At 55.6% G+C, this 56,013-nt stretch carries 59 protein-coding genes; 20 read left to right on the top strand and 39 right to left on the bottom strand.

Annotated elements, in window-relative coordinates:
* Positions 1–352: 352 nt before the first annotated feature.
* The 5 genes from lpdA to BLP79_RS16365 form a co-directional block, all read right to left on the bottom strand.
* Positions 353–1,747 carry a dihydrolipoyl dehydrogenase gene (gene lpdA / locus BLP79_RS16385; RefSeq protein ID WP_090220776.1) on the bottom strand — a complete coding sequence of 465 codons (1,395 nt, stop codon included), beginning with the start codon at positions 1,745–1,747 and terminating at the stop codon, positions 353–355.
* A 212-nt stretch (positions 1,748–1,959) separates the two neighbouring features.
* Positions 1,960–2,538: a DUF924 family protein gene (locus BLP79_RS16380; RefSeq protein WP_090220774.1), complete on the bottom strand. Its 579-nt coding sequence runs from the start codon at positions 2,536–2,538 to the stop codon at positions 1,960–1,962.
* Between the two features lie 137 nt (positions 2,539–2,675).
* The gene (locus BLP79_RS16375) at positions 2,676–3,950 is read right to left on the bottom strand and encodes an MFS transporter (protein WP_090220772.1); all 1,275 of its coding nucleotides are present in this window, start codon (positions 3,948–3,950) and stop codon (positions 2,676–2,678) included.
* 184 nt (positions 3,951–4,134) lie between these two features.
* Positions 4,135–5,190, bottom strand: coding sequence for a tRNA preQ1(34) S-adenosylmethionine ribosyltransferase-isomerase QueA (gene queA / locus BLP79_RS16370; RefSeq protein ID WP_090220771.1), 1,056 nt, complete (start codon positions 5,188–5,190; stop codon positions 4,135–4,137).
* Between the two features lie 45 nt (positions 5,191–5,235).
* Positions 5,236–8,880 (bottom strand): YhdP family protein, encoded by a 3,645-nt coding sequence (locus tag BLP79_RS16365; RefSeq protein WP_232716256.1) that lies wholly within the window; start codon positions 8,878–8,880, stop codon positions 5,236–5,238.
* A gap of 49 nt (positions 8,881–8,929) precedes the next feature.
* Here BLP79_RS16365 and bcp point away from each other — a divergent pair, with 49 nt between their 5' ends.
* The 6 genes from bcp to BLP79_RS16335 all read left to right on the top strand — a co-directional run bounded on the left by bcp (position 8,930) and on the right by BLP79_RS16335 (position 14,526).
* On the top strand, positions 8,930–9,412 hold the full coding sequence (gene bcp / locus BLP79_RS16360; protein WP_090220769.1) for a thioredoxin-dependent thiol peroxidase: 483 nt from the start codon (positions 8,930–8,932) through the stop codon (positions 9,410–9,412).
* A 318-nt stretch (positions 9,413–9,730) separates the two neighbouring features.
* On the top strand, positions 9,731–10,588 hold the full coding sequence (locus tag BLP79_RS16355) for a ferritin-like domain-containing protein (RefSeq protein ID WP_090220768.1): 858 nt from the start codon (positions 9,731–9,733) through the stop codon (positions 10,586–10,588).
* Positions 10,589–10,778: 190 nt separating this feature from the next.
* Positions 10,779–12,110, top strand: a complete 1,332-nt coding sequence (locus BLP79_RS16350) for a M23 family metallopeptidase (RefSeq protein WP_090220766.1) — start codon at positions 10,779–10,781, stop codon at positions 12,108–12,110.
* Positions 12,100–12,606, top strand: a complete 507-nt coding sequence (locus BLP79_RS16345) for a bactofilin family protein (RefSeq protein WP_090220764.1) — start codon at positions 12,100–12,102, stop codon at positions 12,604–12,606. Before BLP79_RS16350 ends, BLP79_RS16345 begins: the two co-directional genes overlap by 11 nt.
* A 134-nt stretch (positions 12,607–12,740) precedes the next feature.
* Positions 12,741–14,081 (top strand): calcium-binding protein, encoded by a 1,341-nt coding sequence (locus tag BLP79_RS16340; RefSeq protein WP_090220763.1) that lies wholly within the window; start codon positions 12,741–12,743, stop codon positions 14,079–14,081.
* Positions 14,082–14,160: 79 nt separating this feature from the next.
* Complete coding sequence (locus tag BLP79_RS16335) at positions 14,161–14,526, top strand: hypothetical protein (RefSeq protein WP_090220761.1); 366 nt, start codon at positions 14,161–14,163, stop codon at positions 14,524–14,526.
* A gap of 68 nt (positions 14,527–14,594) precedes the next feature.
* Here BLP79_RS16335 and BLP79_RS16330 read toward each other — a convergent pair whose 3' ends face one another.
* Both BLP79_RS16330 and BLP79_RS16325 read right to left on the bottom strand, forming a co-directional pair.
* Positions 14,595–15,152 carry a peptidylprolyl isomerase gene (locus tag BLP79_RS16330; RefSeq protein ID WP_090220759.1) on the bottom strand — a complete coding sequence of 186 codons (558 nt, stop codon included), beginning with the start codon at positions 15,150–15,152 and terminating at the stop codon, positions 14,595–14,597.
* Positions 15,145–15,651, bottom strand: coding sequence for a peptidylprolyl isomerase (locus BLP79_RS16325; protein WP_090220757.1), 507 nt, complete (start codon positions 15,649–15,651; stop codon positions 15,145–15,147). The genes BLP79_RS16330 and BLP79_RS16325 overlap by 8 nt, the downstream gene beginning before the upstream one ends.
* A 167-nt stretch (positions 15,652–15,818) precedes the next feature.
* Here BLP79_RS16325 and BLP79_RS16320 point away from each other — a divergent pair, with 167 nt between their 5' ends.
* The 5 genes from BLP79_RS16320 (at position 15,819) to BLP79_RS16300 (ending at position 21,519) form a co-directional block, all read left to right on the top strand.
* Positions 15,819–17,009 (top strand): phosphoglycerate kinase, encoded by a 1,191-nt coding sequence (locus tag BLP79_RS16320; RefSeq protein ID WP_090220756.1) that lies wholly within the window; start codon positions 15,819–15,821, stop codon positions 17,007–17,009.
* A 301-nt stretch (positions 17,010–17,310) separates the two neighbouring features.
* The gene (locus BLP79_RS16315; protein WP_090220754.1) at positions 17,311–17,610 is read left to right on the top strand and encodes an FtsB family cell division protein; all 300 of its coding nucleotides are present in this window, start codon (positions 17,311–17,313) and stop codon (positions 17,608–17,610) included.
* Between the two features lie 185 nt (positions 17,611–17,795).
* Positions 17,796–18,785 carry a pyruvate dehydrogenase (acetyl-transferring) E1 component subunit alpha gene (gene pdhA / locus BLP79_RS16310; protein WP_090220752.1) on the top strand — a complete coding sequence of 330 codons (990 nt, stop codon included), beginning with the start codon at positions 17,796–17,798 and terminating at the stop codon, positions 18,783–18,785.
* Between the two features lie 16 nt (positions 18,786–18,801).
* Entirely contained in the window at positions 18,802–20,178 is a 1,377-nt protein-coding gene (locus BLP79_RS16305) for a pyruvate dehydrogenase complex E1 component subunit beta (protein ID WP_090220751.1), read from the top strand.
* Between the two features lie 12 nt (positions 20,179–20,190).
* Positions 20,191–21,519: a pyruvate dehydrogenase complex dihydrolipoamide acetyltransferase gene (locus tag BLP79_RS16300; RefSeq protein WP_090220749.1), complete on the top strand. Its 1,329-nt coding sequence runs from the start codon at positions 20,191–20,193 to the stop codon at positions 21,517–21,519.
* 125 nt (positions 21,520–21,644) lie between these two features.
* On the opposite strand, the gene BLP79_RS16295 is transcribed toward BLP79_RS16300, so the two are convergent.
* From BLP79_RS16295 to BLP79_RS16280, 4 genes are all read right to left on the bottom strand, one after another.
* The gene (locus BLP79_RS16295; RefSeq protein WP_090220747.1) at positions 21,645–22,007 is read right to left on the bottom strand and encodes a MerR family transcriptional regulator; all 363 of its coding nucleotides are present in this window, start codon (positions 22,005–22,007) and stop codon (positions 21,645–21,647) included.
* A gap of 89 nt (positions 22,008–22,096) precedes the next feature.
* Positions 22,097–22,861: an SDR family NAD(P)-dependent oxidoreductase gene (locus BLP79_RS16290; RefSeq protein ID WP_090220745.1), complete on the bottom strand. Its 765-nt coding sequence runs from the start codon at positions 22,859–22,861 to the stop codon at positions 22,097–22,099.
* A 95-nt stretch (positions 22,862–22,956) separates the two neighbouring features.
* A complete protein-coding gene (locus BLP79_RS16285) occupies positions 22,957–23,355 on the bottom strand; it encodes a hypothetical protein (RefSeq protein WP_090220744.1) in 399 nt (132 codons plus the stop codon).
* A 117-nt stretch (positions 23,356–23,472) separates the two neighbouring features.
* The gene (locus BLP79_RS16280; RefSeq protein ID WP_090220742.1) at positions 23,473–24,021 is read right to left on the bottom strand and encodes a helix-turn-helix domain-containing protein; all 549 of its coding nucleotides are present in this window, start codon (positions 24,019–24,021) and stop codon (positions 23,473–23,475) included.
* A gap of 107 nt (positions 24,022–24,128) precedes the next feature.
* On the opposite strand from BLP79_RS16280, the gene BLP79_RS16275 reads away from it, so the two are divergent.
* Both BLP79_RS16275 and BLP79_RS16270 read left to right on the top strand, forming a co-directional pair.
* A complete protein-coding gene (locus BLP79_RS16275) occupies positions 24,129–24,821 on the top strand; it encodes an AzlC family ABC transporter permease (RefSeq protein WP_090220740.1) in 693 nt (230 codons plus the stop codon).
* Positions 24,811–25,110 (top strand): AzlD family protein, encoded by a 300-nt coding sequence (locus tag BLP79_RS16270; RefSeq protein ID WP_090220739.1) that lies wholly within the window; start codon positions 24,811–24,813, stop codon positions 25,108–25,110. The genes BLP79_RS16275 and BLP79_RS16270 overlap by 11 nt, the downstream gene beginning before the upstream one ends.
* A gap of 117 nt (positions 25,111–25,227) precedes the next feature.
* Here the strand turns inward: BLP79_RS16270 and cysE are convergent, their stop codons facing one another.
* From cysE to fabF, 21 genes are all read right to left on the bottom strand, one after another.
* The gene (gene cysE / locus BLP79_RS16265) at positions 25,228–26,037 is read right to left on the bottom strand and encodes a serine O-acetyltransferase (RefSeq protein ID WP_090220737.1); all 810 of its coding nucleotides are present in this window, start codon (positions 26,035–26,037) and stop codon (positions 25,228–25,230) included.
* A gap of 222 nt (positions 26,038–26,259) precedes the next feature.
* A complete protein-coding gene (locus BLP79_RS16260; protein WP_232716260.1) occupies positions 26,260–26,559 on the bottom strand; it encodes a DUF7742 family protein in 300 nt (99 codons plus the stop codon).
* 7 nt (positions 26,560–26,566) lie between these two features.
* Positions 26,567–30,481 carry a baseplate multidomain protein megatron gene (locus BLP79_RS16255; RefSeq protein WP_090220736.1) on the bottom strand — a complete coding sequence of 1,305 codons (3,915 nt, stop codon included), beginning with the start codon at positions 30,479–30,481 and terminating at the stop codon, positions 26,567–26,569.
* A gap of 6 nt (positions 30,482–30,487) precedes the next feature.
* The gene (locus BLP79_RS16250; protein WP_090220735.1) at positions 30,488–30,955 is read right to left on the bottom strand and encodes an NlpC/P60 family protein; all 468 of its coding nucleotides are present in this window, start codon (positions 30,953–30,955) and stop codon (positions 30,488–30,490) included.
* On the bottom strand, positions 30,952–31,833 hold the full coding sequence (locus BLP79_RS16245; protein WP_090220734.1) for a DUF2163 domain-containing protein: 882 nt from the start codon (positions 31,831–31,833) through the stop codon (positions 30,952–30,954). Before BLP79_RS16245 ends, BLP79_RS16250 begins: the two co-directional genes overlap by 4 nt.
* The gene (locus tag BLP79_RS16240) at positions 31,830–32,462 is read right to left on the bottom strand and encodes a DUF2460 domain-containing protein (RefSeq protein ID WP_090220732.1); all 633 of its coding nucleotides are present in this window, start codon (positions 32,460–32,462) and stop codon (positions 31,830–31,832) included. Before BLP79_RS16240 ends, BLP79_RS16245 begins: the two co-directional genes overlap by 4 nt.
* A 28-nt stretch (positions 32,463–32,490) precedes the next feature.
* Positions 32,491–33,111 (bottom strand): phage tail tape measure protein, encoded by a 621-nt coding sequence (locus tag BLP79_RS16235; protein ID WP_090220730.1) that lies wholly within the window; start codon positions 33,109–33,111, stop codon positions 32,491–32,493.
* The gene (locus tag BLP79_RS16230; protein WP_090220729.1) at positions 33,062–33,319 is read right to left on the bottom strand and encodes a rcc01693 family protein; all 258 of its coding nucleotides are present in this window, start codon (positions 33,317–33,319) and stop codon (positions 33,062–33,064) included. Before BLP79_RS16230 ends, BLP79_RS16235 begins: the two co-directional genes overlap by 50 nt.
* Positions 33,316–33,621, bottom strand: a complete 306-nt coding sequence (locus BLP79_RS16225) for a gene transfer agent family protein (RefSeq protein WP_090220726.1) — start codon at positions 33,619–33,621, stop codon at positions 33,316–33,318. The genes BLP79_RS16230 and BLP79_RS16225 overlap by 4 nt, the downstream gene beginning before the upstream one ends.
* 3 nt (positions 33,622–33,624) lie before the next feature.
* On the bottom strand, positions 33,625–34,038 hold the full coding sequence (locus BLP79_RS16220) for a phage major tail protein, TP901-1 family (protein WP_090220724.1): 414 nt from the start codon (positions 34,036–34,038) through the stop codon (positions 33,625–33,627).
* A gap of 27 nt (positions 34,039–34,065) precedes the next feature.
* Positions 34,066–34,482, bottom strand: a complete 417-nt coding sequence (locus BLP79_RS16215; protein WP_090220722.1) for a DUF3168 domain-containing protein — start codon at positions 34,480–34,482, stop codon at positions 34,066–34,068.
* Complete coding sequence (locus BLP79_RS16210; protein ID WP_090220721.1) at positions 34,479–34,826, bottom strand: head-tail adaptor protein; 348 nt, start codon at positions 34,824–34,826, stop codon at positions 34,479–34,481. Before BLP79_RS16210 ends, BLP79_RS16215 begins: the two co-directional genes overlap by 4 nt.
* Entirely contained in the window at positions 34,823–35,422 is a 600-nt protein-coding gene (locus BLP79_RS16205) for a head-tail connector protein (protein WP_090220719.1), read from the bottom strand. Before BLP79_RS16205 ends, BLP79_RS16210 begins: the two co-directional genes overlap by 4 nt.
* Positions 35,423–35,590: 168 nt before the next feature.
* Positions 35,591–36,742: a phage major capsid protein gene (locus BLP79_RS16200; protein WP_090220717.1), complete on the bottom strand. Its 1,152-nt coding sequence runs from the start codon at positions 36,740–36,742 to the stop codon at positions 35,591–35,593.
* Between the two features lie 16 nt (positions 36,743–36,758).
* Positions 36,759–37,313: an HK97 family phage prohead protease gene (locus tag BLP79_RS16195; RefSeq protein ID WP_090220716.1), complete on the bottom strand. Its 555-nt coding sequence runs from the start codon at positions 37,311–37,313 to the stop codon at positions 36,759–36,761.
* Positions 37,314–37,346: 33 nt separating this feature from the next.
* Entirely contained in the window at positions 37,347–37,565 is a 219-nt protein-coding gene (locus BLP79_RS16190) for a GTA head formation protein, RCAP_rcc01685 family (protein WP_090220714.1), read from the bottom strand.
* Positions 37,558–38,751, bottom strand: coding sequence for a phage portal protein (locus BLP79_RS16185; RefSeq protein ID WP_090220712.1), 1,194 nt, complete (start codon positions 38,749–38,751; stop codon positions 37,558–37,560). Before BLP79_RS16185 ends, BLP79_RS16190 begins: the two co-directional genes overlap by 8 nt.
* A gap of 175 nt (positions 38,752–38,926) precedes the next feature.
* The gene (locus tag BLP79_RS16180; RefSeq protein ID WP_090220710.1) at positions 38,927–40,288 is read right to left on the bottom strand and encodes a DNA-packaging protein; all 1,362 of its coding nucleotides are present in this window, start codon (positions 40,286–40,288) and stop codon (positions 38,927–38,929) included.
* The gene (locus tag BLP79_RS16175; RefSeq protein WP_232716262.1) at positions 40,197–40,592 is read right to left on the bottom strand and encodes a recombinase; all 396 of its coding nucleotides are present in this window, start codon (positions 40,590–40,592) and stop codon (positions 40,197–40,199) included. The genes BLP79_RS16180 and BLP79_RS16175 overlap by 92 nt, the downstream gene beginning before the upstream one ends.
* A gap of 225 nt (positions 40,593–40,817) precedes the next feature.
* A complete protein-coding gene (gene mltG / locus BLP79_RS16170; protein ID WP_090220707.1) occupies positions 40,818–41,972 on the bottom strand; it encodes an endolytic transglycosylase MltG in 1,155 nt (384 codons plus the stop codon).
* On the bottom strand, positions 41,973–43,238 hold the full coding sequence (fabF, locus tag BLP79_RS16165) for a beta-ketoacyl-ACP synthase II (protein WP_090220706.1): 1,266 nt from the start codon (positions 43,236–43,238) through the stop codon (positions 41,973–41,975). It abuts the gene before it with no gap.
* Between the two features lie 392 nt (positions 43,239–43,630).
* Between fabF and BLP79_RS16160 the strand changes: the two genes are divergently transcribed.
* The gene (locus BLP79_RS16160) at positions 43,631–44,548 is read left to right on the top strand and encodes a PilZ domain-containing protein (RefSeq protein ID WP_090220704.1); all 918 of its coding nucleotides are present in this window, start codon (positions 43,631–43,633) and stop codon (positions 44,546–44,548) included.
* A gap of 73 nt (positions 44,549–44,621) precedes the next feature.
* Here the strand turns inward: BLP79_RS16160 and BLP79_RS16155 are convergent, their stop codons facing one another.
* From BLP79_RS16155 to fabD, 3 genes are all read right to left on the bottom strand, one after another.
* Positions 44,622–44,855 carry an acyl carrier protein gene (locus BLP79_RS16155; protein ID WP_090220702.1) on the bottom strand — a complete coding sequence of 78 codons (234 nt, stop codon included), beginning with the start codon at positions 44,853–44,855 and terminating at the stop codon, positions 44,622–44,624.
* 419 nt (positions 44,856–45,274) lie between these two features.
* Positions 45,275–46,012: a 3-oxoacyl-[acyl-carrier-protein] reductase gene (gene fabG / locus BLP79_RS16145; RefSeq protein WP_090220699.1), complete on the bottom strand. Its 738-nt coding sequence runs from the start codon at positions 46,010–46,012 to the stop codon at positions 45,275–45,277.
* 75 nt (positions 46,013–46,087) lie between these two features.
* Entirely contained in the window at positions 46,088–47,017 is a 930-nt protein-coding gene (gene fabD, locus BLP79_RS16140) for an ACP S-malonyltransferase (protein ID WP_090220698.1), read from the bottom strand.
* A gap of 263 nt (positions 47,018–47,280) precedes the next feature.
* Between fabD and BLP79_RS16135 the strand changes: the two genes are divergently transcribed.
* A complete protein-coding gene (locus BLP79_RS16135; protein WP_090220696.1) occupies positions 47,281–48,543 on the top strand; it encodes a cytochrome b/b6 domain-containing protein in 1,263 nt (420 codons plus the stop codon).
* A gap of 54 nt (positions 48,544–48,597) precedes the next feature.
* Here BLP79_RS16135 and BLP79_RS16130 read toward each other — a convergent pair whose 3' ends face one another.
* From BLP79_RS16130 to BLP79_RS16120, 3 genes are all read right to left on the bottom strand, one after another.
* Complete coding sequence (locus BLP79_RS16130; RefSeq protein ID WP_090220695.1) at positions 48,598–49,383, bottom strand: type 2 periplasmic-binding domain-containing protein; 786 nt, start codon at positions 49,381–49,383, stop codon at positions 48,598–48,600.
* 172 nt (positions 49,384–49,555) lie between these two features.
* Entirely contained in the window at positions 49,556–50,134 is a 579-nt protein-coding gene (locus BLP79_RS16125) for a YceI family protein (RefSeq protein ID WP_090220693.1), read from the bottom strand.
* 156 nt (positions 50,135–50,290) lie between these two features.
* Positions 50,291–50,809, bottom strand: coding sequence for a hypothetical protein (locus tag BLP79_RS16120; protein ID WP_090220691.1), 519 nt, complete (start codon positions 50,807–50,809; stop codon positions 50,291–50,293).
* Positions 50,810–51,151: 342 nt separating this feature from the next.
* On the opposite strand from BLP79_RS16120, the gene rpsF reads away from it, so the two are divergent.
* The 4 genes from rpsF to BLP79_RS20195 all read left to right on the top strand — a co-directional run bounded on the left by rpsF (position 51,152) and on the right by BLP79_RS20195 (position 53,262).
* Positions 51,152–51,505, top strand: a complete 354-nt coding sequence (gene rpsF, locus BLP79_RS16110; protein ID WP_090220687.1) for a 30S ribosomal protein S6 — start codon at positions 51,152–51,154, stop codon at positions 51,503–51,505.
* 28 nt (positions 51,506–51,533) lie between these two features.
* Positions 51,534–51,761, top strand: coding sequence for a 30S ribosomal protein S18 (gene rpsR / locus BLP79_RS16105; RefSeq protein WP_005608650.1), 228 nt, complete (start codon positions 51,534–51,536; stop codon positions 51,759–51,761).
* Between the two features lie 12 nt (positions 51,762–51,773).
* On the top strand, positions 51,774–52,382 hold the full coding sequence (gene rplI, locus BLP79_RS16100; RefSeq protein ID WP_090220685.1) for a 50S ribosomal protein L9: 609 nt from the start codon (positions 51,774–51,776) through the stop codon (positions 52,380–52,382).
* Between the two features lie 289 nt (positions 52,383–52,671).
* Positions 52,672–53,262, top strand: coding sequence for a CatB-related O-acetyltransferase (locus tag BLP79_RS20195; RefSeq protein ID WP_269799305.1), 591 nt, complete (start codon positions 52,672–52,674; stop codon positions 53,260–53,262).
* Positions 53,263–53,335: 73 nt separating this feature from the next.
* On the opposite strand, the gene BLP79_RS16090 is transcribed toward BLP79_RS20195, so the two are convergent.
* The gene (locus tag BLP79_RS16090; protein ID WP_090220681.1) at positions 53,336–54,880 is read right to left on the bottom strand and encodes a class I SAM-dependent methyltransferase; all 1,545 of its coding nucleotides are present in this window, start codon (positions 54,878–54,880) and stop codon (positions 53,336–53,338) included.
* Positions 54,881–55,480: 600 nt separating this feature from the next.
* On the opposite strand from BLP79_RS16090, the gene BLP79_RS16085 reads away from it, so the two are divergent.
* Entirely contained in the window at positions 55,481–55,963 is a 483-nt protein-coding gene (locus BLP79_RS16085; RefSeq protein WP_090220679.1) for a lytic transglycosylase domain-containing protein, read from the top strand.
* Positions 55,964–56,013: the final 50 nt, after the last annotated feature.

Genomic DNA, 56,013 nt, shown 5'->3' with positions numbered 1-56,013 from the left:
GGCGGACCAATTCAGTGGGGGAGGATCAGGTAGCATAGGCTCGAAGCCGAAATTCGCTGCGTGCTGTATGATTGGCAGTTTTCGATATCACGTCACAAAGCGATAGACCCGTAAGTGATTCACGAATGTGATAGATTATGCTACCTCAAATGATGGGGCGATTTACTTCTAATGTGACAGAACTCAAATCTCACAACCCCATAAGTCACACACCTAGCTGCGTGTTCATGTCGAATTCTTCACAACCCTATCTGTGCCGCTTCGGGCCTGTTGGGCCAGTCTCAGGCTGATCACAAGGCAAAACCCGGCCCTTTATAGAGCCGGGTTGTTTAATTTGATAATGAACAATCAGTTACATATGAATGACACGATCAAAGGCATCCAACACGCTTTCATGCATCATCTCTGACAGGGTTGGGTGCGGGAAAACGGTGTTCATCAGGTCTTCTTCGGTGGTTTCCAGCTGACGCCCAACCACATAGCCCTGAATCATCTCGGTCACTTCTGCGCCCACCATATGCGCGCCCAGCAATTCGCCGGTTTTCGCATCAAAGATGGTTTTCACCATGCCTTCAGCTTCGCCCAAAGCAATCGCTTTGCCGTTGCCAATAAAGGGGAAGCGACCAACTTTGATATCATATCCCAGCTCTTTGGCTTTGGCTTCGGTATAGCCAACACTTGCGACCTGTGGATGACAATAGGTGCAGCCTGCAATGGTTTCGGGCTTTACGGGATGCGCATGTTTGCCGCCGATCAGATCTGCGACCATCACGCCCTCATGGGACGCTTTATGCGCCAGCCAAGGCGCACCTGCGATATCGCCAATCGCATAAAGCCCTTCAACACCGGTGCGACAGTAGGCATCTGTCACCACATGGGTGCGGTCAATTTTCACGCCAAGCGCTTCCAGACCTAGACCTTCGACATTGCCGACAATCCCAACTGCAGAAATGACCGTATCAAATTCCTGTTTCTCAACCTTGCCGCCGGTTTCAATGTGGGCAACCACTTTGCCGTTGCCACGATCCAGCTGTTTGACCATGGCTTTTTCCATGATCTTCATGCCCTGTTTAACAAAGCTTTTCTTGGCAAAGGCCGAGATTTCCGCATCTTCTACGGGTAGCACGCGATCCATCACCTCGACCACGGTCGTATCCGCGCCCAATGTGTTGTAGAAGCTTGCAAATTCAATCCCAATCGCACCAGATCCGATCACCAAAAGTTTCTTTGGCATACGTTTCGGATCAAGCGCGTGTTTATAGGTCCAGACCAGATCGCCATCCGCCTCAAGACCGGGCAGTTCACGGGCACGCGCCCCGGTTGCCAGGATGATGTTCTTCGCAGTCAGCTCTTCACTGCCCTTGTCAGTTTTAACCGATACCTTGCCTTTGGCGGGAAGCGTTGCCTCTCCCATGACCACAGTGATCTTGTTCTTTTTCATCAGATGGCCAATGCCCGAAGACAACTGTTTGGCCACGCCGCGCGACCGCTTCACCACCGCATTCAGATCATAGCCAATGTTGTCCGCTTTCAGGCCGAACTCGCCCGCGCGCTCCATCAGGTGGAACACTTCAGAAGACCGCAACAGGGCTTTTGTTGGAATGCAGCCCCAGTTCAGGCAGATCCCGCCCATATGCTCCCGTTCAACAATGCAGGTTTTCAGGCCAAGCTGCGCCGCACGGATAGCGGCCACATAGCCCCCCGGACCCGCGCCCACTACGATTACGTCAAAACTCTGAGCGGCCATGATGCTTCCCTTCCAGACAGGATCCTCAAAACTAGTTTACCGTTAAACTACTTTTTGACGCGCCGCAACGGCGCAGTGCCCGCGCATAGCAGACCTGCGTCTTTTGCGCCGCAAGCGGTACAGTTGCACCTGTATTCTACTGTGATGAGGAGAGCGTAAACATCCAGGTAAACGCTCTCCTTTTTTCTAAAACTGGCGACCCAATAAGCAGATTATTCAGCAGCTTGCAGCACACGTACCGTGCTGCCGTATCCGCCGGATGCGACATAATCCATTTCCGCTGCGGTGCTGTGCCGACCAAGTGCCGCGTTGCGATACGGAAACCGGCCAAAAGCGCGGATAACTTCGCGGTGCGCGCGCGCATGCAAAAGATTCGCCGGACCAAACTTTGGCATCCGCTCCAAAAGCAAACGCACACAGCGTTCCTGATCCTCCAGATTTTCCGAATGCATCAAAGGCAAATAAAAGAACTGGCGGGCGGGTTCGTCAATTTTCAGGTCATATTCCTGTTTGATCGCGCTTTTGGCGACCGCACAGGCAATCGCATCGGCGGCAAAGGCCCGCGGATCCTCACGAAACATATTGCGCGGGAACTGGTCCGTGAGGATCAGATAGGCAAGCGCACCGCTGGGATAGGTCAACCACATGGAATAGCGCCCCTCACAGGCGTCCTCCCATGCCCCAAGAAACTGTTCGCGGATCTGCTGATCCAAGGTCTCATCTTGCAGATACCATCCCTTGGGGCCAACCTGATCCAGCCAGAACTCCAGGATCTGCTCGGGCGCTGTCATCTTACTTACTCCGTATAAATACCTAGAACCACCATGCGCAGGTTTTACGGGTATGTTACAGAGTGAAATTGGTCACAAAACACAACAAACACCCATGATTTTGAAACATTGTTGTTTTCAGGGGGTCGTTGCGACCACTAGGCGCTGGCTTCACTGTTCTCCTGTTCCTCCAGTTCGGTCTCAATAATGTACTCTTGGCCCCATTCCACCGCAACAGGTGACGCAGTTGGCGCCATCATCGCGATGGCACCTGTCTCATCAACTGGCACGGTCTCACGCTGGGTGCTGCGATAGATCGCAAAGGCCACCAACGCACCAAGCAGCGTTGCAATAAACAAAAAGAACCCCTTTGGCCCAAAGATCGCATCGCCCATCAGCCAGCCAATAATCAGCGGGCCGGCCGCCGCGCCGACACCGTTGATAAAAACAAGCCCCCCAGAGGCCGCAGCCATGTCGTCATGATCCAGATAGTCATTGCTGTGGGCCAATAAGATCGAATAAAGCGGGTTCACCATCGACCCGGTCACTAAGGCAGAAATCAAAAGCAGATTATACGCTCCGCCGGACATCATCCCAAACAAGGCCGAAAGCCCCGCCGTGCCGGACACGATGATAATAAGTAAACGCCGGTCCATACGATCTGAGACCCAGCCAAGTGGGTATTGCGTCAGCAAGGTGCCCGCATAGAAACAGGCCACAAACAACGAGGTTTGGCGCAGATCCAGCCCGGCGGATGTCGCATAGACTGCGGACATGCCAAACATGGCAGAGAAGACGCCACCAATCAGGAACATGCCCACACAGCCCAGTGGTGTAATTGTAAACAGCTCTCCCAGGCTCATCCGTTTTGCAGTGTCGAATGCCGGCGTCGGAGAGATCGACAAAAGGATCGGTGCCACCGAAACGGAAACCAGAATAGAGGCAATGACAAACGGCAGATAATCTGCCGGGTCTCCGATCAACAAAAACGCCTGTGCGAGCACCAGTCCAAGCGTCATCACAACCACATACAATGACAGCGCTTTCCCACGGTTTTCATTGTCAGCCGCGTTGTTCAACCAGCTTTCCGCAGTGACATAAACGCCGGAAAAGCAAAACCCGACAATCAGGCGGCCCAGGGTCCACACCACCGGAGAGGTCAGCGCAGGATAAAGGATCATAACGGCGGAAATCAACGAGGCCAGTGCAGCAAAGACCCGCACATGCCCCACCCGGCGGATCATCGTCGGCGCGATCCAAGATCCAAACATCAGCCCTACAAAATAGGCCGACATGACAAAGGACATCGTAAAGGTCGAATAGCCTTCGATATCGCCCCGAATGCCCAGCAAAGACCCCTGCAACCCGTTGCCAAGCATCAAAAGACCAACACCCAACAAGAGCGCCCATGCGCTTGACAAGACCTGTAACATCTATGGTGCCCCTCTTTGATTGCGGGTTTGCCCTAAATCGCGGGGCAAATGCTGTGCAAAACACGTTTCAGTTCTGTGGAAATCGGGTCACATATGACCCATGCACCGGACGAATCCGATGTGTCCATCTCATATGAGAATCATTTCACAGGTCTACGTCTGTTCGCGACATCGCGCGCGGGTTTTATGACGTTTCCGGGATCAGCAAAGATGCATCCCCATAGGAAAAGAACCGGTACTCTTCAGACAACGCATGGGCATAGACCGCTTTCATGCGCTCTTGCCCCATCAGGGCAGACACCAGCATCAGCAATGTTGATTTGGGCAGATGAAAATTGGTCATCAACGCATCCGTCACATGAAAGGTAAAACCCGGATAGATAAAGATATCCGTTTCCCCCTCCCAAGCAGTCAACGTGCCATTGCGCGCCGCACTTTCGATCAATCGCAACGCAGTTGTGCCAACAGGGATCACACGTCCGCCCGCTGCTTTGGTGGCAGCAATCTCCGCCGCGGCTTCTGGGCTGACCCGTCCCCACTCCGCGTGCATTTTATGGGTGGTCACGTCCTCAACCTTGACCGGTAGGAACGTACCTGCGCCGACGTGCAGGGTCACATGGGTAAACCCAACACCGCGCGCGGCAAGCGCATCCAACAAAGGTTGATCAAAATGCAGGGACGCCGTTGGCGCAGCAACAGCCCCGGCGTTTTTGGCCCAAACCGTTTGATAATCCGTTTTGTCCTGCGCGTCAGCGGGGCGCTTTGCAGCGATATATGGCGGCAAAGGCATCGCACCCGCCTCTGCCAATGCCGTATCAAAATCCGCCCCGGTCACATTAAACTGCAAGATCCCCTGCCCGTCCTCAACACCGCGCAGCTGCGCAGAGAGGTCTTCAGAGAAGATAATTTCTTCGCCAGTCTTGATCTTTTTCAACGGCTTCAACAGCGCTGTCCAGCAACCATCCGCGCGTGGCTCCAGCAAGGTTACTTCAATCCGGGCCTGAACTGGGCCTTGGGCGCTATTGCGATGACGAAACCCCGACAGGCGCGCTGGAATAACTTTGGTATCATTCAAAACCAGCCGATCGCCGGGGCGCAGCCACGACAACAGATCCTGCACGCTCTCGTCATGCACAACATCGCCGTCCGCCACCAACAGGCGCGCGGAAGAGCGCGGAGTCGCCGGGCGGGTGGCAATCAGGGTTTCAGGCAGGTCAAAATCAAAATCGCTGAGTTTCATGCGCCGTGCTATAGGGCCCCTTGCAGGCAAAGCAAAGCAAATTCATTAGCGTTCTTCGCTGCGCGCCTGAGGACTGTTTTCTGGGCGTGTGCTGTAGGCTTCGGGCGGTGTTTCGCCGGGCAGCAAGGGGGCTTCCCCCCGGAACACCTCCCGCAGAAACCCGGGTGCCAGCCCTGATAAGGGGTTCACCTGCACCTTAGGATCGTCCGCCGTGCCGCGCAGATTAAAGGCAAACCCGATCAGTCCTTCCCCTTTACGAGTCAGAAAACTGCCAACCGCGTTCAGCAGGTAAATCGGTGACAGAACGCCGCGCATGTTCAGCGCGCCGGTGTTCAGATCGTAAATCCCATCCATCGACAAGCCAATGGAAGGCCCAACCGCACTGCTTTCAACAAGCTTAAAATGGGTTGGACCCAGCTGGTATTTGGCGTCAATGCTTGTGAACAACAAACCCTGCCCCGCCAGTTCGTTCACAAGGCCAATCAGACTCAGACTGTTGATCAGAGCAAGAACCGCAGGCGCATCTGTGATTCTGGTATTTTCAGCACGGATCTGGCCTTCAAAATGGCCGGGCCGATCTGAAGGCGCAAAGGTCATATCAAAGCTTCCTCCAACCCCGTGGCGCAACAGGCCTGCAGATCGAAAGACGCCGCCGGCATCCTCAGATTGAATGCGCATGGCCGTGCCCGCAGGTTGTGCCACCAAGACACCGTTGACAGGTGTGTCGCCATTCAATCGGCCCGCAAATTGACCATTGACCCCACCAAGTGCTGAAACCCGACCACGCGCACCGTGCAACGCAATTGAATCTGTAACCTGAACGCGATCCAATGCGTAAGTAATCGGTCCCAACCCCGAAGAAGAGCCACCGCTTGCACTGCCACTGCTCGCGCTTTCACTGGTAAAAGGCGCCGTACGCAGATCCAAAACGCCCCCGTTCAGGCTGACTGCCGGTGGCGCAGTCCCCCGCCCGGTAAAGGTTACACCGCTTCGCAGCCAGCTGCCCATCTGCAATTGGGCAAAACGCGCGCGCTCCAACCCACCGTTTGCGCGCAGTGTGATATCACCACGCGCGCGCAACCCTGCCGCTTCAATCTCGATGGTGTCGACGCGCGGTGTGTCGCCAAGGGTGACATCTACCGCCAACCGGCCATTTGCATTCTGCCCCTTTCGCCAGCTCAGGGCCGGAATTTGCAAGCCAACCCCGCGCAGATCACTTTCAAGGGTCAGGCGCGGCGCAGCCCCCGTAGGCAATGACAAGACATAGCGGCCCTGCCCTTGGCCAAACACCGTGCGTGCTGGCAATCCGATGTTCAATGCGGTCATCGCCGCATCTGATAATTCTATCTGCCCAACAACCTGATGGGTGACGTCAGGGTTTTCTCCCAATGGCAGGGTCCAACGTGCGGTGGCGGGGATACCGCTAAAGGTGCCCTCCCCCTCAAGCGCGACAAAACTCTGATCCCCGGTGAGGCGCAGTTGATCAGCGCCCAACACATGGCCCGGCACCAGCTTCTCTGTCTCAGCGTCAAATATATCAGCCGTGTAGTGGTATTTTATGTCCTCAACCAGCACCCCATCTTTGAGCGGCAGCGCCAGTGTGCCAGAGGCACGCGCATATCCCGACACAAGATCAACAGGCAAATCTGCCTTTTCCATGACCTGCAAAGGTGGGCGATCAAGCAAAGACAGCGCAGCCGTCACCGCGCCTTCGGCTTGCAACCGAACCACCCCGGGACTGCCATCTGTGACAGTGGTATCAGGAATAATAAAAGAGGTGCCGGTGACGTCCAAACTGCCCCCGACATCCGGCGTCACATGGCCGCTGGTCGCAATCGCCACCAAACGGGTTCCATGAATGGAAAACTGGCCAGCGGCGTCTTTCAGGACAGGCAGATCTTTATGGTATCGCACATCCGCATCACGATACCCCAAATTCAATGACACAAAGGGCGCCTCTCCGGGACGCCCCCGCACCGAAAGGCGCACATCATGCGCCTCGGCTGCCAAAATATTATCACGGACCCAAGCGCGGGGTTTGGGCGATGCCGCAGCAGGCCACAGCGCTTTCACCTGCTCTGCACTGGCCCTGTCCACCTCTACGTCAAGATTGTAGCGCCAGCCAGACGAGCGGGCGGAAACATCTCCGCGCATCAACACCGAACTGTCACCTGTCTGGATGTGTGTCTCCCCGATTTTGATGCGGAACGGATCCAGTTCCATCTTGAAATCGCTTTGCAAACCGGCAAAAGAGCGCGGCGCATCATAAAGGTTGGCAGGATTCAGCGTCAGATCGGTAAAGCGCAGCTGGCCAACAAGAGAGGACAAATGCCCCGTTTGAAGGCCTTCAAGCTGCGCCAGCCCTTCCATACGTCCAGACCCCCAGGCACTGTCGACCAAGACATCATCAAACTGCAGCGTTTCCGCTTTGGGATAATAGGTAAAATAGCTGCTGGCCCCGGTAAAACGGATGGGTCGCGTTTCATCAGTGGGCTGCAACGCGCCCTCCCCCAGTTCAAGCGTGACCGCGACAGGGTTTAGCTCTCCATCACTGTTCAGCCCGCCGCGCAGCGCGCCCGAAATAGGGACCCGCAAAACATTCAGCCATTCCAAAGCAGGTGTCTGAACCGCGATATCCTGTGCAGAGACTTCGCTAAATGAAATCCCAAACTCTGCAGCCGTATCTCCGATGTCAGACGTATAGCTGGCTTCAACAAGGCTCGCACTTGCGCCACCGCTCAATACTGAAAATCCCGCAGACAACGTGACTTCTTTGGCGGCGCGATCCAACGTCATGTACCCGCCATCCAAAGTCCAGGCGCGATCAATCCTCAGATCCTCATAGCGCAAGGTGACACCATCAACAGAGATCCCCTCAAGCTGTGACAACCCCGCGCTCGTCAGAACCTGTTCCCAGTCTTCGATCAGCTGCGGAACAGACTGCGCTTGGCGCAATGCATCGGCACCATCCGCAAAGCTCACTGCAACTCCATCTTCGGCCCGCCTTAACGTCGCCAACAAACCGCTGAGATACACCGAGGTGGGCTGAACTTCACCGCGCATCAGCGCGGCCATCGACACAGAGGCCTGCGCATCTGCCAATGCAACCGCTGGCCTGCCATCGGGATAGGTCAGCTGAACATCCTGAACACCAATACGAGGATGCCACCCCTCGTCTATCACCAGACGGATGGCGCCAAACTCGATCCCGAGCCCATCAAGCTGGGGTTCGATCCGGTCTTCGATATAGGTGCGCATGCTGGGCGGCAGGTTGATTTCAGTCTCGGTTGCGGAATAGATTGATGCAATGGCCGCAAGACCAAACAGCAGCCCCCCTGTGAAAACCCCAGAAAAAATGCGCCGCCCCCACCTGCGCCGACGTGGTTTTCGGGGGCGCGGTGTCTGTTCAGGGCGGGATTTTGGATTTGCATCAGGGGTGACTTGATCAGGCTCTTCAGAAACGATGTCATCAATAGGCTGGCCTGAGGCCGAGTCATGGGCCTCTGAGGTGCTGGACGCAGGCAGGCTGGACACAGGCTGGTCAGAGGTGGGCGGCCCTTCGATCGGCCGCGCAACAGCCACCATCTCCGCGTCAGCGCCTGATGCGGAAGGATCACTTGGATCTGGCCTCTGATCGCCAATATTTTCGTCTGCGTCTTTGATCTGTCCTTTTCCTTTGTCGCAAGTCACCTATGTTTGGAAAAACACTTTACTTTTTCCAGCTGCGGAGCGCAAAGAGATGACTGCCCCTATTGACCTGACCGCCGGTGACATCGCCCCTGATTTCACCCTGCCCCGTGATGGCGGAGACCTCGTGTCACTGCAAGATCTGAAAGGCCAAGCGGTTGTTTTGTTTTTCTATCCTCGCGATGATACGCCGGGCTGCACGAAGGAATCCATTGGTTTTTCCGAAAGTCTGGACGCCTTTAAAGAGTCAGGCGCAACTGTGTTTGGACTATCACGGGACACGGTGGCAAAACACGAAAAATTCATTGCCAAACATCAGCTCACCACGCCGCTGCTGTCCGCCGCAGAGCATTCAACCTGTGAAGACTATGGCGTCTGGGTTGAAAAAAACATGTATGGCCGCAAAAGCATGGGGATTGAACGCAGCACGTTCCTGATTGATGCCGAAGGCAAAATCGCCCGCATCTGGCGCAAAGTGAAAGTGCCCGGCCACGTCGAGGATGTACTGCAGGCTGTGAAAGAAATGCACGCATAACGCAGGCGCTCCCGCCCCGACGCGTGGCCATAAAGGCCCCGCTGGCCGCGTTGGGCCAAGCGCCGCACGCATACGCGCGGCGCTGCATCGTACCTTATCAAGCGCGCGCTCTATCTTGTCCCCTATATCTTTTTGCCTGCGCCTCGTCGCGCGTGTCGTGTGATCGCAGCGCCTGCGGTGCGGTATTCCCCGCATTTTGCTTGCAGGTTTCGCAGGAGGATGTCAGGGGAAGGAAGGACATCAACGTTTTGCCCCGTTTTTTAGGCCGGGGTGCGCGTTGCTCCTTTTATGTGATCCATTGCTAAAACAGGTCGTATGATGCCCGATATACAATCAGATGCTCCCAAAACGCTTGCGGATATGGCAACTGAGGTGCTGAACACGGCAGATGGTCGCGCAAAAACTGCGCTGTCACGACGCTATGCGGCCGACTGGCGTGCATCACGACAAGAGGGCGCGTCCGCCATCGAGATTGGAACAGCTGCTCCCCCCTTACATCCTGCACGCCCTGACCAGCCAGAGCTATTAAACCCCCGCGACGTGCCCAAACGCAAACCCGGTTCAGATGCAGGGCGCAAAGCTCTGCTTCATGCCGTGGCGCATATCGAGTTGAACGCTGTGGATCTGCACTGGGACATCATTGCACGCTTTTCGCATACCCCCCTGCCCCTTGGTTTTTTTGACGATTGGGTGCAGGCCGCCGATGAAGAGAGCAAACATTTCAATCTGATGTGTGATTGTCTGGAAGATCTGGGCAGCTATTACGGCGAACTGCCTGCACATGCGGGCATGTGGCGCGCCGCCGAAGACACGGCTGAAGATTTGATGGGGCGTCTTGCGGTTGTTCCCATGGTACTGGAAGCACGTGGGCTTGATGTGACACCCGGGATGATCAAAATCTTTAAAAACGCCAAATTGGACAAAGCCGTTGCCGCGCTTGAACTGATTTACGCAGAAGAGGTCAGCCATGTCGCCTATGGGTCAAAGTGGTTTAATTTCCTGTGTGGCCGTCACAATGAAGATCCCAAAGAGGTGTTTCATACCTTGGTGCGTAAATATTTCAAAGGCGCGCTGAAACCGCCATTTAATGAAGAAAAACGCGCAGACGCAGGGTTGCCACCAGATTTCTACTGGCCCCTGTCGGATCAGGAACGGGTTTTGCCCAGCCTTGATTGAACGCAGGATACGCCGAGCTGATCGGCGGGTTCTCGCCCAAAGTTGCTCTAATCTAAGGTGAATTCTGCGTTAATTCCGCAACAGGCTTGCCCCGTTCTCTCCTGCTCGGTATCTCCCAACGTCAGAACTATTGACCGATGGTGGCGGACAGCTTGCTATCGCTCAAACCAATGGCAGTAAGGAGCAGACGATGCGCACACGTCTGGGGATCAGAATTCATGGGCTTCTGGAAAAACGTTTTCCAGAGCGGCGCGTTTTTCTGAAATCTGATGACGATACACGGTTTGTGCGGCTCAGCTCTGAGGTGCAGCTTGCTGTTGCGGCAGGTGTCACCCTGTTCGTCGGATGGTCTTTTGTTGCCACCTCCGTTGTGTTGATGGACAGCATCGGCGCAGGCAATTACCGAGAACAGGCAAAGCGCGACCAAAGCAATTATCTGGCGCGTCTGAATTCGATTTCAGAAGAACGCGATGCACGGGCCAGCGAAGCCCTTGCCGCGCAAGATCGATTTAACGCCGCGCTGAAACAGATTTCTGCGATGCAATCTGAACTGCTGGCCTCCGAAACCCGCAGACGAGAGCTGGAAACCGGTATTGAGGTGATCCAAACCACCCTGCGTAAGACGATGGCGCAGCGCGAAGCTGCACGCGCCTCTCTGAAGGAATTGCGTGAAAACACGCTGGAAGACAGCGCAGCGCAGCTGGCGGCAATAACCGCCCCAGCCCAGATGGATTTTGTGACGCAAGCGCTGGAAGACACCGCCCGCGAGCGCGACCAAATCGAAGCAGACGCGCAGCACGCGCTTGATGAAATGGATGCGCTTCACGCTGAAATCCATGACATGGAGCAGCGCAACGAGCAGATTTTCCGCCAGCTAGAACAGGCTATGGAAGTGTCCGTGGAACCTCTGCAAAAAATGTTCAGCGCAGCCGGTCTAAAGACAAACCGCATTTTGGATGAGGTGCGCCGGGGCTACAATGGTCAGGGCGGCCCGCTGGAACCCTTGGCCATTTCCACCAGCGGCGAAGCCGCCAGCGCGGATCAGGTGCGCGCCAATGATCTGCTGGCACAGATGAGCCAGTTAAACCTCTATCGCCTCGCGGCTGAGCGCGCGCCCTTTGCAACACCCGTCCATCTAAATCAAGTGCGCCAGACCTCAGGCTTTGGCTATCGCCGCGATCCCAAAACCGGCGGCCGTCGCCTGCACAAAGGGTCTGATTTTGCCGGATCCACTGGCACAGATATCTTTGCCACCGCAGATGGCGTTGTGAAAACCGCAGGATGGCAATCCGGCTATGGCCGCGTCGTTATCATCCAACATGCCTTTGGGATTGAAACCCGATATGCCCATAATTCAAAACTTCGCGTTCAAGTTGGCCAAAGGGTCTCGCGCGGGGATCATATTGCTGATATGGGTAACACCGGACGGTCCACCGGAACCCACCTTCATTACGAGGTTCGGGTAAATGGCACACCAGTTAACCCGATGATCTATATCAAGGCTGCAAGAAATGTTTTCTAAAAGCAAAATCAACGAGCCCGGCGCAAAGCCCGAAACCACAACGCCAGCGGCGCCTGCTTCGGCAGCCCCGACAGCCGCACCTGCAGCGCCAGCTGCAAGCGATTTCAAGGCAAGCGCCCCAAAGCCAAAGCCACCGGCCTCTATCCTGTCGTCTGATCTGCACATCACAGGCAATCTGAAAACCAGCGGCGACATTCAGGTTGAAGGCACCGTCGAAGGCGACATCCGCGCGCATCTTCTGACGATCGGCGAAAGCGCCACCATAAAAGGTGAAGTCACCGCAGATGACGTGGTCATCAACGGCCGCATCATCGGCCGCGTGCGTGGTCTGAAAGTCCGCCTGACCGCCACCGCGCGTGTTGAAGGCGACATCATCCACAAAACCATCGCAATTGAATCCGGTGCGCATTTTGAAGGATCTGTGCAACGCCAAGATGATCCGCTCAACCCCGGTAAAGCCGCGGCAAAACCTGCAGCCATCGCAACCGACGCATAAAATCGGAAAAAATCATTTGAATTCAAGAGGTCACAGTTTTGTTAACTGTGGCCTCTTTTCTATTTGAACGAGAACCGAAAAGCTGCCACAAAGTTTAAATAAATATTAACAGCCTATACCGAAAGTTTAGTTAAATGGCAGATATTCAAATTTCCGCTGAACAAGACAACCTGACTCTCTTTAATCTTTTTGGTTCAAACACTGGCGCAACAATAACATTCGATTCACAATCTGATACGACACTTAATTTCAACATATCAAACGGCAATGAACTTCAATTAACAGGGCAATTCAATGGCGCGAATACCAGTCGCTGGTCTGTGTCATCCATCGATATCTTGCGTAATGGTCAAAGCCTGATAACCGCAACAGATTTTTTCTTACCCTTCGATGATTTGGCAGGCGCAAATACCTACACGTCCTTTAGAGACTTGCTCCTTGACGGGGATGATACCATCGTGAACCGATCTTCAGGCAGCGGCACACGCACATGGTATGGAGAAAGCGGTAGTGACCGGTTCGACTTGACTGACAGCGATGATGTCGTTCTTGGCGGTGACGGCGATGATACGTTTGTTCTGCATGATCGTCTTCAGGATGCGCGCTTTGAAAGCGTACAGGATCGTATCATCATCGAAAGCGCCGATGGCACGGATCAGATCCAAAGCGTTGAAATTCTAGAATTCAACGATCGCACAGTCGCGGTTTCCCTTGATGACACTGAGACAGATCGTTTTACAGGAGATCAAAGCGACACCTCAAGAGATGACCTCGCCTTTGGTGGTCGTGGAAATGATCGCATGTCAGGGCAAAGAGGTGATGATATCCTGTTTGGCGAAGACGGGGATGATACCCTTGACGGCGGTCGGCAGGATGACCGTCTTGACGGTGGTTCTGGGAACGATCATCTGATGGGCAGCCTTGGCCGCGATACGCTCCTTGGTGATACCGGGGACGATCGCCTGAACGGCGGCTCAGACAATGACCGCTTACTCGGAGGCGCAGGAAATGACCGTCTGATTGGCGGCAATGGCCGGGACGTTCTGTCAGGTGGAGAGGGAAATGACACGCTTTCCGGCGGGGCGCACCGTGACCGGCTGATGGGAAATGAAGGCAACGACGTCCTTCAAGGCCGTCTCGGCAGTGACACTCTCTTTGGCGGGCTTGGCGATGACCGCCTGAACGGGGGCGCAAACAGCGACACCCTGAACGGCGGTGAGGGGTCCGACACATTGAAAGGTGGCGCAGGCGAAGATCTGTTTGTGTTCACAGCCGACAGCGGCAGAGATGTGATCCGGGATTTTGAAATTGGCGAAGATCAGATCACCTTTGGCGATGCTGCAAGCTCAATTGATGATATCACATTCAGCACCTCTGGCCCCGATGATGTTGTCCTAGGCCTGGGATCAAGCCGTATTGTGATCGAAAACACCTCTGTTGACGATCTTCTAGCGAGCGATAGTTTTCTCTTTTGATCACGAATGGGGCGGTACAATTGCCGCCTGACCCACAATATCTGAGCACGTTCTGCGCACAGTCAATGGAGATAAGCCGATGTTGAGGAAAACACTCTTAGCGACACTCGTTTTCGCCGCTTCAATGAGTGTCGCCGCTGCAGATGAGATAAGACGGATCCACTCTGAGGCCCGCATGATAGATCTGGTGGCCGCGCATACCTATAAAGACGCAAAAGGCAATTGGGTCCGCATCAACGCCAATGGTACGATGGTCGGCCAATACGGAGGGAAACCCCTAAATGCCAACTGGGTTTGGTCCGGCGCATATTGGTGCCGGAACGGTCACCTAGGCGGGGTTGCAATTGGCAGCGATTGTCAGGAATTTTACGCGAGCCGCACACAGTTTCACACCATACGCAACAAAGGCAAAGGGGACTGGAGCAGCCTTATGACGCGCCAGTGATTGGTCCGTCCGTGATCTTCTAACACATACCCGGCCCCTTTTTTTCAAAGGGACCGAGCGTTTATGGATTACTCGGTCACAGTGACCTTGTTCATCGTGTCGGGAGCACCGATCACAGCGCCATTGCCGCCTGTGCCGCGCTTGATCGCATCAACCACATCCATGCCGCCGGTGACTTTGCCCACAACGGTATATTGACCGTTCAGGAAAGGACCCGGCTCAAACATGATAAAGAACTGAGAGTTCGCACTATTTGGGTTCTGTGACCGCGCCATACCAACAACACCGCGTTCAAACGGAATGTCGGAAAATTCAGCCGCCAGATCGGGGCGTTCTGATCCGCCACGGCCCGCCGCGCGCAGATCCTCACCCAATTTTCCAAACTGCACATCACCGGTTTGCGCCATAAAGCCATCGATCACACGGTGAAACACCACGCCATCATATTGACCTTCTGTCGCCAGCGCGGTGATCTGTTCAACGTGACCGGGTGCCACATCTTCAAACAGATCAATTGCCACGGTGCCATTAGCCCCCTCGCCCGCGATCTCGATCTCAAGACCGGTGGCAAAGGCGGGCGCCGCTGCACATGCAGCCAGCGCCCCCGCTGTCAGAAGCTTACGCATCTGCAGCCACTTTCACGGTGATCATGCGATCGGGATAGGTGGGCGGCTCGCCTTTGGTGATCTTGTCGACCAGATCCATGCCTTCAATGACACGGCCATAAACGGTGTATTGACCGTTCAGGAAATGGTTGTCTTTGAAGTTGATGAAGAACTGAGAGTTTGCACTGTCTGGCATAGAAGAGCGCGCCGCCCCCAATGTGCCACGGTCATGGGGCAGTTTGGAAAACTCTGCTGGCAGATCCGGCAGGCTGGACCCGCCTGTGCCCGCCATGCGCAGATCAAAACCGTCTTCCATGTCGCCATTGGCCACATCGCCAGTTTGCGCCATGAATCCGTCAATCACACGGTGGAAACAGACATTGTCATACTCACCCGCGCGCGCCAGTTCTTTCATGCGTTCGCAATGCTTAGGTGCCACATCGGGCAGCAGCTCGATCACGACATTGCCGCTCTCCAGCTCGACGATAACTGTGTTTTCTGGATCCTTGATCTCGGCCATGGGGCCCTCCTGATGGTCTTTGATGGCCTGATAGTTACGCCCTGCAGCCTCAATTGCCAAGGGACCATTGACTGATGCGCAAAAAGCCCCGAAACAGGCGGGAGAGCGCCTGAGGTTTAGCGATAACATAGGGCGCAGGATTATGGCATAAGCGACAGGAGCACAGCATGGGCTGGAATTCACTGGATGATATGGACCTCAACGGCAAACGCGTCTTGGTGCGTGTTGATATCAATGTGCCGATGGAAGAGGGTCGCGTCACCGATGACACCCGCATTCAACGCATTGTGCCAACCATTCGCGACATTCTGGCACAAGGCGGACACCCCATTCTGCTTGCCCATTTTGGCCGCCCCAAAGGCAAGGTCGTGCCGGACATGTCGTTGCAACCCCTTGTGCCTGCACTGGAAGCGGCCTTTGGCGCACCTGTGATGTTTTGCGCAGACTGCCGCGGCCCCGCGGCAGAGGCAGCCGTCAGCGCGCAGTCTGACGGTCAGGTCGTTCTTTTGGAAAACACCCGTTTTCACGCCGGAGAAGAGAAAAATGATGCATCCCTTGCGGCTGAAATGGCGCAGCTGGGCGATATCTACTGCAACGATGCGTTTTCAGCAGCCCACCGCGCCCATGCCTCAACCGAAGGTCTCGCCCGTCAGCTGCCCGCCTGTGCCGGTCGTTTGATGCAGGCTGAACTGACCGCGCTGGAAGGGGCGCTTGGCACGCCTGTGCGTCCGGTCACAGCGGTTGTGGGCGGCGCAAAAGTGTCCACCAAATTGGACCTTCTGGGCAATCTGGTGGCCAAGGTCGACACGCTGGTGATCGGCGGTGGCATGGCCAACACCTTCCTGGCCGCCCAGGGTGTTGATGTCGGCAAATCCCTGTGCGAACACGATCTGGCCGAAACCGCGCGCGAAATTTTTGCAAAAGCGGAAGCAGCAGGTTGCACGATTTTATTGCCGTCCGATGTTGTGGTCGCGCGTGAATTTAAGGCCGGGGCTGAGAATGAGACCGTTGCTGCCAGTGCCTGCCCGGTGGATGCGATGATTTTGGATGCAGGCGCTGATACTGTTGCCGCAGTTTCTGCAGCGCTTGATCAGTCCAAAACACTGATCTGGAACGGGCCTATGGGGGCCTTTGAAATTCCTCCCTTTGATGGTGCCACAAACGCAGCTGCACAAAAGGCAGCAGAGCTGACCAAAGCAGGCACGCTGACCTCGGTTGCCGGGGGTGGTGATACGGTTGCAGCCCTGAATCAGGCAGGGGCTGCTGAAGATTTCACCTATATTTCAACCGCTGGCGGTGCCTTTTTGGAATGGATGGAAGGCAAAGAACTGCCGGGCGTTGCAGCCCTCACCTCTTAAGCGCCCAGCAAAAAAAGGGGGGGCTCCCGCGTCCTCGTGCCTCACAAGGTGTGAGACCTCGGACTTGGGCATGGCAGCGCGCCTTTGGCGCGCTGCGGCTGGTGGCTCAAACTCGCGAAACAGATACCCCAGACCATAGCCCAGAGTAGCCCGATCAGGATGCGTCACCCTAGCGCAACACAATGTGTCTTCTGTGTTTTGGCCTTTTCACAACGTGACGCGAATGTGTCATAGATTTAGGGCACGCATGATCCTTCCGTGCATTCATCTCAGTTTGTCTCGGTGATAGGCGCACTCTTTCGTGACACGCAATTCTAAACCTTCTCTTGGGTCTTTTGCATTTTTTGCAATTGCTTTTGCACTGAGCGCTTATTTCACTTTTGCGGCTGTCCAAGGGGATTTTGGCCTGTTCAGACGTGTGGAAATCGAAGCTGAGGCAGCTGCATTGCAGCAGGATCTGAACCAGCTGTCGGATAACATTCAAGAGATGGAAAACCTGACACGTCGCCTGTCGGATGATTTTCTGGATCTTGATCTTTTGGATGAACAGGCGCGCGCGGTCCTTGGCTTGTTGCGCGCAGATGAGCTGGTCATTCAATAGCGCATATTGTGCCCAAGCGCGCTCCCTCTCTTAAGAAAGATCCGGTTTGGTTTTTTACGTGCGTTTTTTGCGCGATACGCAACAGTGTATAAACCTGTCTCAGTTAGGGGTCGCCAGAGAGGCTAAAATGATTTAAGAGATAGTTTAACGCTAAACTATCTTGGCAAAAGGGAGAGCCAGCCACCATGGCCGCAAGAAAATCCACCAAGAAACCAAATGTTTCGGCTGATGAGCTGAAAAAATACTACCGCGAAATGCTGCTGATCCGCCGATTCGAGGAAAAAGCAGGACAGTTGTACGGGATGGGGCTGATTGGCGGCTTTTGTCACCTGTACATCGGTCAGGAAGCGGTTGTTGTCGGCCTTGAAGCTGCCGCAAAAGACGGTGACAAGCGCATCACATCCTATCGCGACCACGGCCACATGCTGGCCTGCGGCATGGAAGCGGGCGGTGTGATGGCTGAGCTGACCGGACGTGAAGGCGGCCTGTCCAAAGGCAAAGGCGGCTCGATGCATATGTTCTCGAAAGAGAAACATTTCTACGGCGGGCATGGGATCGTCGGCGCGCAGGTGCCACTGGGTGCGGGTTTGGCGTTTGCCGATAAATACAAGGGCACCGACAATGTGACCTTTACCTATTTCGGGGACGGCGCGGCCAACCAGGGCCAGGTGTATGAAACCTACAATATGGCGCAGCTTTGGGATTTGCCCGTTGTTTTTGTGATTGAAAACAACCAATACGCCATGGGCACATCAGTTCAGCGCTCTACCAAATCCCCCGCCCTTTGGAAACGCGGCGAAGCCTATGGCATCGCGGGCGAAGAAGTGGACGGAATGAATGTCTTGTCTGTCAAAGAAGCAGGCGAACGCGCCGTGGCGCACTGCCGCGCAGGCAAAGGACCATATATTCTAGAGGTCAAGACTTACCGCTATCGCGGGCACTCGATGTCGGATCCGGCGAAATACCGCACCCGCGAAGAAGTGCAAAAAATGCGCGATGAACGCGATCCCATCGAACAGGTGCGCGACATGCTGCTGACCGGCAACCACGCCACCGACGAAGATCTGAAAGCCATCGATAAAGAGATCAAGGCGATCGTGAACGACGCCGCAGAATTCTCCAAAACCAGCCCAGAGCCTGCACTCGAAGAGCTGTGGACTGACATTTACGCCTAAGGGGAAGACCAAGATTATGGCAACTGAAATTTTGATGCCCGCCCTGTCGCCAACCATGGAGGAAGGCACGCTGGCCAAATGGCTGGTCAAAGAGGGCGATACCGTGAACTCTGGCGATATCATGGCCGAGATCGAGACGGACAAAGCCACCATGGAATTTGAAGCGGTGGACGAAGGTGTGATCGGCAAGATCCTCATCGCAGAAGGGACAGAAGGCGTAAAAGTGAACACGCCCATCGCTGTGCTGCTTGAAGAGGGCGAAAGCGCGGATGACATCCAACTGTCAGCGCCTGCTGCCAGCGAAGCGCCGGTCGCAGAGGCACCTTCGGCGCCCGCAGCGCCCGCCGCTGCTGCCGCAGTCCCAGCTGCACCGGCCGTGGACATCGAACCAGACTATCCTGCTGGCACCGAGATGGTTCAGCAAACCGTGCGTGAAGCCTTGCGCGACGCGATGGCCGAAGAGATGCGCGCCGATGAAGACGTGTTCCTGATGGGCGAAGAAGTCGCTGAATATCAAGGCGCTTACAAGGTCTCACAAGGCCTGTTGGATGAATTTGGCGCAAAGCGCGTCATTGACACGCCCATCACCGAGCACGGTTTTGCAGGCATCGCCACCGGTGCGGCCTTTGGTGGCTTGCGTCCGATCGTGGAATTCATGACCTTCAACTTTGCGATGCAGGCGATTGACCATCTGATCAACTCCGCCGCCAAGACATTGTACATGTCCGGCGGTCAGATGGGGGCACCGATGGTGTTCCGGGGCGCCAATGGCGCGGCCGCCCGCGTAGGCGCTCAGCACAGCCAGGATTATGCCGCATGGTATATGCAGGTGCCCGGTCTGAAGGTTGCGATGCCCTACTCCGCATCCGACGCCAAAGGCCTGATGAAAACCGCCATCCGCGACAATAACCCTGTGATCTTCCTTGAGAACGAGATCCTCTATGGCCGCTCGTTTGAGGTGCCAAAGCTGGACGATTACACCGTGCCCTTTGGCAAGGCCCGCATCTGGCGGGAAGGCACTGACGTAACCATCGTTTCTTTTGGCATCGGCATGCAATACGCGCTGGAAGCGGCAGACAAGCTCGCCGAAGAAGGCATCTCGGCCGAGGTGATTGACCTGCGCACCCTGCGCCCGATGGACACACCGGCAATCATCCGTTCGGTGATGAAAACCAATCGTCTGGTCACGGTTGAGGAAGGCTGGCCACAAGGCTCTGTGGGCAATTACATTTCATCCGTGGTGATGCAAGAAGCCTTTGATTATCTGGACGCGCCAGTGATCAACTGCACCGGCAAAGACGTGCCCATGCCCTATGCGGCTAATCTTGAAAAACACGCACTGATCACCACCGATGAGGTGATTGCCGCTGTGAAACAAGTCACCTATCGCTAAGGGAGCACGATCATGCCCATTGAAATTCTCATGCCCGCCCTGTCTCCCACGATGGAAGAAGGCACGCTGGCCAAATGGCTGGTCAAAGAAGGCGATACTGTCTCTTCCGGTGATCTGATCGCTGAGATTGAAACCGATAAAGCCACCATGGAGTTTGAAGCCGTCGACGAAGGCGTTGTTGCTAAAATCGTAATCGCTGAAGGCAGCGAAGGTGTAAAAGTGAACAGCTTGATCGCCGTGTTGCTTGAAGATGGCGAAAGCGCCGATGACATCTCCGCAGGTGGCTCAACAGGCGCATCCGCGGCGCCTGCCGCAGCGGCAGCTGAGGCGGCCCCTGTGGCCGTTGAAGCAGCCGCTTCCCCCCCTGCCGTCGCAAGCCCTGCCCCCGCAGCGCCTGCCGCGGCGGATGGGTCGCGCATCTTTGCCTCACCCTTGGCCCGTCGCATTGCAGCACAAAAAGGTCTGGACCTGGCGGCAATCAAAGGCTCTGGACCCAAAGGCCGCATCATCAAGACTGACGTTGAAAACGCAACGGCCGCGCCCAAAGCGGTACAAACCACTGCCGCAGCACCTGCGCCAGCGCCAGCAACAGCCGCAGCACCTGCTGCGGGTCCTTCCGCTGATGCCGTTGCCAGAATGTACGAAGGTCGCACCTTTGAAGAGGTCAAACTGGACGGCATGCGCAAAACCATTGCTGCCCGCCTGTCTGAAGCAAAACAGACCATCCCGCATTTCTACCTGCGCCGTGATATCAAACTGGACGCTTTGCTGAAATTCCGCAGCCAGCTGAACAAACAGCTGGAATCCCGTGGTGCCAAGCTTTCGGTCAATGACTTTGTCATCAAAGCTGTTGCCAATGCGCTGCAGCAGGTACCAGAGGCCAACGCGGTCTGGGCTGGCGATCGCGTGCTCAAAATGAAAGCCTCTGATGTGGCGGTTGCCGTCGCGATTGAGGGCGGATTGTTCACACCTGTGTTGCAGGACGCCGACATGAAATCCATGTCTGCCCTGTCTACGGAAATGAAAGACCTTGCCACCCGCGCGCGTGACCGCAAACTTGCCCCCCACGAATATCAGGGCGGCTCTTTTGCGATCTCCAACCTTGGCATGTTTGGCATCGACAATTTTGACGCCATCGTGAACCCACCCCATGCGGGCATTCTGGCCGTAGGCACCGGCGTCAAGAAACCCGTGGTGGGCGACGACGGAGAGCTGAGCGTAGCCACAGTCATGTCCGTCACCATGTCGGTGGACCATCGCGTCATCGACGGCGCACTGGGGGCCGAGCTGTTGAACGCCATTGTCGACAATCTGGAAAACCCAATGGTGATGCTCGCCTAAAGGCCGGTTTCATTATCAGCATCTTTGACGCCCCTGCACTAATCTGCGGGGGCGTTTGCGTCTTACCGTGTCAGAAGGCAAATATCAGGTGTCAGATATTAGGAGCCTGGCAATCGAATGCCGTATTATTCGGCCGCCTCTAGCCCTGATTTCAGAAACACCAAACGCTCTAAAATCGCACGATGCTTGTCATCCAATTCCACTTTCAGGCGTTCAATATGCTCCAATTTTTCAGTGAGCTTATCGATACCACCAGCGCAGGGCCCTGCGCCCTCATCTGACAGGCATGCACTCATTCCGCGAATTTCACGGGTCGAAAACCCCGTTGCGATAAAATCGCGAATGCGTTCCGCCCGGCGCAAATCAGCAGCGCGATAGGTCCGATACCCATTTGCACTGCGTGCAACCTCCAACAGGCCTTCCTTTTCATAATGGCGTAACATGCGCTGTGTGATGCCCAACGCTTGTGCTGCTTCCTTTGCACGCATATTCGTCGCACTCCTTCTGTTGGATCAATACATGTGCTCACAGCGTAGCTGAACCGGATGCGCAACAAGACTCACCTGGTTCAACTCAATCAACTGCGCAACGACCATCCGCCATCAATGGTCAACACTTGCCCGGTGAGCCATTCGTTTTCAGGGCTTCCCAAGTGCAAAATCCAAGGCACGATGTCATCAGTGACCCCGCGCCGCCCAAGTGGCACCTGTTTAGCTTCCTGCGCTTCGATCTGTTGCGCCATCTCCGCCGGGATCCCCATAAATCCCGTCAATGCTCCGCTTTTCACGGGGCCTGGTGCAATCGCATTGACACGGATCCCCATGCCAGCCAGCTCGATTGCCCACGACTGTGTCAGATGCTCTAGCGCCGCTTTTGTCGCCCCGTAATGCGCAATCATAGGCGCAGCCCCGCGTGACACGGCTGTCCCAATATTCACAATTGCACCCTTACTCGCGCCCAGGGCCTCTGCAGCGGCCTTGACCAACTGTGACGGGGCCATAATATTTACCGCACACATATTCGCAATAATCTCAGGGTCATAAGCCTCTACCGGCAACATCTGCCCAGCGCCTGAATTGTTCACAATCAGATCAATGCGCCCCCAACGAGACAAGGCAGCATCAACAATCTGCTGCCCGCTCGTAACATCCGAGCTATCCACTTGCAGGGCTTCAATGTTCTCGCTCACCTCTGCAACTACAGCCAGCCTCTCCGCAGTGCGCCCGGTGATCAGAACCTTTGCACCTTGCTCTAACAGCTTGCGTGCCGTGGCTTCCCCAATCCCAGAGCTGCCGCCTGTGACAATTGCGACCTTGTCTTTCCACAGTTCATTTGTGTTCATTTTGCATTGCCTTCAATCACATAGAAATCCGTGATGACTGCCGACAACACAAAAGATGTCGGCAGTCCTATTCTTTGATCTACCAATAGGTTAAATCAGGCGGCTTCAGTATCTGGACGGCTAAAGTTCACCTCACGAGTCACTTGCCAGCGCCCGTCTTCAAAGACAAAATCGATGCTCAGCTCGATATGCATCTTTGGCCCACCAACCGGGATCTTTCGCGAAATTAAAACATGACCGCGGTTGCCATCCACCGTTAGGCTATGAATCTTTGACCACATGTGCTCTTCGGGGATCTTGTCTTTGAACACTTCTTTGAGCATTGCCATAAACTCCTGCTTATGCAGGGTGACAAGGCGTCCATCGATGTTCAAATCCATGACAACGATATCTTTGTGATAGATCTTATCCAGCTCTGTGAGGTTTGCACTGGTACCATAAACCATCAGGTCCTGAAGTTTGGCCCGTAGCGCATCGGTTGTCATTTCTGTCATACGAATAGTCTCCTGTTTTCGACGTTCTTGTTGTCGACACAGAAGCCCTATCGCATTGACACTAATGTCAGGGTCCAGAGGCTTTTTTACGAAAATCACACATTTTTCGCGTCACGCTCAATCCCGCGTTTCGATCACCACGATCATCTGGGTCTGCCCCTCCAGCGCTTCATAGATATGGGTCCCATCTGCTGGATAGCGAAAATAATCGCCGCTGTTCAGAACCTCCTCTTCGCCCCTTGGCCCAACCCGCGCTTGGCCCCGGCAAATCACCACATGCTCCACCGTGCCCGCAGGGTGTGGCGAGGATCGGCGCGGCGCGCCCGGTTCCAAATCCACCCGATACAGATCGCGGCGCACGCCCACCGGGCAATTGTCCAACAATGTGGTCTGATAGGGCGCATGATCTGAATCCACGGTGGCCCCTTCATGGGCGCGGATCAGGCGCAGCTCTGGCGCGCTGACCTCAAACAAGGTGGAGAACGTCACCCCAAGCGCCTCAGCAATCGCCCAAAGCGTTTCAATACTTGGATTGCCTTTGCCTGCCTCAAGGTTTGACAGCGTCGATTTGGCCAAATCCGCAGCCTCTGCAAGCGCAGACAGGCTCATGCCCTTGCGGTTGCGTTCCCGTTTGATCGCCCGTGCAATCAGATCGTTTGGCGACATGGGTGTCTCACTTATTTCACGCGTTCATTATAATGATGTGTTGTATTTTATAATGAACAATCTTACGTTCGCTGCCAGTGAACAGCGTTCGATGAGAAAGGTAAAGTATGTCTCGTGATCCGTGGTCAGATATTGTTCTGGGGGCCCGCGATATGATGCCCATGGCGCTGGCAGCTGCCACCTATGGCACCGCCTTTGGCTTGCTGGCGATCCAATCTGAGTTTTCACTTGCCCAGACCATCAGTATGAGCGCGCTGGTCTTTGGCGGCTCTGCCCAGCTGGTGGCGCTCGATCAACTGGTGGCGGGGGCCGGGGTGGCCGCTGCGGTTCTGGCGGGCGCTGCGTTGAACATCCGTATCCTTCTGATCACCGCCAGCATGCGCGCCGCGCTCACCCATCGCCCATGGTGGCAGGTGATGGCAGGCGTCTATGTGGCAACCGACGCCTCGGTTGCCTTGATGCAGACTGCCAAACAACGCGGCACATTGGCCAGCTATCATTATCTTTTTGGCGGCGGGCTGCTGCTCCTTTTGGTCTGGATCGCAGCCACCACGCTGGGCGCATTGCTGTCGCAGGGCATTCCTAATCCCAAAACCTATGGGCTGGATTTTGCAATTGTTGCCGTTTTTGTCGCCCTCTTGCCCGGTCTGTGGCGCGGACGGCAGGATCTTGCCCCTTGGGGCATCGCCGCAGCCACAGTTGCCGCCGGGACAGCTCTTTTTCCAGATCACGCAGCCTGGGCCCTGGTTTGTGGCGCAGTCTGTGGCGCAGTTGTTGCGGGGCTCCGCCATGACGCATGACATCTGGATCACCGTCTGGGTACTGGGCTTTGCCAGCCTCGCCATTCGCCTGTTTGGCTTTCTGCTGGCCCAGCGCTTGCCGCAAACCGGTGCATGGGCCCGTGGCATGGAGGCCCTGCCCGGCTGTCTCATCGTGGCTCTCGTGGCTTTGATGATCTTAAACAGTGGCCAACAGGAATGGATCGCAGGCGCTGTGGTTTTGCTGATCGCGGCGAAAACCCGCAATCTGCCCCTATCGATGGCGATTGGCGTCGCAGTGGTAGCTTTTATGCGGGCAACCCTACCCTGACTGAACCCCAAGCCGCTATGAGATGCTGCAGGTTAGCCCCTGCAAAAAATGCCCCTCCGACAAAGGGGCATTCTTAAATCATATCAGAAGCGTCTAAGCACAGAATCCGCGCTCGGTTCAGCTTTGTTTTGAAACCACTTGGTTCATACTCAGCGCAGGTTGGCTGCAGCCCGCTTCACCAACGATTTTGGCGGGAACACCAGCCACTGTTTTACAGCGGGGGATCTCTTGCAAGACCACCGAACCAGCGGCAATCCGGCTGCATTCACCAATCGTGATATTGCCCAGAACTTTTGCCCCGGCACCAATCAGGACGCCATCGCCAATCTTGGGATGGCGGTCCTCTTCCTCTTTGCCGGTGCCGCCCAGCGTGACGGAATGCAACATCGAAACATTGTCGCCCACCACAGCCGTTTCCCCAATGACAATCGAATGCGCGTGATCAATCATAATGCCGCGACCAATCTGGGCCGCTGGGTGAATATCAACGCCAAAAATCTCAGAGATACGCATCTGAAAGAAATAAGACAGGTCATAATCGCCCTTTTTCCACAGGTAATGCCCCACCCGATAGGCCTGAATGGCCTGATAGCCTTTGAAATACAGGATCGGCTGCAGCAAGCGATGGCAGGCCGGATCCCGGTCATAGACTGCCACAAGATCTGCGCGCGCCGCCTCAACCAGACTTGGATCATCCCCATAGGCCTGATCCACGATCTCGCGCAGGATGACCATCGACATCTCATTGGAACACAGCTTCGCGGCAATGCGATAAGACAGCGCTTTTTCAAGCGAGGTATGATGCAGAATACAGGCGTGGATCAAACCGCCCATCAAAGGCTGCTGCTTTACGGCCTCATGGGCCTCTGTGGTGATCTGATCCCAGGCTGGATCAACAGATGCAAGAATGGTTTGCGTTTGGGTCATGGCTTTGCCTCCTGAACACAGGCTCTTTATGCCATGTAAGCCGCCTAACGACAAACGCAATCCCGTGATCATTCGAATTTACAACATTTATGACTGCGCATATCTGCCGCTCAGGAATGCAACTGCGGGGCGCATCCGCGCCCCGCCCGGCCCAACGCCCCGGTGACAGATTTCTGTCGCCATAGGGGGGACGGGAGCGCCCCCTTTGCCTCTCCCACCGTGTCATCTGTCATGCTGGCACAAATTCATACGCAGCCTTTCCAGCACCACTTGCGTGGCCTCAAGGTAGCTCAGATCTTCATATCCCGGCTCATCTGCCAGAACAAACCGGCGCGCTGCGGCGTTTAAACTGCCATCCCCCCATCTGGGGTGCAGCTGACCTGTCTGGCTTACATGGATCATGGCCATAGCCGCGCCTGTAAAAATCTCATCACAAAGAGGCGCGCGCGCCTTGGGCGCAACCTCAAGCAAAGCGCGCGCAACGGCAGCCACATCTCCGGGTAATACAGGGCGTCGCATCATCACCTGCCTACCTGATCTCGGCCCGCAAGGTCGCGCCCATCCCGACAAGAGCAGAGATCTGCGCCACGTCAATCTGATCCCCCGGTTGCACCCCATCCGCAGTTTGCGCCGCTTGGGAATACCGCCAGTGCGGCGCTGTGACCCTCTGCGTTCTCAACACCTCAGCGCCGCGCCTTACGGTGATCTGGTAGGCTTCCTGCTCCTCTGCCAGGGGAACTTCGGGCATATCCCAGCTGTCGCCGTTGATACGGGTGCGCCGGATCCAGCTAAATTGCACATCCCCGCCCAGCCGTCCCTCTTGATGCAGATGCACCGGCGCAAGGGGACGCAGGCCCCGCCCTTCAAAACGGTGCATCTCATGCAGATAGCTTGGATCATCATAAGGCCGCCGCGCCGGGCCAATCCGGTAATGCTGCTCACTTTGCACAGCGCTCAGGGCCAGATCCAACTGATTGGGCACACCGTCCAGCGCCACCACAAAAGACCCTTCCGGCCAGACCGCGGGCATCTCTGCATCGCTGCCCGCCTGACCGCGCAAGCGGCGGCGCAAAAGATAGGTATCAGGTGCCACCAGCTCTGCCTCTTGGAATTGTAACACTTCCCAACCGCCGGGCGTGCCATCGCCAATCACCAGCACATTGCGGCCGTTCAAAACCGCCTGTGGATCGCGGCTTTGCAACATGCCCGAAATCAGACGCACCCGAAGCGGATCACCCAGATCCCAAACGCCGGGCTGCGCTGCCGCAAGCGGCGTTTCCGTAACGCCAACCGTCGCGCGCGCGGCCACAATCTCTGACAGGCTATAATCAAAATCCTGCGCACTGTTATAAACTGCAACACTCCCCGGCCAGGGCGCAGCCGTCACAGCCAGATGCGGTGCATGGGCCACCTCGTCCCCGCGCAACAGGGGCAGATCCAGAAACAAGGGCAACACTTGCGTCGGCGCGGCAAAGATATTCACACCGGGCAGATCTTCCGGCACAAAGGCCGGGCGGTACACTTCGGGATCAATACGCACGGCTTCAATCAGCTGCGCCTCCCCCTGCTCCACCCGGTCAATCCGGTACAGCGCAGGGCCATTGCCAGTGCCAAGATCAACGACATCGCCTGCCCCCAGATGCATTTGGGACGGAGGGAGAACAAAACGCAAACTGTCACGCGCCATCCGCGCCTCAGCCAGCCAGCGTTCCACTGTGGCCCGCGCTTCACTGCGTGTCAGCGCCATTGGCAGATCATTCTGGCTCACGGCCTGTGTCGCCTCGTCGGGCAAAACCGCCTCTTCCGACAAAAGCGCATGATCCCCGCCCCATTCCGCAAAGCGCAGGCGCACGCGTCCGGTCAGTTCCGCCTCGCCTGCGCGCAGTTCTTCAACCGTGCCATCCATTTCAGAACTGTCGACCAGCTGATCCTGATCAAGCAGGCTGGTTTCAGTGCCGGTGCGCATCTTAAAGAACAACGTGCCATCACGTTCAATCGCATCAAAACCAAAGCGCAGCATCAACGGCTGCAATGCCGCGCGCGCATCCACCACCTCTCGCAGACCATAACCACGCACCATGCCAATCAGACCGCTGACATCAATATCCGTCAGGCCTGAGCGATGACAGATTTCTGTAACCACCTCGGGCAAAGACCGCTGACCGATGCGCCCATTCAACCAATGCCCACGCGGATAATTCTCGCCATCGCTCCAAGTTTCAAGCGCATTGGGAAACACCGGAAACGGGCGCGCGTCCCAAGCCCAGACATAGGCATTGGCCAGATCCACCATCGGCCCTTCATAAAGCTCTGAGATCGGGTTGTTTTCTGCTATGCTCCAATGGGAAATCATCGCCCGCAGATACTGCAGCTGGATCAGATCATCCCGTTCGCCGTTGGAAAATTTCGGCAGTTTCGATTCCGAGCTTTTGGGGTCCAGAAATTTATTCGGCTGGTTCGTGCCCTTATCAATGGCAGCACAGCCAAATTCGGTGAACCAGATCGGTTTTGAACGCGCAACCCATGGTGTGGATTGGCTTTGGCGCACGCCATCAATGCGTTCAAAGTGATCCTTATCCCACCAATTGCGAATGTCTTTATAGCGCCAGATCCAGGGTTCATCATGTGCGCCATCGGTGATCGGCGTGCGCCTTTGGGCGTCTGCATCAGCTTGGGTCTCATAATACCAATCAAACCCCTCTCCGCCTTCCACATTGGCGCGCAGATAATCCAGATCATAGATCGAGGGCACGCCTGCGGCGCGGTCCACATGATCTTGGCCGTCGCGCCAGTCTGACAGGGGCATGTAGTTATCAATGCCGATGAAATCGATATTTGTATCAGCCCACAAAGGATCCAGATGGAAATAGCGATTGCCTTCCGGGCTGGTGTAACCCCAATATTCGGACCAATCCGCCGCATAGCCCAGTTTCACATCCGGCCCCATCAGCTGGCGCACCTCAGCCGTGAGGGCGCGCAACGCCTCCACCATGGGAAAGCCCGCCGCGCCCCGGATCTGCGTCAGGGCACGCAGTTCTGATCCAATACAGAAACTTGCAACGCCCCCCGCCGCAGTGCACAGGGCCGCGTAATGCAGGATAAAGCGGCTAAAGCTCCATTCCTCAGGGCCCTCATAGGTGACAGACCCCGCATTGATGGTGAAATCACTGGCTTTGACGGTACCGACAAAAGCTGCAACCTCAGTATCAGCCTGCGCGGTCTGATCCGGCGTGCCGGGGCGACCGGGCGCACGGCTGGTGGTGATCCGCCCACGCCACGGCAGATGCGCCTGACTGTCCCGATCACTCCACGGATCCGGCAACAGATTATCCCGTGTCTGATCCATCAGAATAAAGGGGTAAAACATCACCCGCTGACCGCGCGCGTTCATTTCGCGGATGGCTTCCACAACCGCTGCATCAGCTGGCGTGCCGCCATAGATCGGGCGGTCGTCTTCACGCACGATTTCAATTGCATCGCGCCGCTCCAATCCCGAAACGCTCCACGGCATAGACCCATCCGTATCCGCCGCTTCCACCTTGGGTTCCAACCGGCAGTCACCACAGCGCAGATCGCCGCCAAACCACGACACAATCAAAGACACCCCATCACAACGTGGCAATTCAGCCCCCAGCGTATCAAGCGAGGTCACAAGATCCGTTTCACCGCTGTGAGAAAAGCTGTTGGCGGGCACCTTTTCACCGGGGCCATGATCATAGGTCACTGGCGTTGCCGCCAGACTGTATTCGCCGGTGCCCGGCATCAGGGCCACGCCACGGATCAGTTGCGGCAGATCCATATCAAAGGCGTCATTACTCGGTTGGGCTGCGCACAAAACTTCAAAGGAAAACTGCGGCACCCGGTTGCCAAACCGTTCCAGATCCAGATGTTCCATCACCACATAAGCGGTGCCGCGATAGGTCGGCACCTGTCCTGTGCCCTCAATCGCCTCGATCACCGGATCAGGCTGCTGATCAGGTGTTCCAGTATAAAGCCGCAGATTAAGATCCTTTGGCGCAACCTCTTCGCCATCTGCCCAGATGCGCGAGACAGACAGGATCTCGCCTTCACACAGGGCAATCGCCAGCGATACCTGATAGCTGTATTGTGTCACCTTGGGCTGGCTGGGAGCGCCTTTGCCTCCCCCGCCGCTGGTGGTGGAACGCTCCACAAAATCAGAGGCCCAGATCACCTGCCCCCCGACCCGCATACGCCCATATACCTGCTGGACCGGTGCACCTTCGCTGGCCTCGGTCAGGCGGAACCGATCGACCTTGCCAGTTTCCACCGCCGCTGCACCACTGCCCAGAATGCGTTGATCAATCGCCCGGCCCAAAGTCGCGCCAACCGCGCGCCCCACCACAGCTGATGAAAGCCCCAGAACCGTGCCCCCGGCAGCCCCGCCAATCGCGGCGCCTGCTGCTGATAAAAGGATCGTCGCCATCTGCTGCTACTCCTGATGTGATTGCGTGGGAAGGTGGGGAAAGGCAAAACGCGCGACAATACGGCGCTGCCACGGCTGGCTCAGCGGGCTTTCGACCACCCCATGCCCCTGATAGGCATGAATAAACCGAGGTGCTGCACCGATGTGCGACTGGATGCCAAGGTGCTTGGCCACAGCACCTGCGCGCATCCGAAACAGGATCACATCCCCCGCATCTGCATCTGCCAATGTTTTGGACCTCAAATGCCGAGAGGCCGCCTGCCAAAGGCGTTCATCGCCTTGGGGTTCGGACCAATCCATACTATAGGCAGGTGGTGTTTCAGGCGCTGCGCCGTAAAGATCGGCCCAGACCCCCCGCACAAGACCCAGACAATCACAGCCTGCCCCCAGCGTAGCCGATTGATGCACGTAAGGCGTGCCAAGCCAACGCCGTGCGGCGTGAAGCACAGACGCGCTGTTCTCTGGCCTGCTCATCTGCGGCTACCGCCGGTGTTCCGGTTTTCTTGTCGTGGCACTGCCATCAGCCAGTCTTCGCCCGGAATATCAGGAAATCCCTGATAGTTGAGCGCATTGTTGAATTTCAAACGGCAGGTTTCAAAACGGCGATCACAGCCGGCAGTCAACCGGACCTGATCGCCGGGCTGAATATTCGCGCGCAGGGATTCCCAAAGCGTAATGGTGCGCGTTCCACCTTTGATCAGATCGCCTTTGATCGCACCCCACAGCCCCGCTCCCGCGCCAGAGATCACCCGCAAAACACCCCGTCGGAACCAGTCTGGTTCAAAATCCTCCAGCAGGGGCACAACAAAGATCTGCCCCTCGCGCACCGCGCCAAGCGTAACCTCGGTCGAATAGCCCGGCGTGGTCAGATCAAAACCACAGGCGCTGTCACCCAGCACGGCGGTACAGGGTTTTTGGTAAACACGTCCCAGCGGACGGTTCAACTGTTCCGTGAGGCCGCGCAATTCCGCCTGAAAGGCCCCGCCTGCGCGGCGGATCTCTCCCATGTGGCCGCGAAACTGCAGCATACGCTGGCTGACATCTGCCCAGTTGACCAACCAGGCACGCACCTCTGCGCCATCAAAGCGGCCCGCGTCGATATCGGCCTCGTTCACCGCCGCATCAGACAGCGCGCCGATGGCTTCGGTGTTGTCAATCGACAGGCCCGTTGCCTGCTGCAGACTTTGTGCGCTCAACCCGCTGTTGGCTTTAAATTGCATTTCGTCAAAGGTCAGATCACAATCGTGATCGGTAAAGCCAAACATCACCCCATCGCTGCGTTTTACCGCCCAGCAGCGACACAGCGTGGTATGGCCTGTCTCCAGATGCGCCTTCAGCGCTGCGGGCATCATACCCGGATCTCCACCACAGGCACCGTGGGCGCTTCGCCCGCCTGAAAGGATGCAACCGAGGTCTGAATGCGATCTGTGTCAAACCGCACCGGCACGTCAAATTCATAGCCCGCCACAAGGGCGCGCCCCTGTTCCGGGGCCAGCCCAAGGGTGACAAGGCCACTGTTGATATCCAGCGTGAAATCCACGCCCTCTTGCATCTCTTCCTGATCCAAACCCAGTTTCACAGTTCCGACAACCGGTTTGGTGATTGGACGCTGATAGCGATGCCCCCCCGAGCGATAAGTTTTCATCAGCTGAAATTCCCGCGTGACCCCGTCACACATGGCAATCTGCTGGTCGTGAAAGGTAATGTCCTTGCCTGCAGAGGAGGATTTGTAATCAGACCAGTCTTTCCAGCGAAACCCATACATCTGGCCGCTGCGGGCCTCAAAAAAAGCAATCAGCGTTTCGATATCTTCCAGGCTGCGCAGACCAAGCCCCGCATCAAAGCGCCTGCGGGAATGGGCCCAGGGGGAGTTGCGCTCTTCAAAGCCGTTGGTCAGCGTCACCACATCGGTGCGCCGCTCTGGCCCGCCGATAGAGCCAAAGCTGAGAGAAGCGGGAAATCTGACGTCGTGAAAGCTCATGATACTGGTCTCCTCATACTGGGTCTCCTCAGGCGTTGCGGTTGCCACGGGCCATGGCGCGGCTCATCTGGGCAGCAATCTGGGTTTGGCTGCGCTGAAAACTTTGAACATCGGGGGTTTGCACATTCATCACCACCGAAACGGGCGCGGCGCGCGGGATGGGGTCTGCCGCACGCGCAATCTGTGGTGCCTGCACCGGTGCGGCGTGCGCCAGCCGCGCGGGCGCCTGCGTCGCGATCTCTCCGCCCGTGCCAAAAATACTGCGCGCGGCTGTGGCAATCCCGGTGTCACCACCGCCACCAAACAACCCGCCAATCACATTGCTCAGCCCATCGGTGAGAAACCCGCTCACATGGTTTGAAACGGGTTTCACGGCGGCATTATAGCTGGTGCGGATCATGGATTGTGCGATTGTGTCCAGCGCATCTGACAGTTTGACCCCGTCAAAGACCAGATCATCAAAGGCACGTCGCAACCCTTTTGAAAGCCCCCGTTCAAGCGTTTGAACGTCGCGTTCGGTTGCCGCAACTGCCCCGCGCATCCGGTTGAGTTCCTTATCAAAACTGGCCGCCATCTCAGCTGCGCCGCCCAAACTGTCTTCAAGCAGTTGCGCGCGATCCGTCAGCGTGTTCAGATCTTCCTGAGCCATTATATCCTCCATCTGTTTCGGGTAAGCCTGCGCCGTCGGGATAGGCCTGCATCAAGGCCTGCAAGCCGGACCGGCCAAGCGCTGGCCGTGCCTCGGCCCCCAACATCACTTGCAGTTCGCGCGGCGTCAGCGCCCAGAAATCCTCTGGGCGCAGGTTCAATCCGTTCAGCCCCGCACGCTGCAGGGCTGGCCAGTCAAAGGCGCTCATGTGAAAGCACGCGCCAAAAGCTGCGCCGCCACGCGGGTCGCAGCCATCGCACCGCCCGCAATTTCTGCGTTCGCCAGATCACGTGCCGACAGATCCGCGCCACCGCCCCGCAACCCCGCGAGCAACAATGCCATCAGATCCCGTGTGCAAAAGCTTTGGCTTTCAAAACGCTGGATCAAGGAAAATAGGTCTTTGGCCTCCAGATCCTCTTCCAGCTCTGCCAAAGCGCCCAATGTGAGGCGCAACACATAAGGGTCACCATTCAGGATCAGCTCCACCTCGCCGCGGTGTGGGTTCACCATACCTTATACCGCCGTGAATGAGAGCGCCGCGGCGCTGGCCAATGTCAGCTCATAAGTGGCCTCGCCATTATGGCTGCCGGCATATTCCAGCCCTGTGACCTGAAACGCGCCTTCGATGATACCAAAATCAGGAACAACCACCTGAAAGCGCGGGGTTTCGCCATCAAAAAACAACTGGCGGGTGCGCGCATCTGTGTCCGCATCGCGAAACACACCTGATCCTGAAATCGTGGCAGAGCGCACGCCGGCCCCGCCCAGCAACTCTCGCCAGCCGCCCTGACTGTCCAGACTGGTGATATCCACACTTTCCGCATCAAAACTGATCCGTGTTGCCCGCAGGCCTGCGATGGTGGTGAATTGACCATCGCCGGTCATGTCTACTTTGATCAAAAGATCTTTGCCGTTCTGGGCTGCCATGGGATACCTCCTATGAAATTCAATGAGTTACAGTGAAGAGCTGTCTTCGACCTGAATGCGAAAGCGCAGCACTATTTCACGCCCTCCGGTCTTGAGCAGGCGCGCGGTGGCGCGGTCAAACCATTGGCCAACAACCCGTCCATGCGGCAGCGCGATCTGCGTGTCTGTCAACGCGGTTGAAATGGCCCCGGCCAGCGCCTTGGCCTGTGAAAACCCCGCTGCCTGTGTCACCACCCGCAGGGTGATCAGATGCAGCGCGCCTTGGGTGGTCTGATCAGATCTGTCGCGGACCTCTTCGCCCCCAAAGACCACATAGGTCTCTGGCAACGTGCCCGTTGGCAGCGCGTCATATATCGCGTCACCAGAAAGTGAGGAAACATCTGTATCACTCTGTAAAAGTTGGTAAATTGATGTTTGCAAATCTGCAGAAAGCGCATAGGTCATATGGCGATCTCCTCTGTTGCAAAACAGGTCAGAAAGCGGCCGTCAGCATCCTCTTCTGCAACGGCATGGATCAAAAACACCCGCGCGCCATCGCGCAGCCGGTGTCCGGCCTGCGGGCGATCTGGCGCGCCAACGGGCGCTGCACGCACCGTAATTCGATAGTGCTGCAAAGACGTGGCGGTGCCACTTTGGGCTGCGATGCGCCCAGAGCGCGCCCGCACATCTGCCCAGAGCGTGCCAAGATCCTGCCAGACCTCATGATAGCCGCCCGCACCATCCGCCGTTTGATCCAAAGCGCTTAGAACAAGCGCGCGATTTAACCGGTGTTTTGCAGCGCGCTTCATGATGTGGCTCCCAGTCGAAGGCGCAAGGTACGGTAGCGTTCAATCAGGCTGGTCACGCCAAAGGGCATACAGCCCCGATGCAGCCCGGTGTCTTCGCGGTGTTCATAGAAATGCGTGGCCAGCATCATCACAGCTTGCGCCAGATCGGCTGGAAGATCCGCATGTGTGGCCGCCATACCCGCCTGCAGGTCGATGCGGATCAGCCCCCCTTTGGGAGGGTTTGGAAGCGCGCCAGCACGGGCTACGATCTGTGAATGTTGGGTATCCGGGTGCAATGCGTAGCGATCAGGCGCGACCGTTGTTTCTGCGCCAAGGGAATCGACCTGTGCTATGCGATCAACTGCAGCAACCGGAGCCACAGGCAGTGTTTGCGCCCCATGGCTGTCCCAGCGCTGAAGATCCAGCTGAAACGCACGGATGATCAGGGTCTTGCCCGTGCGGCTTTCAATCGCGGCATAAGCTGCGCGCAAGAACCCCTCTAGCAGGGTATCCTGCAGCGTATCACTGGAAAATCCACGCCCCAGGCGCAAATGCGCGCGAAAGGCCTCGATGGGCAAGGCGGCCACAGGAATGGGGGAGCGTTCAGTCAACATCATCGCAGATCTCCGCTGGCGGATGGAAAAAGAGGTGGGCGCGTGTGCCTCGCTTTGACCGCAAGGACGGAGGGAGCAGCGGGACGGCCAAAGACCGTGAGGCACACGTACCGACGAAGGCGGGCTGCCGCCCTCGTCATTCAGACATCACAGGATCAAAGGATCAAAGGATCAGGATGTGCCGAATTTCAGCAATTTGATTGCAGCAAAATCACTGACATCGCCGCCAACCCGTTTCGTGGCAAAGAACAGAACATGCGGTTTGGCGCTGAAGGGATCGCGCAACACACGCAGATCGGGGCGTTCTGCAATCGTGTAACCAGATTCAAAATCACCAAAGGCAATCGACAGGCTATCAACCGCCATATCCGGCATGTCTTCGGCAATCAGTACAGGATATCCCATCAAGCGTGCCGGTTCTCCGGCCGCCAGACCATCGGACCACAGGAAGCGCCCATCCGCGTCTTTCAGCTTGCGCACCTGCCCTGCGGTTTTGGAATTCATCACAAAGCTTGCATTGGCGCGGTATTGCGCGCCAAGCGCATAAACCAGATCCACGATCTTATCCGCATCAGATAGGGCACCCGGGCTGCCGGTCGTGACATAGCCCAGCGATCCCCAGCTCCAGCTGTCGTTGTCCACGCTGGGATGTGTCAGAAATCCGGTGGGTTTATCAATACCATCGCCCGTCACAAAGGCGGCCGCTTCAGCGCGGGCGAATGTATCGGCGATGCGCCCCGCCAGCCAGGTTTCGATATCAAAGGCGCTGTCATCCAACAGTCGTTGTGAGACCTTGGGAAGCGCGCTGAGCTCATGCAGTGGGATTGCGATCCGATCCAGCGTTGCGGTTGCGGTTTCCGTGCTGTTCGCGGTCTCAGTGGCCCAGCCCGATCCCATATCGTTTTGATCGATCAGCACATCATATGAGCTGGCTTCGACATTCACGACCGAGGCCACCGCGCGGATAGATGCGGTAGAGGACAGCACCGATTTCACGGTGTCGGATGTGACAGGGTCCACCAGATAACCGCCATCGCCGTTTACCGCGGTCGACATCGCCTTGCCTTCAAAATCAAGGCCACGCAGCGGAGCATCATCGCCTGAGCGCAGATAGGTGTTAAAGGCCTTTTGATGCGGAGCCTCTGTTTGAATACTCGCCGCCAGATGGGGACGATGGGCCTGTCGGGTGGTACGATCCAGCATGGTCACTCGCTCATTTGTGTGTTTCAGTTCAGTTTTAATTTCAGATTGAAAGCCTTTGATATGGCTTACAAATTCATTCAAAGAGTCAGTCAGATTTGCGGTGTCATTGGCCTGTGTCATCGGGCTCTCCTAAGGGTTACATTTCGGCAAGGGCGCGGCTGGCCTGGCGCAGGGCATGCGCCAGCTGATCACTGTTATCGTCACGGGATTTGACCTGTGCGTCTGTCACGCGGGCACTGGGCAACATCGGGAAGGTCACTAAGGAAACCTCCCACAGATCAACCTGAAGCAACTGGCGCTGGCCCTCTTTGGTTTTGGTACTGCGGCGGGTGCGATACCCGATCGACAATCCATCCAGCGCGCCGGCCTGAATAAGGGCGATGGCCTCAGCACCACGTTGGGTTTCGCGCAGCAAACGCCCTGAGACCCAAAGCCCGGTCTCATCTTCGCGCACCTCATCCCACACGCCGATGGGTTGCGCTGGGTCATGCTGCCAGAGCATTTTGACCTTGCGACCACCTTCTGACAGCTTTTGCAGCGAGGATTGATAGGCACCCGGCATTACCAGATCACCGCCTTGATCCACCTCCCCAAACCGGCTGGCATAGCCTTGAATTCTAGTGTCATCGCTTAGAGATAGCGGCGTATCGGAGCGTGCAAATTTTGTTTCCAATTCGGGTTGATGAAACATCAACTCCTCCTTTTAACACATTGTTAAGTATAGTTACTGCGCGGTCAGAAAGGACTGAAATGCTTGTGCAAGGATCACAGCGGCGACGCCATAAACCGTGAGCCACAGGCGTTTTTCGAGCCGCGCCATCATCTCTTCGATCCGGTCCAGACGGCGGTTCAACGCCTCTTGTTCGATCTGGTGAATACGTTCATGGGCACTGAGCCGCAGGCCGGGTGCACAATCAAACGAGGGGTATGGGCCATCAGCCATCCTGTGTTCCCTCCATCGTTTGGACCGGCAGGCCCAACAGACGGCGCTTTTCTGCATCTGTCAGGAAATCCGCACTGCTCACGCGCCGCCACTGGGCTTCGCGCTCAGCCGCGAGGGCCGGCACCTGATCCAGATCTGGCGCAAGACGCAGATCTGATCCGGGTATCAACCAATCACAAAGCGCCGCCGTAACACGGGCTGCCAGTGGCAAAACAGTAAGCCGATAAAAGGCGCGGTTGGCCTCTTGGTAGTTGGCATAAGTGGCGTCCCCCTTAATGCCCAACAGCATTGGCGGCACCCCAAAGGCCAGCGCGATTTCACGGGCGGCGGACTCTTTAGTTTGTTGAAATTCCATATCAGACGGGGAAAATCCCATCGGCTTCCAATCCAGTCCGCCTTCCAGCACCATGGGGCGACCAGCATTGCGCGCACCTTGAAAGCTTGTGGAAATTTCGTCACTTAGGCGTTGAAACTGATCTTCGCTGAGGCTGTCTGCCTCGCCATTCCAAACCAATGCCCCTGAGGGGCGTGCGGCGTTATCCAGCAAAGATTTTGACCAGCGCGACGCTGCATTGTGCACATCCACCGCCATAGCTGCGGCTTGCAGGGGTGACAATCCATAATGATCGTCTTGGGGGTGGAAGCTGCGAATGTGGCAAATTGGGGTTGCCTCAGCAGCGGTTTCAAACCGATGTTTGCGCCCCCCTACGCTGTATTCATATCCCGCAGGCCAGCCATCTGATCCCGGAATGACGCGCATCCGGTCAGAGCGCAGAACATGCAGTTCAACCGGTCCGTCAGCGCCCCAGCCTGCGCCTTCCACATAAGCATTGCCGCTGAGCAAAAGCTGACCATAAAGCGCCTCTAGCAATTCAGCCTGCCCCTGTGCGGGGTTGGGACGCGCCAGCAATGCGAGCATCGGGTGGCTATCATACCGTTCGCTTTGTGTTTGCAACACAAGTGACAGTGCAGCGGCGGATTCTGCGATCAGTTTCACCGCGCGAAATCCAACCGGATTGGCCGCAAAGCCTGCGCGCACCAAGGAGGCGTCATCACGCGGGCTCCACGCCACATGGCCGCCCTGCACCGCCTGTGCGACCCGCGCTGTCGCGCTCGCTTTGCGCTCGACTGAGCGCCGCGGTGCGGGCGGTGTGTTGTCTTTGCGTCGAAAGCGGTCAAACACCATCTTCGGCTCCTCATCCAGTGGGGGGCGATTGCCCGAAACATGGGAAAAGATTGCCTGACAGGGTTGAAGACTTTGATGCCAGAGGGTGCGCCGAGGGCGCAACACTCGCCTTAAGTCATTGAAATATAGAAAAGGCCCGCGCTAAGGCGGGCCAATTGTAAGTTTGAAAAAACGCCTAGAGCTGTCGCGCGCGCGGAATTTTTGCAGGTTTGGAGGGATCGATCATCAGCTCGGTCAGGGCCCAGACCAACGCATCCAGCCGGTCGGGAGAGCCTGTCCCCTGATAGCCCTGCGGTGTCATCTGGCACATCTGTTCTTCCAGTGCCGTCAGGCCCGGCACATGACGCACTTTGCCCTGTTCATAAAGGGCTGCCACCGGTTCTGCGCGGGCGGATTTGCCTTTGGCGGCATAGCGCGCGCGAAACGGTACGTGTGGGTCCACCTGTCGCAGCAACGTTTCAATCAATGCACCACCCTGGTTGACCTCGGCCACCAGACGATCCGCATTGTGGTGCGCACGGGCAGCCACCGCAGCGGTTGCCCATTCCAGCGGGCCAGCTGCCTGTGTCGTATAATCCGCCAGCACATAGGCGCGCCAGTCTTCTGCAGGGCCACACATCTTGGCCCCAACGACCAAGATCCCGCAGGCATCTGAGGTGCCTTTTGCAGTCACCGCAGGATCAACCGCAACGACGACACGATCCAGTTGCGGCGGATCTGCGCAATAGAGATCAGACAATTGCGCAGTGGACCACATAGCACCGTCAACCTCGCTCAGCATTTGGCCCATGAGTTCCTGCTGGCCCAATCGGGTGCCGCCATAGCGCGCCTTGACCTCAGCCAGAAAGGAGGGGGCGAGATTGGCGCGATTGGCCATTGTGGGCGCATGGGTTTGTACGGTGGTTGGGCTGGCCAACAGATCCTTAAGCAAAGGAGACACCCGCGGTGTTGTAGTGACACAGACCCGTGGAGTGTCCCCAAGGCGCAGGGCAAATTGCAGCATATCCCAGGCCTCTTGCCCTTTTTTCCATTTCGCCAACTCGTCCGCCCAAGCCGCATCAAACTGTGGTCCGCGCAGGGCTTCGGGGTCTTGCGCGGAAAAGGCCTGTGCCTCAGCCCCATTGGGCCAGATCAGTTTGCGCGCGCTGGCTTTCCAGATGGGGCGTCGATCTGGGGGCGCACAGGACAAAAGACCACTGTCTCCTTCGATCATCACGTCGCGCACCTGATCATAGGTTTCGCCCAGCAACGCAACACGGCGCGCGCGTCCCGGTGCAAAAGGGCGCGCCCCTTCAACCTGTTGGCGCACCCATTCGCTGCCAGCACGGGTTTTCCCAGCCCCACGTCCGCCAAGGATTACCCAAGCCCGCCACTCTCCCGCTGGTTGGATCTGATGAGAGAGCGCCCAGATATCAAAACAATAGGGCAAAGCCTGCAGCTGATCGTCATCCAGCGTCGTCAGGAAGCTTTGTTTGGTCTTCGTGCTCCTGCAGGCGAGCCAAGCGCCCCATGAGCTGTACCCTTGCGGCCTCGGCATCAAATCCTGCGTCTTCTGCGCCAGCTGCTGTGCGTAACTGTTCGACAAGGGTTCTCTCCACTTTATGGCACTCACGGATGAGGGATTCGAGTTTGCTTACATAGGGTTTCTGCTCCATCAGCTCTGGATCAAGATCCAGACTGGTCTTTAGCATGTCGTGCCAGCACTCGACCTCTTGGCGCAGACTTTGGATTGAATTCATCAAAGATCGCAAAAGATCCTTGGATTGCTCCAAAAGCACCTCTGCATGGGTCGTTTCACTGACCGCGTGCGACACGTAAACGTGTCTGTCTGATAATGTCATGAAATGAAGGCTCAGTTGCTGCTGCCTGTAGACAGCACATGATCCGCCCCAACGTTTGAACGCCAAACGCCCCTGCCCTGCGACGTTAGCACATTGATGAAAGATTTCAACGCGCCCGCGATCCTGAGCGTGCGGTCCTATTCCCTAATCGTGAACACAGCGCACGGCCTAAAAGAAAACCACCCGCTGCCATTATGCTTTGACTGGCAGCGGGTGGATCTAAGATTAATTATTGTTGCGGTCGCGTTCGATCTGTCGCCAGCGAGCCACGTTTTCATTGTGTTCAGCAAGCGTTTCAGCAAAGGCATGGCCACCGGTGCCATCCGCCACAAAGAAGATGAAATCTGTTTCATCCGGATCCACTGCCGCCTCTAGGCTTGCCAGCCCCGGATTGGCAATGGGTGTGGGGGGCAGACCATCGATCACATAGGTGTTCCACGGGGTCGCCCGGCGCAGCTCGCTTTGACGCAGACCACGGCCCAGCACGCCTTCGCCCTGTGTGACACCGTAGATAACGGTGGGGTCTGTTTGCAGGCGCATGCCGCGATTGATGCGATTGGTAAAGACCGAAGCCACTTGCCGCCGTTCACGGGCAACACCGGTTTCTTTCTCAATGATCGAGGCGAGGATCAGCATGTCTTCAGGCGTGGTTACAGCTGCGCGGTCAGAACGCTGCGCCCAGACGGCCTGAATGCGATCGTTTTGCCGGGCTGTCATATCTGCCAGAATATCAGCGCGCGCGGTTCCGGGACGCACCTCATAGCTGTCAGGTGCAAGCGCGCCTTCATCTGGGCGTGGGCCCGGATCCCCAACCAGAACATCCATCGATTTCAGGGCTTCCACAACCTGCCAGCTGGTCACACCTTCGGCCAATGCAATCCGAAATCGGGTGTCCGCCTGATCGCGCACACGGCTGTATTCGGCCGGAACCTCTTCGACGCCCGGCTGGAATTCAGCCCGTTCGACAAAACGACTGGTCGCAGGGTCCAATTCGCGCACCTCTGCCAGCACACGGGTGACGCCGACGCGGTAGACAATTTCCGTGCCGCAGGTTGAGGCTCCGCCGCGGGTGATCTGATCGGTGATTTCTGCCATCGACGCGCCAGATGTCACCAGATAGCTGCCCGCTTTCAGCAGGTTGACCTTTTCACCGTATTTGGCCCCCAGTCGAAAAATGGCAGGAGAGCTCACCGCCCCCTGTTCCGCCAGATCTTCGCTGACACGGGTCATATTAGAGCCACGCTCAACACGCAGACAGATCGCGGCCTCAAGCGGGCCGTCTGAGGTATATTGTGTCTGCCCCCAAAGGAGGACGCCGCCAAACAGAAACAGCGCCACCACCATAAGGGACATCACATTAGAGGCCAGGCTGCGCCACATTTACTTGGTCTTCCCGAAGACCACAGAGGCATTGGTGCCGCCAAACCCAAAGGAGTTGGACAGCGCCACATCGATCTTGCGTTCGCGTTTTGCATTTGGCGCCAGATCAATCGGCGTTTCCACCGCCTGATTGTCCAGATTGATCGTAGGCGGCGCCACCTGATCACGGATGGCCAGGATCGAAAAGATTGCTTCGATCGCGCCCGCAGCGCCCAACAGGTGGCCAGTTGCAGATTTCGTCGAAGACATCGTGACGTTGGCTGCGTGATCCTCCAGCATGCGTTCAACCGCGCCCAGTTCGATGGTGTCGGCCATGGTCGAGGTGCCATGTGCGTTGATATAGTCAACATCACTTGGTTTAAGGCCCGCGTTTTTCAACGCAGCCCGCATCGAACGTTCTCCGCCTTCGCCAGTCTCGGACGGGGCGGTGATGTGATAGGCATCGCCGGACAGACCATAACCAAGAACTTCAGCATAGATTTTTGCGCCCCGCGCAACAGCGTGCTCATAATCTTCAAGGATCACGATGCCTGCGCCTTCGCCCATAACAAACCCATCGCGGTCTGCGTCATAAGGGCGTGAGGCTTTCGTAGGGTCGTCTGCATATTTGGTGCTGAGCGCTTTGCACGCGTTAAAGCCTGCAATACCGATTTCGCAAATTGCGGCCTCGGCCCCACCTGCAACCATAACATCCGCATCACCAGATTTGATCAGACGCGCTGCATCGCCGATGGCATGGGCACCGGTCGAACAGGCTGTCACAACCGAGTGGTTTGGACCTTTAAAACCATGACGGATCGACACCTGACCAGAAATCAGATTGATCAGCGCGCCGGGAATAAAGAAAGGAGACACCCGACGTGGACCGCGTTCTTTGATCATCACAGCCGTATCTGCAATCGAGCTGAGCCCACCGATGCCAGAGCCGATCATAACGCCGGTACGTTCAAGGCTGTCCTGATCTTCGGGCTGCCAACCTGCATCTTTAATGGCCATTTCTGCCGCTGCGATACCGTAAAGGATGAAATCATCGATCTTCTTCTGATCTTTTTTGATCACCCAATCATCAGCATTAAAGGTGCCTTCAGAGCCATCACCACGGGGAACTTCACACGCGTAGGTCGTGGTCACGCCGCTGGCCTCGGCATCAAACAGGGTAATCGGGCCCGCGCCGGACTGACCATCCAGAAGGCGTGACCATGTCTCTTCTACACCGCTTGCCAATGGGGTTACCAAACCCAATCCGGTCACAACTACTCGACGCATACCTTGCTCTCCTTCACCTCGGCAATTCCGCGCTCCAGATAACGTGGAATGGCCTAAAGGTTCAAGTACAGCTTATCATTCCCCTGCACGAAATAAGCTTTTTGGTTTTATGAGGATTTACCGTTTGGATAATAAGATAGAAATAATTTTCAATCAAAAGTAGTTTCAGTTTCATAACTTAGACCTTTACCGGTTCCCGAAGGTCTATGGCAGGTTGGCTGTCCCCATATGCCAGCCTGCCTCCCTACCCCGGATAAAATCCACGCCTTCTGGCCCAAAGATGATCTTTTGTTAACGTCAAATTAGTAAGCCAGAACAATAAACTAGATCAAATACGCATCGGTTTTCACCTCACGGATGCAAAAACAACGGTTTGGCACGGGAAACGCTAGATGCGCATTACACTGCGGATTGTGACATTTGCACTGTTCAGCACTTTGGCCCAACCGGCCTTAGCGGTGGGCGAAGTCAGCTGCGCCCTGTTTCAGGATCTGACCAGTCTGCATATTTCTGCCGATCACTTTCTGAAACACGCAAACAGCGGCGCATATCCGCAAGCGCGCAATCAACTGCGCTCTGCGCTGGATAAATTGCCCAAACCGATGATCCATGAGCAGCTCACCAATGCGGGTCTTATCAAGATGATAGACCCCCTCTCCAATTTCGTCGATTTGCAAGAACGTCTGGTACAACGCTACGATCTCTCCACCCTGCAAAAAACCAATAATTTGGCAAACCAACTGTCCGCTCAAGCCTTTGTGGATCGCATCAGGCGCGATATTGAATCACTAGGCTGTCGCGAAGAGGCTTTGGGCGCAATCAGCGGCGATGCCCCCAGCGGCGGTGGCAAAGGGAATGGGATCACCGAATTTGTGCGCCGTGTCACGGCAACCGAAGCGACAGCTATGTCTTTTGCTGCAATCGCGCTGTTTGCCTTGGGCATTGTTTTGATGGAACGGTTTAGTTCACATCGCAAACGTCTGGCAAAACGGTTCCCCTGTGCGGCCCCCTGTTGGGTCATGCCACACGCGGCCCCAGAGGTCAGCGCCCGCGCAGAACGCGCCAATTTTGTAGATCTTAGCCAGCTTGGCGGCAAAATCCGAATGGATCACGCCTTTGAACCCGATCAGATGCTGCAAATACTGGTGAGCAACTATACGCTGGATGCTAAAGTGATCTGGTGCAACGCGGATTATATCGGCGTTAAATTTGAGTCTTACCTTAGCATTGACGACATGATGTTCGTGCTGGCCAGCTCAGGCAATCCCGATGTTGAACCAACGCTGCCGCAACCTCAACAGATGCAATAACTCCTAAAAACAAAAACGGCACCCGCAGATCACGAGCACCGTTTTGTAAAAATCTTATAGCCAGTTTGGCCTATTAAGACGCTTCAGTGATGAATTTCACTGCGTCACCAACGCTTTGAATGGTCTCAGCCGCATCATCAGGGATTTCGATGCCGAACTCTTCTTCAAACGCCATAACCAGTTCAACGGTGTCCAAGCTGTCTGCGCCCAGATCATCGATGAACGATGCTGTGTCAACTACTTTGTCTTCTTCAACACCCAGGTGCTCTACAACGATTTTCTTTACGCGGGTTGAGACGTCGCTCATGTTTCTTCCTCGTCTTTGTCTGGGCAATTTGCCCGGTTTGGCCCGTGCCCAGCGGACAGTTGGGGCGCCGTACGAATGCCCAAGCTGGGCGGTTGCGCCCCTTTTGGGGCAAAGATGCGGCGTCTCTGCAAACACAGAAACCGCGAATATGGGCCGCCTATAGCATAGCTTTTGGCTAAGGCAAATGTTTTCACGGGGTTAAATGCAACCAGCTGCAACTTCGTCCCTCGGCGACGTTGCAACAGCTTCTGCCCGCTTTTGATCCTGCCTTGATACCACCCAACGGCCTCAATCTAAGCTCTCACGTGCATCTGGCAAGAGCGAAGCGCTTGGAAAATCCAGACTGAGCCCAAAAAACGTCGTCCATAGAGACCCACAGACGACGTAACCGATTAAGATCACTTGTGCCTTGGCCGTGATCAGATCATTGCCATGCCGCCATTCACATGCAGGGTTGTGCCTGTGACATACCCGGATTCAGCGCTGGCCAGATACAGCACAGCCGAGGCAATCTCTTGGGCGTCGCCCATCCGTCCTGCGGGGATCTGCGTCAGAATCGCATCTTTCTGGGTGTCGTTCAATTTGTCTGTCATTGCAGTTGCAATGAAACCCGGTGCAACTGCATTCACAGTGATGCCCCGATTTGCCACCTCATATGCCAGCGATTTGGACATGCCCACCATGCCCGCCTTAGAGGCTGCATAGTTGCCCTGCCCCGGATTGCCCGTTGCGCCCACCACAGACGAAATATTGATAATGCGCCCCCAGCGCGCCTTCATCATGCCGCGCAAAACACCGCGACACAGGCGCATGGTCGAGGTGAGATTCACGTTCAAAACGCTTTCCCATTCCTCATCTTTCATCCGCATAAACAGATTATCTTTGGTGATACCTGCGTTATTGACCAAAATATCAACGGATCCCATCGCTGCGATCGCTTGCTTTGGCAGGGCTTCAACGGCTTCCGCATCGCCAAGGTTGCAGGTGAGCACATGCGCCCGCTCGCCAAGATCCGCCGCCAGTTCGGCCAGCGGGGCTTCGCGGGTGCCAGACAGCGCAACCGTGGCCCCCGCTGCATGAAGCGCCCGTGCAATTTCACCACCGATGCCACCAGATGCGCCGGTGATCAGCGCGGTTTTTCCTGTCAGATCAAACATATTTATATCCCTATTTCGTGTGGGGCGCACGTATCGGCCCGCCCTCGCTTTTTCATCTTTTGCGTGCCGCTTGGTTCAAGCGGAAATAGCTTTTGCATCCTCAGGGGTGCCGACCTGACGTGAGGCAAGGCTGCGATCAATTTTGCGGATCATACCTGACAGAGCTTTGCCAGCGCCAATTTCCCAGAACTCTGTGACGCCCTTTGCGGCCATCGTCTGCACGCTTTCGCGCCAGCGCACGGATCCGGTCACCTGTTCGACCAGCAGAGCGCGGATTTCATCGGGGTCTGTCACCACATCTGCGCGCACATTGGCGATCAGCGGCACGGCCGGTGCTGCGATCTCCACCTTAGCAAGCGCTTCGGCCATGACATCTGCTGCGGGCTGCATCAGCGCACAATGAAAGGGGGCACTTACAGGCAGCATCACGGCACGTTTGGCGCCTTTGTCTTTTGCAATCACAGCCGCGCGTTCAACCGCCGCTTTGCTGCCGGACACCACGACCTGTGTCGGGTCATTGTCATTGGCCGCCTGACAAACGTCGCCTTCTGCGGCCTCAGCAGCAACCGCACGCACCGCTTCCAGATCCAGACCCAAAATCGCCGCCATCGCGCCCTCGCCAACCGGCACAGCGCTTTGCATCGCCTGCCCCCGTGTCCGCAGCAGGCGCGCGGTATCTGCAATAGAAATCGACCCTGCCGCCGCAAGCGCAGAGTATTCCCCCAACGAGTGCCCGGCCACAAAACTGGCGGTGTCGACAGCGATCCCTTCCGCGTTCAGCGCGCGCAGTGCGGCAAGAGATGTTGCCATCAACGCAGGCTGTGCGTTTTGGGTCAGGGTAAGTGTTTCAATATCCCCATCCCAGATCAAACCGCTCAGGTTTTCTCCCAGCGCATCATCGACTTCATCAAATACAGCTTTGGCAGCCGGATAGGCCTCCGCCAGTGCGCGCCCCATCCCGATGGTTTGGGCCCCTTGGCCTGGAAACACAAATGCAGTTGTCATCACGGACCCCGTCTTTTTTGTCTCATTTCCCCTGATGTAGCGAGCTTGCCGCATGGGTACAAGCAATGCTCTAAAATCATGCACAATTACTGTTGAGAATTGCGATTGTGAAACGCCTCTCTGGCAATTGTCGTCATTGAAACGGGCCGATATCATAGATCCAAATCAGGGAGAGCCGTCACGGCCCTGCCTGTCATCTTGATCCTAGACCCAGCCGCCCATATCTGAGTGGCTGTATTCGTGCCCGTGAAAAGGAAGACCACGTGAGCCTGATTAATAGTTTCTCTCGATACGGCAGCATCTCAAAAGGCTTTCACTGGGCCACTGTTCTATTGATTTTTTCAACCTTTCCCATCGGCTATTTCGCCAATGGGCTGGCAGAGCAGATCCGCAGCCCCGATTTTTCTGGCGATGGCGCGGTGATTACCCGCACCGCTTTTCTGTTTTCACTGCATAAAACCATTGGCATTCTGGCGCTTCTGACAGCAGCCTTGCGAATTTTCTGGACGCTGACACAGGCAAAACCGGGCCTGTTGCATCCTGACAATAAGGCCGAGGCGCTGGCCGCTGAAACAGTGCATTGGCTGCTTTATGCGCTGATGGTTGCGGTGCCGTTGACAGGTTGGATCCATCACGCTGCAGCCACGGGGTTTGCCCCCATTTGGTGGCCCTTTGGTCAGGGCCTGCCCTTTGTCCCCCAGACTGAAACTGTTGCAGGGTTTTTCGGCAGTTTACATTGGGTCATGGTGTGGAGCCTGTTTGCCGTTGTTGTGCTGCACATCGCAGGCGCGCTTAAACACCATGTGATTGACCGCGACAACACCCTGCGGCGGATGCTGCCCCGTGGCGGGCAGGTTGAAGAGCCGCCTGCACAGGCCCATAGCAAAGCGCCGTTCTTTGTTGCGGCCAGCCTTGCGCTGGTTGTGCTGGCAGGAGCGCAAAGCCTTGGCTATCTGGGCGGTCATGATCACGACCACAGCCATGATCACGCGCATGACCACGCGGCGCAAACGGATAGCGTTGCAACGGTTGCAGCGACCGCGTCGCAATGGGCCGTGCAATCCGGCACATTGACCATCGAAGTTGCCCAATTTGGCGGTATTGTTGAAGGTCAGTTTGCCACTTGGACGGCAGCAATTGATTTTGAAGAACCTGCCGCCCCCGGCCCTGCGGGATCTGTGGAAGTGGTGATTGACATCAGCTCTCTCAAGCTGGGCAGTGTCACGGATCAGGCTTTAGGAGCGGATTATTTTGACGTGGCAAGTTTTCCAACGGCGACCTTCAACGCCGATCTTGAAAAGCTGGACACAGGCTATCAGGCGGTCGGCACGCTTACGATCCGGGACAAAACACAGCCTTTGATCTTGCCCTTTGACCTAGAGTTGAATGGTGCAACAGCAGTGATGCGCGGACAAGCAACTGTGCAACGTCTTGCCTTTGATATCGGGCAATCCCAAAGCGATGAAAGCTCTCTTGGCTTTGATGTGGTGATCAAAGCAGATCTGACGGCGCAAAACACGAAATAAACAAAAGGAGGGCAAAGATACCCTCCTTTTTCCAACCCAAAATACAATCAGCGATCAGTAATTCAAATACTGCGTACCCAGGGTATCCCGATATTTTTCAACCCATTTTTTGTTGATCGCATCCAACGTGCCATCTGCCATAGCATCGCCATAACAGCGGTTAAAGTCAGCTGTAATTGCCTCAGAGCGGAAATTCATCGCGTAATCCGATGGGGCAAAGATAGCCTGAAATGAAACATCCTGATGCGGATCAAAACGCAGATCCTCTGAATTTGCCTGAAGCTGGGCATTATATTCGGCAAAGATCATCCCGTCCCCAATGACAGCATCCACCCGGCCCGCAAAAATCATACGGCTTTGGCCAATCTGATCTGCGATTTCCTGATATTTCGAAAATCCAGACGTTGCATCCGCCAAGCCGGGAATGATTTGCGACGCTCCCATAAAGGCGATGACAGAGTGCCCCTGCAGGTTTTCAAGCGCAGCAAAGTTATCATTTCGCGCACTTAGCGACGAGACGCCGTTTTGATATTGAATATAAGCCCCGCTTTGGCCACCGGGCAATTCCATCCCCATCGGCACAGTGGCCACGCCATCTCCTTCACCTGCGGCATAAGATTTCCAATGGCGCGTAAAGGGTTCAATCTTAAAGGTTACACTGTGACCACAGCGTTCCAAAACTGTGGTGATCACTTCAGCCTCGCGCCCTTTTCCATGTGCATCAACCATAGGGGGCAGATTTCCAGCAAGGATCGTCAGCGTCTCAGCTTGGACAACGATCGGACCTCCGCAAAGGACCGCGACAAGAGTGATCCCAGAAACAGAACGGGCATTCGACATAACATTCTCCAATTTCGCTTATCAATTATCGGCTTTCGGACATCGAAACGGTAAGTCGGCCAGAATAACAAAAAGTGAACGTAAAAAATGTATCGCAGTGGAGGGGATTAAAGAAAAAAGCCACCCCCTTGTTCCAAGGAGATGGCTCAACGTTGCGCTTTAACCCTTAGGATTACTCGGCTTTTTGCGCCTCAACTGAAATCATGACTTGCACTTCGTCGCTGACAAACGGTGCAAATTGACCAAGATTGAATTCAGATCTTACGAGGGTTGTTGTCGCATCAAACCCCGCCCATGGTTTTTTCGCCATTGGGTGATCGCCTGCCTGGTTCAGCTTCGCATCCAAAACAACCGGTTTGGTGACACCATTCAACGTCAGATCACCTGTGATCTTTGCGGTGTTTTCACCTGTCACTTCGATGGCGGTTGAGCTGAAAGATACCAGCTCATCATCCGCCGCATCAAAGAAATCTTTGGACATGAAATGATTAAAGCGTCCCTCCCAACCGGTGAGCATGGATTTTACCGGCATGGAAACTGTGACCGAAGAGGCTGCAGGGTTTTCCTGATCAAAGGCAATGTCGCCTTCAAATCCGGAGAACATGCCCCAAGTGGTTGAATAGCCAAGGTGATTATAGCTGAATACGATCTGGCTGTGGCTTGCATCCAATGTGTATTTTTCAGCGGATGCAAAAGCTGAGGTTGCAACAGTAGAAGCAAGCAAAGCGGCGGCAAGCAAAGTGCGTTTCATGGAACAGGCTCCGTGTTTGTCCAAATAGGTATGGCCTCACAATGACGGCACATGCGTCAAAAGAAAGCCTACAAAATCCAACATAACCTGTTCCGTGATGAACAGTAAGATAAAGCCTTGAGGTTGCAGTAAATTCACGGATCTGTGATGCCCAATTCAAGCAAAGATCGGCACTGTTCCGCGCAGCTGTTCTTTGATCATAAGATGGGCCGTCTCATTGGCCAGAGGCAGGGATAGCAAAAGGCTTCCGTCGGTTTCCAGAATATCCGCCCGGTTCATGGACAGGCGCACCCCGCCAAGGCTAGAAAAGGATCGCTGAAGTACGGTGCGGCGTTGCCCCGCAGCCACCGTTCGGGTGACACGCAATTCGCGGCGCTGCGGATCAAGGTGAACCTCGGGGGCAGGATTGGGGTCGCGTAGTGTCAACAGCAACAAGGCCGTAAACCCTGCCGCAAGGCTTACACCGATCTTAACCGTTGCCAGGTGCCGTTCGTCAACACCAAGGTCAAAAGCCAGAAGTGCTGTCCCTGCAAGAAGAAAAATCACGCCAAATATTTTGCAGACAAGCAAACGATGCATGGCCTGCGGTGACGTGTCCATGGCGAACCTTTTGCGGTGCAGCTGATCTGCACCGGTGCGCGCCTTCCACTTTTCTCCCAAGCCCGTCGCCGACATGCGTGATCCCTTTCCGGTGCAGTCTGACACTATGACGCTTCTTTTACGTCTTATTAAGCCCCCTAAAGAACGACGAAATAAGACGGGATTGCGGCGGGCTTGTGTCCGGCACTTGATGGATCAGTTGAATTTGACACAATCGCCGGGCATCTGCGCCTTTTCGGACCTCGGTTTTGCAGCCTCTTCTTTTCCTGCGCACTCAGCCCTTGCGCCATGGCGTAAAGCCTGTATATGGAAGCCAACTTTCGCACCATTCTCGATCCGCGCAGACTCTCGTGGTGGGGCCGCGAAAGGGTTTTTGCCCTGCCTATGAAATGCGCCTTGAAACAAACAGGAGTTCACATGCCCCTTTATGAGCATGTAATGATTGCGCGTCAGGACCTGTCCAACTCGCAAGCAGAAAGCCTCGTCGAGCACTTCGGCACCGTACTGGCAGACAACGGCGGCAACGTTGTTGAAAGCGAGTATTGGGGCGTCAAGACGATGGCCTACAAGATCAACAAAAACCGCAAAGGCCACTATGCCTTCCTGAAAACAGATGCACCATCTGTTGCCATTCAGGAAATGGAACGCCTGATGCGCCTGCATGATGACGTGATGCGCGTTCTGACCATCAAGGTCGACGAGCACGCAGAAGGCCCTTCGGTCCAAATGCAGAAACGTGACGAACGTGGCGACCGCCGCGAGCGCCGCTGATCTTAGCTTGAGAAAAGGTAGCTAAACCATGGCAGCAAAACCATTTTTCCGCCGTCGCAAAGTGTGCCCCTTCTCTGGTGAGAACGCACCCAAGATCGATTACAAAGACACCCGTCTTCTGCAGCGCTACATCTCTGAGCGCGGCAAAATCGTTCCATCACGCATCACCGCCGTTTCGGCAAAGAAGCAACGTGAACTGGCTCGTGCAATCAAGCGCGCCCGCTTTCTTGCTCTGCTGCCCTACGCTGTGAAGTAAGGAGACCTCATTATGCAAGTTATCCTTCTGGAACGTGTGGCCAAACTGGGCCAAATGGGCGAAATCGTAGACGTAAAAGCGGGCTATGCGCGCAACTTCCTTCTGCCTCTGGGCAAAGCGAAGACCGCGTCTGAAGCAAACCTGGCAGCTTTTGAAGCCCAGAAAGCGCAGCTTGAAGCGCGCAACCTGGAGACCAAGAAAGAAGCCGAAGCGCTGGCAGAGAAGCTGGATGGACAACAGTTCATCGTGATTCGCTCCGCGTCTGACGCCGGTGCACTTTACGGTTCTGTCACTCCTCGTGACGCCGCAGAAGCTGCAACCGAAGCAGGTTTCTCAATCGATAAGAAACAAGTTGCTTTGATCGCACCGATCAAAGAACTGGGTCTGCACGCATTGGCCGTGAAACTGCACCCTGAAGTTGAAGTTGAAATCAAGATGAACGTTGCACGTTCTCAAGAAGAAGCTGAACTGCAGGCGTCTGGTAAATCAATTCAGGAACTGGCCGCGGAAGAAGAAGCCGCAGCTGAGTTTGAGATTGCAGAACTGTTCGACGATATCGGCAGCGCCGCGTCTGACGACGACGATGCACCAGCAGCGGAAGCCCCTGCTGAAGAAAGCTAAGCCCTCACCGGCTAAGGTTTCTTATACTTTTCAGAAAGGCTGCCCCAAATTGGGGCAGCCTTTTTAGGATGCACCAAATCATTGGCGCTTCTTTTCTTGACAAATCCGGGCGATATCTCCGCCCTTACAGATCAAATTCAACCATACATAACAGGCCCCAAAATATTCCACTTTTGTAAACCTACCGGAGGGTGAGCGCTTGAGTATCGCAATTCAAGTTCACAAGTCAGTCAATTTATTGGGCTGGGTTCGTCTGGCAGAACCTGTTCGAATTTTTACTAGTGCAACCTTGAGAAACACTGAAATCGGTGCGTTTTCCTATGTTTCGCCCGGTGCAATTCTACATGACACAAATATGGGCCGGTATTGCAGTATTGGCAATTATGTCACCGTGCTTTCAGAGCATCCGATCGGATCTTTAACGACATCCCCCTTCCCGTATGAAAAGGTTTTTCGCACACCTTTTGACCCCGAGCCTTTGCATGAATTTGAAAAGATCCTTCCTACAACAATTGGTAATGATGTTTGGATTGGATCCAATGTTCAGATCAAAACGGGCATCACCATTGGCAATGGTGCCGTGATTGCAGCAGGGGCTGTCGTCACAAAAGATGTCGCCCCGTTTACAGTGGTTGGTGGTGTTCCGGCCAAAGTCATACGCCAGCGGTTTTCCAAAGAACTGGTAGATCAAATCACGGAAATTGCGTGGTGGGATTACAATGTGCTTGGCCTCGAAATTGATTGGCAAGATCCTGAAAGTGCGATCACAGAAATCAAGAAGTACATTCAGGACGGAACTTTGACCCGCTTCAAACACCGGTTATTCGATATGACGAATAACGATGGGAAAGTGATCGGAACACCAATTCCGACGTCCTAATTCTTTGTATCCCTCCCATCCTGCAGACTAAGCGACAAGAGCGAGCAATTCAGAATTGCTCGCTTTTGTATATTTAGAACAGGATGCCAAGCCCTTGTAGAACGGGTAGTTTTTGCGTGGCAAAACGTTCCGCCCGGTACTGAAGCTCTGCGATATTATCTTCGTCTTTTTCCAAAATCTCACCCTCTTTCAGCAAGCGCTGGCCTTGAGGAGCAAGGATGGTCCAGGCCAACTGCGCCCAAGAATCTGGCGTTTCATGGCCTTCAGAACGGGCAAGCAGGAACAGCTGTTCAAATCGATCAACTTCATGGCCACTGCCGGTCACGGGTGAGGCCAGAAACCGTAGCGTTTCGCTGTCTTCGGCGTGTTTGCAGATCACTTTGTTCAATGCTGTGCATTGCGTCACACGCTCAGCTTCGCCTGCCTCGGGCAGGCAGGGTGCCAAGACACCATCACCAAGCAAAATACGCAGCATTCGTACAATATCGCCCCAACTGTCGACGACAAAAGCGCCTTCACTCAACAGCTGTTTAACGGTTTTGGGCCCATCCCGCAGCGCGTTCAATACAGGCCGGATATGAGCATCTTCCAGCTCCACCACTCCCATACGCCACATCAGGGTCAATGGATCCTCGCTGATGGGGCGCGCCAAAGCGATACGGGTATCAAACCAAGCCCCCACAGCACTGCGTTCGGTGTGAAACACGTCGCCCTTGCGATAGATATCGCAGCGGAATTGTTCGCTGAGAATAAGATCCCGCAGACCTTGGCGCCGCATGGGATCGCGCTCATCTTCCAGAACCTGGCTTTGTTCGGGGGTCAGACAGATATCATCGACATGATCCATCAAATGACAGGCCGCGACGTATTTCAATTTGGCCTGCCCCAGTTCAGCCGCCACTTCTTCGACATTAAAGGGCGTCCAATGTTCATTCATGAACTCATGGGCCAGATATCGGTGCGACATTGATCCCATCTGTTTCAGACGTTTGCGCACGGATCGGCTGCCGGTGAAATACCCGGCCTGAACCGCCTCTAATTTATGTGCAAAGGCGAGCGCATTGTTGATCCGTTCACGTGGATTGCCGCTTTCCAATGCAGCGCGATCACACAACAGACGCCGCAGCGGCAAGATTGAAGACCAGCCGGGCAACGTATTGTGGCTGACATAAACCAAACCACCGGGTTTCAAACGTTTGGCGATAAACTGAACCACATAATCCCGGTTTTCAGGAGACACCCAGCTAAAGATCCCGTGCATCACAATCACATCAAAGGCGCGTGGCAGGTCGGGTTCATCATCAAAGGTTTCAAACGAATGTTCGTAAAACGAAACATTCTTTAGCCCCGCCTCTGCAGCCAAGGCTTCAGCACCTGCAATATGGGACGGATTAAAATCCATCGCGTGGAAATCAATATGGGGATTTGCAGCTGCCAACAGATTGGTTGTGACCCCCTGCCCGCACCCCAGTTCACAATAGGTTAGATTTTCACCGCTCAGACCATGGTTCTGTCCCGCAGACAAAGCACCGATTGCCAGTTGCGACGGCGCAAGCTCTTTATAAAAATCATGGATGTAATCTACATCGGCCATATAGCCGGCTGTCCAATCGGTCACGTGGTGCACCTTATGTGTTGCGTTCTGCTCCTGCGCTTTCTTTCAAGCGACTGCACCTTTAATGACCGATAAAGATTAACAGCCGTTAAATTCAACTCTCACGAATGCTAACACATCTGTGAACATTTGATTTTTTCCACTCAACTCAATGGATAAGCTACTCGATTTGCAATCATAGATTGCAATTTGGCATGTGTTGCATTTTCTCGCTGCGCACCACTACCTATGCGAGATTGGCAGAAACGAAAATCCCCACTAAATTTAAACCGCACAAAAGAAATAAATTAAATCCATGGAAAATAAACAGGTTGGAGGAAGCCAAGGCGGTGGGAAACAGTATTGACTTCCTCCTGTGCTGTTCTGCAAGAGGCAATGAGCAGAGCCAGCCCTTTGGGGGAGAGGTGCCTCAGCCTTCGCCTTTAATCTGCCTGAGGTGATTTCGATTAACAAATTCTTAGTATAGGCAATTCAGCTAAAATCTGCCGCACTTTCCCAAAACCGGTGGAGCTTTGCCGACGCGTGTTTTCCCCCTTGGAGTGCGCAATATGTTGCCTATTCTATGCATCAAAGCGCCCTTCCATCTTATTTTGGAGACCCTTCATGAAGCGCAGAACTTTTCTTGTATCCGTGCTGGCCGCGTTCTGGATTGCCGCCTGTAGCCTTGCTGACCCTGAAATCGCCCCTGCTCCGGCCCCGCCTGCTTTTGATCCGCCACTGTTTCCAAATGAAACCGCTGAATTGCGTCAGCAGATCAATTTTTGGGCGGATCATTACGAGGTGCCGCGCAGTTTGGTCCACCGGCTGGCTATCCGCGAAAGCACCCACCGGCCACATGCGATCAATCGGCCTTATTATGGACTTTTACAGATTTTACCTGCAACAGCCCGATCAATGGGCTTTACGGGCGCACCACAAGATCTGTTAGATGCAGATACCAATTTGGAATTTTCAGTCAAATATCTGCGCGGTGCGTGGTTATTGTCTGATGGCAGCCAAGATACGGCCGTCAAACACTACTCCAGAGGCTACTGGAACGAGGCCAAACGCCGTGGGTTGCTTAAAGAAACCGGGCTTGTGCGTTAAATTTACCTATTTGGTATCACCGTTCAAAAAATAGTTGGCTGCAACAGCTT

The organism is Epibacterium ulvae (assembly GCF_900102795.1).
Lineage (GTDB): Bacteria > Pseudomonadota > Alphaproteobacteria > Rhodobacterales > Rhodobacteraceae > Epibacterium > Epibacterium ulvae.
This window is presented reverse-complemented; position numbering and strand designations above follow the sequence as displayed.

What these genes read in the sequence shown, in the direction of transcription:
- BLP79_RS16255 (WP_090220736.1), bottom strand. Translation starts at nt 30,481, where the DNA reads ATGGCGACGATCCTTTTATCAGCAGCAGGCGCCGCGATTGGCGGGGCT.
- BLP79_RS16210 (WP_090220721.1), bottom strand. Translation starts at nt 34,826, where the DNA reads ATGAAGCGCGCTGCAAAACACCGGTTAAATCGCGCGCTTGTTCTAAGC.
- BLP79_RS16320 (WP_090220756.1), top strand. Translation starts at nt 15,819, where the DNA reads ATGGGCTGGAATTCACTGGATGATATGGACCTCAACGGCAAACGCGTC.
- BLP79_RS16225 (WP_090220726.1), bottom strand. Translation starts at nt 33,621, where the DNA reads ATGGTGAACCCACACCGCGGCGAGGTGGAGCTGATCCTGAATGGTGAC.
- BLP79_RS16195 (WP_090220716.1), bottom strand. Translation starts at nt 37,313, where the DNA reads ATGTTTCATCAACCCGAATTGGAAACAAAATTTGCACGCTCCGATACG.
- BLP79_RS16205 (WP_090220719.1), bottom strand. Translation starts at nt 35,422, where the DNA reads ATGATGTTGACTGAACGCTCCCCCATTCCTGTGGCCGCCTTGCCCATC.
- BLP79_RS16250 (WP_090220735.1), bottom strand. Translation starts at nt 30,955, where the DNA reads ATGAGCAGGCCAGAGAACAGCGCGTCTGTGCTTCACGCCGCACGGCGT.
- BLP79_RS16240 (WP_090220732.1), bottom strand. Translation starts at nt 32,462, where the DNA reads ATGAGCTTTCACGACGTCAGATTTCCCGCTTCTCTCAGCTTTGGCTCT.
- BLP79_RS16375 (WP_090220772.1), bottom strand. Translation starts at nt 3,950, where the DNA reads ATGTTACAGGTCTTGTCAAGCGCATGGGCGCTCTTGTTGGGTGTTGGT.
- BLP79_RS16125 (WP_090220693.1), bottom strand. Translation starts at nt 50,134, where the DNA reads ATGAAACGCACTTTGCTTGCCGCCGCTTTGCTTGCTTCTACTGTTGCA.
- BLP79_RS16325 (WP_090220757.1), bottom strand. Translation starts at nt 15,651, where the DNA reads ATGGCCGAGATCAAGGATCCAGAAAACACAGTTATCGTCGAGCTGGAG.
- BLP79_RS16085 (WP_090220679.1), top strand. Translation starts at nt 55,481, where the DNA reads ATGAAGCGCAGAACTTTTCTTGTATCCGTGCTGGCCGCGTTCTGGATT.
- BLP79_RS16200 (WP_090220717.1), bottom strand. Translation starts at nt 36,742, where the DNA reads ATGACACAGGCCAATGACACCGCAAATCTGACTGACTCTTTGAATGAA.
- BLP79_RS16355 (WP_090220768.1), top strand. Translation starts at nt 9,731, where the DNA reads ATGCCCGATATACAATCAGATGCTCCCAAAACGCTTGCGGATATGGCA.
- BLP79_RS16230 (WP_090220729.1), bottom strand. Translation starts at nt 33,319, where the DNA reads ATGAGCGCCTTTGACTGGCCAGCCCTGCAGCGTGCGGGGCTGAACGGA.
- BLP79_RS16175 (WP_232716262.1), bottom strand. Translation starts at nt 40,592, where the DNA reads ATGACATTATCAGACAGACACGTTTACGTGTCGCACGCGGTCAGTGAA.
- BLP79_RS16215 (WP_090220722.1), bottom strand. Translation starts at nt 34,482, where the DNA reads ATGACCTATGCGCTTTCTGCAGATTTGCAAACATCAATTTACCAACTT.
- BLP79_RS16190 (WP_090220714.1), bottom strand. Translation starts at nt 37,565, where the DNA reads ATGGCTGATGGCCCATACCCCTCGTTTGATTGTGCACCCGGCCTGCGG.
- BLP79_RS16295 (WP_090220747.1), bottom strand. Translation starts at nt 22,007, where the DNA reads ATGCGTGCAAAGGAAGCAGCACAAGCGTTGGGCATCACACAGCGCATG.
- BLP79_RS16180 (WP_090220710.1), bottom strand. Translation starts at nt 40,288, where the DNA reads ATGCCGAGGCCGCAAGGGTACAGCTCATGGGGCGCTTGGCTCGCCTGC.
- fabD (WP_090220698.1), bottom strand. Translation starts at nt 47,017, where the DNA reads ATGACAACTGCATTTGTGTTTCCAGGCCAAGGGGCCCAAACCATCGGG.
- BLP79_RS16120 (WP_090220691.1), bottom strand. Translation starts at nt 50,809, where the DNA reads ATGTCGGCGACGGGCTTGGGAGAAAAGTGGAAGGCGCGCACCGGTGCA.
- BLP79_RS16300 (WP_090220749.1), top strand. Translation starts at nt 20,191, where the DNA reads ATGCCCATTGAAATTCTCATGCCCGCCCTGTCTCCCACGATGGAAGAA.
- BLP79_RS16335 (WP_090220761.1), top strand. Translation starts at nt 14,161, where the DNA reads ATGTTGAGGAAAACACTCTTAGCGACACTCGTTTTCGCCGCTTCAATG.
- BLP79_RS16345 (WP_090220764.1), top strand. Translation starts at nt 12,100, where the DNA reads ATGTTTTCTAAAAGCAAAATCAACGAGCCCGGCGCAAAGCCCGAAACC.
- rpsF (WP_090220687.1), top strand. Translation starts at nt 51,152, where the DNA reads ATGCCCCTTTATGAGCATGTAATGATTGCGCGTCAGGACCTGTCCAAC.
- BLP79_RS16160 (WP_090220704.1), top strand. Translation starts at nt 43,631, where the DNA reads ATGCGCATTACACTGCGGATTGTGACATTTGCACTGTTCAGCACTTTG.
- BLP79_RS16220 (WP_090220724.1), bottom strand. Translation starts at nt 34,038, where the DNA reads ATGGCAGCCCAGAACGGCAAAGATCTTTTGATCAAAGTAGACATGACC.
- BLP79_RS16260 (WP_232716260.1), bottom strand. Translation starts at nt 26,559, where the DNA reads ATGATGCGACGCCCTGTATTACCCGGAGATGTGGCTGCCGTTGCGCGC.
- BLP79_RS16245 (WP_090220734.1), bottom strand. Translation starts at nt 31,833, where the DNA reads ATGATGCCCGCAGCGCTGAAGGCGCATCTGGAGACAGGCCATACCACG.
- BLP79_RS16280 (WP_090220742.1), bottom strand. Translation starts at nt 24,021, where the DNA reads ATGTCGCCAAACGATCTGATTGCACGGGCGATCAAACGGGAACGCAAC.
- BLP79_RS16270 (WP_090220739.1), top strand. Translation starts at nt 24,811, where the DNA reads ATGACGCATGACATCTGGATCACCGTCTGGGTACTGGGCTTTGCCAGC.
- rplI (WP_090220685.1), top strand. Translation starts at nt 51,774, where the DNA reads ATGCAAGTTATCCTTCTGGAACGTGTGGCCAAACTGGGCCAAATGGGC.
- pdhA (WP_090220752.1), top strand. Translation starts at nt 17,796, where the DNA reads ATGGCCGCAAGAAAATCCACCAAGAAACCAAATGTTTCGGCTGATGAG.
- bcp (WP_090220769.1), top strand. Translation starts at nt 8,930, where the DNA reads ATGACTGCCCCTATTGACCTGACCGCCGGTGACATCGCCCCTGATTTC.
- queA (WP_090220771.1), bottom strand. Translation starts at nt 5,190, where the DNA reads ATGAAACTCAGCGATTTTGATTTTGACCTGCCTGAAACCCTGATTGCC.
- lpdA (WP_090220776.1), bottom strand. Translation starts at nt 1,747, where the DNA reads ATGGCCGCTCAGAGTTTTGACGTAATCGTAGTGGGCGCGGGTCCGGGG.
- BLP79_RS16275 (WP_090220740.1), top strand. Translation starts at nt 24,129, where the DNA reads ATGTCTCGTGATCCGTGGTCAGATATTGTTCTGGGGGCCCGCGATATG.
- BLP79_RS16235 (WP_090220730.1), bottom strand. Translation starts at nt 33,111, where the DNA reads ATGGCTCAGGAAGATCTGAACACGCTGACGGATCGCGCGCAACTGCTT.
- BLP79_RS16155 (WP_090220702.1), bottom strand. Translation starts at nt 44,855, where the DNA reads ATGAGCGACGTCTCAACCCGCGTAAAGAAAATCGTTGTAGAGCACCTG.
- BLP79_RS16285 (WP_090220744.1), bottom strand. Translation starts at nt 23,355, where the DNA reads ATGACAGAAATGACAACCGATGCGCTACGGGCCAAACTTCAGGACCTG.
- BLP79_RS16330 (WP_090220759.1), bottom strand. Translation starts at nt 15,152, where the DNA reads ATGCGTAAGCTTCTGACAGCGGGGGCGCTGGCTGCATGTGCAGCGGCG.
- BLP79_RS16340 (WP_090220763.1), top strand. Translation starts at nt 12,741, where the DNA reads ATGGCAGATATTCAAATTTCCGCTGAACAAGACAACCTGACTCTCTTT.
- BLP79_RS16290 (WP_090220745.1), bottom strand. Translation starts at nt 22,861, where the DNA reads ATGAACACAAATGAACTGTGGAAAGACAAGGTCGCAATTGTCACAGGC.
- cysE (WP_090220737.1), bottom strand. Translation starts at nt 26,037, where the DNA reads ATGACCCAAACGCAAACCATTCTTGCATCTGTTGATCCAGCCTGGGAT.
- BLP79_RS16130 (WP_090220695.1), bottom strand. Translation starts at nt 49,383, where the DNA reads ATGTCGAATGCCCGTTCTGTTTCTGGGATCACTCTTGTCGCGGTCCTT.
- rpsR (WP_005608650.1), top strand. Translation starts at nt 51,534, where the DNA reads ATGGCAGCAAAACCATTTTTCCGCCGTCGCAAAGTGTGCCCCTTCTCT.
- mltG (WP_090220707.1), bottom strand. Translation starts at nt 41,972, where the DNA reads ATGTGGCGCAGCCTGGCCTCTAATGTGATGTCCCTTATGGTGGTGGCG.
- fabF (WP_090220706.1), bottom strand. Translation starts at nt 43,238, where the DNA reads ATGCGTCGAGTAGTTGTGACCGGATTGGGTTTGGTAACCCCATTGGCA.
- BLP79_RS16380 (WP_090220774.1), bottom strand. Translation starts at nt 2,538, where the DNA reads ATGACAGCGCCCGAGCAGATCCTGGAGTTCTGGCTGGATCAGGTTGGC.
- BLP79_RS16350 (WP_090220766.1), top strand. Translation starts at nt 10,779, where the DNA reads ATGCGCACACGTCTGGGGATCAGAATTCATGGGCTTCTGGAAAAACGT.
- BLP79_RS16185 (WP_090220712.1), bottom strand. Translation starts at nt 38,751, where the DNA reads ATGGTGTTTGACCGCTTTCGACGCAAAGACAACACACCGCCCGCACCG.
- fabG (WP_090220699.1), bottom strand. Translation starts at nt 46,012, where the DNA reads ATGTTTGATCTGACAGGAAAAACCGCGCTGATCACCGGCGCATCTGGT.
- BLP79_RS16305 (WP_090220751.1), top strand. Translation starts at nt 18,802, where the DNA reads ATGGCAACTGAAATTTTGATGCCCGCCCTGTCGCCAACCATGGAGGAA.